The sequence below is a fragment of the Burkholderia sp. Tr-862 genome, from assembly GCF_011753085.1.
Lineage (GTDB): Bacteria > Pseudomonadota > Gammaproteobacteria > Burkholderiales > Burkholderiaceae > Burkholderia > Burkholderia ambifaria.
The window spans coordinates 1-51,314 of the sequence record NZ_VWWG01000037.1; the positions used below are offsets into that span (position 1 = coordinate 1).

General features: G+C 65.3%; 41 protein-coding genes and 3 pseudogenes. 20 read left to right on the forward strand and 24 right to left on the reverse strand.

Annotated features, from left to right (window positions below):
* Positions 1 to 476: MFS transporter (locus F3J14_RS13590; protein ID WP_166723424.1), on the reverse strand; the 476-nt coding region annotated here is incomplete at its 3' end.
* Positions 477 to 612: 136 nt separating this feature from the next.
* Positions 613 to 2,076, reverse strand: coding sequence for a mannitol dehydrogenase family protein (locus F3J14_RS13595; protein ID WP_166723425.1), 1,464 nt, complete (start codon positions 2,074 to 2,076; stop codon positions 613 to 615).
* A gap of 156 nt (positions 2,077 to 2,232) precedes the next feature.
* On the opposite strand from F3J14_RS13595, the gene F3J14_RS13600 reads away from it, so the two are divergent.
* The 3 genes from F3J14_RS13600 to F3J14_RS13610 are packed head-to-tail and all read left to right on the forward strand — an operon-like array spanning position 2,233 to position 5,262.
* Complete coding sequence (locus F3J14_RS13600) at positions 2,233 to 2,964, forward strand: GntR family transcriptional regulator (protein WP_166723426.1); 732 nt, start codon at positions 2,233 to 2,235, stop codon at positions 2,962 to 2,964.
* Between the two features lie 28 nt (positions 2,965 to 2,992).
* The gene (manD, locus tag F3J14_RS13605) at positions 2,993 to 4,201 is read left to right on the forward strand and encodes a D-mannonate dehydratase ManD (protein WP_166723427.1); all 1,209 of its coding nucleotides are present in this window, start codon (positions 2,993 to 2,995) and stop codon (positions 4,199 to 4,201) included.
* Positions 4,202 to 4,230: 29 nt separating this feature from the next.
* The gene (locus F3J14_RS13610; RefSeq protein WP_166723428.1) at positions 4,231 to 5,262 is read left to right on the forward strand and encodes a Zn-dependent oxidoreductase; all 1,032 of its coding nucleotides are present in this window, start codon (positions 4,231 to 4,233) and stop codon (positions 5,260 to 5,262) included.
* Between the two features lie 88 nt (positions 5,263 to 5,350).
* On the opposite strand, the gene F3J14_RS13615 is transcribed toward F3J14_RS13610, so the two are convergent.
* A complete protein-coding gene (locus F3J14_RS13615; protein ID WP_166723429.1) occupies positions 5,351 to 7,522 on the reverse strand; it encodes a TonB-dependent siderophore receptor in 2,172 nt (723 codons plus the stop codon).
* Between the two features lie 399 nt (positions 7,523 to 7,921).
* Here F3J14_RS13615 and F3J14_RS13620 point away from each other — a divergent pair, with 399 nt between their 5' ends.
* Positions 7,922 to 8,368: a hypothetical protein gene (locus F3J14_RS13620; protein WP_166723430.1), complete on the forward strand. Its 447-nt coding sequence runs from the start codon at positions 7,922 to 7,924 to the stop codon at positions 8,366 to 8,368.
* A gap of 60 nt (positions 8,369 to 8,428) precedes the next feature.
* Here the strand turns inward: F3J14_RS13620 and F3J14_RS13625 are convergent, their stop codons facing one another.
* From F3J14_RS13625 to F3J14_RS13645, 5 genes are all read right to left on the reverse strand, one after another.
* On the reverse strand, positions 8,429 to 9,523 hold the full coding sequence (locus F3J14_RS13625; protein ID WP_166723431.1) for a porin: 1,095 nt from the start codon (positions 9,521 to 9,523) through the stop codon (positions 8,429 to 8,431).
* Positions 9,524 to 9,626: 103 nt separating this feature from the next.
* Complete coding sequence (locus F3J14_RS13630) at positions 9,627 to 10,913, reverse strand: MFS transporter (RefSeq protein WP_247682212.1); 1,287 nt, start codon at positions 10,911 to 10,913, stop codon at positions 9,627 to 9,629.
* Positions 10,914 to 11,100: 187 nt separating this feature from the next.
* Positions 11,101 to 12,162 carry an aromatic ring-hydroxylating dioxygenase subunit alpha gene (locus F3J14_RS13635; protein ID WP_166723432.1) on the reverse strand — a complete coding sequence of 354 codons (1,062 nt, stop codon included), beginning with the start codon at positions 12,160 to 12,162 and terminating at the stop codon, positions 11,101 to 11,103.
* Between the two features lie 48 nt (positions 12,163 to 12,210).
* Positions 12,211 to 13,176: a PDR/VanB family oxidoreductase gene (locus F3J14_RS13640; RefSeq protein WP_166723433.1), complete on the reverse strand. Its 966-nt coding sequence runs from the start codon at positions 13,174 to 13,176 to the stop codon at positions 12,211 to 12,213.
* Positions 13,173 to 14,252 (reverse strand): aromatic ring-hydroxylating dioxygenase subunit alpha, encoded by a 1,080-nt coding sequence (locus F3J14_RS13645; RefSeq protein ID WP_166723453.1) that lies wholly within the window; start codon positions 14,250 to 14,252, stop codon positions 13,173 to 13,175. Before F3J14_RS13645 ends, F3J14_RS13640 begins: the two co-directional genes overlap by 4 nt.
* 198 nt (positions 14,253 to 14,450) lie before the next feature.
* On the opposite strand from F3J14_RS13645, the gene F3J14_RS13650 reads away from it, so the two are divergent.
* Positions 14,451 to 14,939, forward strand: coding sequence for a MarR family winged helix-turn-helix transcriptional regulator (locus F3J14_RS13650; protein ID WP_166723434.1), 489 nt, complete (start codon positions 14,451 to 14,453; stop codon positions 14,937 to 14,939).
* A 61-nt stretch (positions 14,940 to 15,000) separates the two neighbouring features.
* On the opposite strand, the gene F3J14_RS13655 is transcribed toward F3J14_RS13650, so the two are convergent.
* Positions 15,001 to 15,747, reverse strand: coding sequence for a TetR/AcrR family transcriptional regulator (locus F3J14_RS13655; protein WP_166723435.1), 747 nt, complete (start codon positions 15,745 to 15,747; stop codon positions 15,001 to 15,003).
* A gap of 171 nt (positions 15,748 to 15,918) precedes the next feature.
* Between F3J14_RS13655 and F3J14_RS13660 the strand changes: the two genes are divergently transcribed.
* From F3J14_RS13660 to F3J14_RS13690, 7 genes are all read left to right on the forward strand, one after another.
* On the forward strand, positions 15,919 to 17,100 hold the full coding sequence (locus F3J14_RS13660; protein ID WP_059532493.1) for an isovaleryl-CoA dehydrogenase: 1,182 nt from the start codon (positions 15,919 to 15,921) through the stop codon (positions 17,098 to 17,100).
* A 31-nt stretch (positions 17,101 to 17,131) separates the two neighbouring features.
* Positions 17,132 to 18,739: a carboxyl transferase domain-containing protein gene (locus tag F3J14_RS13665; protein ID WP_166723436.1), complete on the forward strand. Its 1,608-nt coding sequence runs from the start codon at positions 17,132 to 17,134 to the stop codon at positions 18,737 to 18,739.
* 19 nt (positions 18,740 to 18,758) lie between these two features.
* A complete protein-coding gene (locus tag F3J14_RS13670; RefSeq protein WP_166723437.1) occupies positions 18,759 to 19,544 on the forward strand; it encodes an enoyl-CoA hydratase/isomerase family protein in 786 nt (261 codons plus the stop codon).
* 36 nt (positions 19,545 to 19,580) lie between these two features.
* Positions 19,581 to 21,581 carry an acetyl/propionyl/methylcrotonyl-CoA carboxylase subunit alpha gene (locus tag F3J14_RS13675; RefSeq protein ID WP_166723438.1) on the forward strand — a complete coding sequence of 667 codons (2,001 nt, stop codon included), beginning with the start codon at positions 19,581 to 19,583 and terminating at the stop codon, positions 21,579 to 21,581.
* Between the two features lie 238 nt (positions 21,582 to 21,819).
* Positions 21,820 to 22,962 carry a DUF2827 domain-containing protein gene (locus F3J14_RS13680; RefSeq protein WP_166723439.1) on the forward strand — a complete coding sequence of 381 codons (1,143 nt, stop codon included), beginning with the start codon at positions 21,820 to 21,822 and terminating at the stop codon, positions 22,960 to 22,962.
* 703 nt (positions 22,963 to 23,665) lie between these two features.
* Complete coding sequence (locus tag F3J14_RS13685; protein WP_166723440.1) at positions 23,666 to 24,469, forward strand: EAL domain-containing protein; 804 nt, start codon at positions 23,666 to 23,668, stop codon at positions 24,467 to 24,469.
* A gap of 62 nt (positions 24,470 to 24,531) precedes the next feature.
* Complete coding sequence (locus F3J14_RS13690) at positions 24,532 to 24,975, forward strand: hypothetical protein (RefSeq protein ID WP_166723441.1); 444 nt, start codon at positions 24,532 to 24,534, stop codon at positions 24,973 to 24,975.
* A 201-nt stretch (positions 24,976 to 25,176) separates the two neighbouring features.
* Here F3J14_RS13690 and F3J14_RS13695 read toward each other — a convergent pair whose 3' ends face one another.
* The 6 genes from F3J14_RS13695 to F3J14_RS13720 all read right to left on the reverse strand — a co-directional run bounded on the left by F3J14_RS13695 (position 25,177) and on the right by F3J14_RS13720 (position 40,122).
* The gene (locus F3J14_RS13695; RefSeq protein ID WP_166723442.1) at positions 25,177 to 25,644 is read right to left on the reverse strand and encodes a DUF4019 domain-containing protein; all 468 of its coding nucleotides are present in this window, start codon (positions 25,642 to 25,644) and stop codon (positions 25,177 to 25,179) included.
* A gap of 25 nt (positions 25,645 to 25,669) precedes the next feature.
* Entirely contained in the window at positions 25,670 to 26,824 is a 1,155-nt protein-coding gene (locus F3J14_RS13700) for a DUF2827 domain-containing protein (RefSeq protein ID WP_006754840.1), read from the reverse strand.
* Between the two features lie 14 nt (positions 26,825 to 26,838).
* Positions 26,839 to 27,984, reverse strand: a complete 1,146-nt coding sequence (locus tag F3J14_RS13705) for a DUF2827 domain-containing protein (RefSeq protein ID WP_166723443.1) — start codon at positions 27,982 to 27,984, stop codon at positions 26,839 to 26,841.
* Positions 27,985 to 28,346: 362 nt separating this feature from the next.
* On the reverse strand, positions 28,347 to 29,015 hold the full coding sequence (locus F3J14_RS13710; RefSeq protein ID WP_166723444.1) for an OmpA family protein: 669 nt from the start codon (positions 29,013 to 29,015) through the stop codon (positions 28,347 to 28,349).
* A gap of 123 nt (positions 29,016 to 29,138) precedes the next feature.
* Positions 29,139 to 38,120 carry an ESPR-type extended signal peptide-containing protein gene (locus F3J14_RS13715; RefSeq protein WP_166723454.1) on the reverse strand — a complete coding sequence of 2,994 codons (8,982 nt, stop codon included), beginning with the start codon at positions 38,118 to 38,120 and terminating at the stop codon, positions 29,139 to 29,141.
* Between the two features lie 1,099 nt (positions 38,121 to 39,219).
* Positions 39,220 to 40,122, reverse strand: coding sequence for a ferritin-like domain-containing protein (locus F3J14_RS13720; RefSeq protein ID WP_166723445.1), 903 nt, complete (start codon positions 40,120 to 40,122; stop codon positions 39,220 to 39,222).
* Positions 40,123 to 40,276: 154 nt separating this feature from the next.
* Between F3J14_RS13720 and F3J14_RS35670 the strand changes: the two are divergent.
* Positions 40,277 to 40,720: pseudogene (locus tag F3J14_RS35670) on the forward strand (cation:dicarboxylase symporter family transporter); the annotation flags it as partial.
* Between the two features lie 214 nt (positions 40,721 to 40,934).
* Here the strand turns inward: F3J14_RS35670 and F3J14_RS13730 are convergent.
* The gene (locus F3J14_RS13730; RefSeq protein ID WP_166723446.1) at positions 40,935 to 41,522 is read right to left on the reverse strand and encodes a TetR/AcrR family transcriptional regulator; all 588 of its coding nucleotides are present in this window, start codon (positions 41,520 to 41,522) and stop codon (positions 40,935 to 40,937) included.
* 164 nt (positions 41,523 to 41,686) lie between these two features.
* On the opposite strand from F3J14_RS13730, the gene F3J14_RS13735 reads away from it, so the two are divergent.
* From F3J14_RS13735 to cynR, 4 genes are all read left to right on the forward strand, one after another.
* On the forward strand, positions 41,687 to 41,935 hold the full coding sequence (locus tag F3J14_RS13735) for a hypothetical protein (RefSeq protein WP_166723447.1): 249 nt from the start codon (positions 41,687 to 41,689) through the stop codon (positions 41,933 to 41,935).
* Positions 41,936 to 42,060: 125 nt separating this feature from the next.
* Positions 42,061 to 42,540 (forward strand): DUF1348 family protein, encoded by a 480-nt coding sequence (locus tag F3J14_RS13740; RefSeq protein WP_047851177.1) that lies wholly within the window; start codon positions 42,061 to 42,063, stop codon positions 42,538 to 42,540.
* Positions 42,541 to 43,035: 495 nt separating this feature from the next.
* On the forward strand, positions 43,036 to 43,683 hold the full coding sequence (locus tag F3J14_RS13745; RefSeq protein ID WP_166723448.1) for a hypothetical protein: 648 nt from the start codon (positions 43,036 to 43,038) through the stop codon (positions 43,681 to 43,683).
* Between the two features lie 423 nt (positions 43,684 to 44,106).
* On the forward strand, positions 44,107 to 44,994 hold the full coding sequence (gene cynR / locus F3J14_RS13750; protein ID WP_166723449.1) for a transcriptional regulator CynR: 888 nt from the start codon (positions 44,107 to 44,109) through the stop codon (positions 44,992 to 44,994).
* On the opposite strand, the gene F3J14_RS13755 is transcribed toward cynR, so the two are convergent.
* The 5 genes from F3J14_RS13755 to F3J14_RS13775 form a co-directional block, all read right to left on the reverse strand.
* Entirely contained in the window at positions 44,973 to 45,371 is a 399-nt protein-coding gene (locus F3J14_RS13755; protein WP_166723450.1) for an SDR family oxidoreductase, read from the reverse strand. The two genes, cynR and F3J14_RS13755, sit on opposite strands and share 22 nt — an antisense overlap.
* A 72-nt stretch (positions 45,372 to 45,443) precedes the next feature.
* The gene (locus tag F3J14_RS13760; protein ID WP_166723451.1) at positions 45,444 to 45,701 is read right to left on the reverse strand and encodes a DUF4148 domain-containing protein; all 258 of its coding nucleotides are present in this window, start codon (positions 45,699 to 45,701) and stop codon (positions 45,444 to 45,446) included.
* Between the two features lie 220 nt (positions 45,702 to 45,921).
* Positions 45,922 to 46,401: a DUF1348 family protein gene (locus F3J14_RS13765; protein ID WP_010808884.1), complete on the reverse strand. Its 480-nt coding sequence runs from the start codon at positions 46,399 to 46,401 to the stop codon at positions 45,922 to 45,924.
* A 145-nt stretch (positions 46,402 to 46,546) separates the two neighbouring features.
* Positions 46,547 to 47,017 (reverse strand): cyanase, encoded by a 471-nt coding sequence (cynS, locus tag F3J14_RS13770; RefSeq protein ID WP_124657387.1) that lies wholly within the window; start codon positions 47,015 to 47,017, stop codon positions 46,547 to 46,549.
* Between the two features lie 61 nt (positions 47,018 to 47,078).
* A complete protein-coding gene (locus tag F3J14_RS13775; protein ID WP_059463702.1) occupies positions 47,079 to 47,738 on the reverse strand; it encodes a carbonic anhydrase in 660 nt (219 codons plus the stop codon).
* A gap of 152 nt (positions 47,739 to 47,890) precedes the next feature.
* Between F3J14_RS13775 and F3J14_RS13780 the strand changes: the two are divergent.
* Positions 47,891 to 48,180: pseudogene (locus F3J14_RS13780) on the forward strand (LysR family transcriptional regulator); the annotation flags it as partial.
* A gap of 56 nt (positions 48,181 to 48,236) precedes the next feature.
* Positions 48,237 to 48,407: pseudogene (locus F3J14_RS13785) on the forward strand (DUF2188 domain-containing protein); the annotation flags it as partial.
* A 291-nt stretch (positions 48,408 to 48,698) separates the two neighbouring features.
* Here the strand turns inward: F3J14_RS13785 and F3J14_RS13790 are convergent.
* The 3 genes from F3J14_RS13790 to F3J14_RS13800 form a co-directional block, all read right to left on the reverse strand.
* Entirely contained in the window at positions 48,699 to 48,917 is a 219-nt protein-coding gene (locus tag F3J14_RS13790; protein ID WP_006749916.1) for a hypothetical protein, read from the reverse strand.
* A 223-nt stretch (positions 48,918 to 49,140) separates the two neighbouring features.
* On the reverse strand, positions 49,141 to 49,791 hold the full coding sequence (locus F3J14_RS13795) for an NAD(P)H-dependent oxidoreductase (protein WP_006761159.1): 651 nt from the start codon (positions 49,789 to 49,791) through the stop codon (positions 49,141 to 49,143).
* A 300-nt stretch (positions 49,792 to 50,091) separates the two neighbouring features.
* Positions 50,092 to 50,397 carry an NIPSNAP family protein gene (locus F3J14_RS13800; RefSeq protein WP_138849498.1) on the reverse strand — a complete coding sequence of 102 codons (306 nt, stop codon included), beginning with the start codon at positions 50,395 to 50,397 and terminating at the stop codon, positions 50,092 to 50,094.
* 257 nt (positions 50,398 to 50,654) lie between these two features.
* Between F3J14_RS13800 and F3J14_RS13805 the strand changes: the two genes are divergently transcribed.
* The coding region (locus tag F3J14_RS13805; RefSeq protein ID WP_166723452.1) for a GNAT family N-acetyltransferase at positions 50,655 to 51,314 on the forward strand (660 nt) is incomplete at its 3' end.

Consider the following 51,314-nt stretch of genomic DNA (forward strand, 5'->3'; position numbering starts at 1 on the left):
TGCGCGGCCAGCAGGCCGACGATCGGCCCGGCGATCGCGCCGCCGAGCGGCGAGCCGGCGCTGAGCAGGCCCATCGCGGTCGCGGCGCCGTCGCGCGGCAGCCAGTTGTTGACCATCTTGTTCGCGGCCGAGCACAGCGGCCCTTCGGCCATGCCGAACAGCAGCCGCACGATCAGCAGGCTCACGAAGCCGACGGTGAGCGCGGTCATCCCGCAGAACACCGACCACAGTCCGACCGACAGCACGTACACGAGCTTAGGCCCAAGCCGGTCGGACGCGAGCCCGCCGATGAAATTGAACAGCGCGTAGCCGATGAAGAACGTGCTGAACACGAGGCCCATCTGCGCGGCATCGATGCCGAGATCGGTCTGCACGATCGGCGCGACGATCGACAGCGCGACGCGGTCGAGATAGTTGATCCCGTACACCAGGAACAGCAGGAACACCGTGAACCACGCCTGCGACTTCTGCTTCATTGTCTGTCTCCTTCGTGCCGGTGGGCCGGCCGTCATGTCATGTCGATCGATCGTTCGCCGCGTCGGTATCGCCGTCGGCGGGCAAGGGGCATTGCGCGGTTCGCTGCGGTTGCGGCGCACCGTGACGAGCGTTCGTTCAGCGCGCGTGCAACGGCGCGAGCAGCGCGTCGGTGCCGTGCGTGCGCAGCGTCGACAGATGCGCGCCGACGCGCGCGATCAACGCATCGGGCCACACGGTCGAACCGGCGAGCGCGCTGCTGCCGAGTGCGGCGCGAACCGCGCCGGTTGCCTCGCCGGCCGCCGACAGCGTCGCGCCGAGCGCGGCCGCGCCCGGATCGCTGATCGCGAGCGGCCGGCCCGACTCGTCGCGCGCGGTGGCGACGTAGTGCAGCCAGAGCGCGAGCGCGCGTTCCAGGTAGGGACGCTCGACACCGGTCGCCGCGCTTTCGCCCAGCGCCGGCAGCCAGCGCAGCGGCACCTTCTGCGTGCCGTCCATCGCGATCTGTTCGGTGCGATGCGCGAGCGTCGGATTGCGGAAGCGCTGCACGAGCGTCGCGCAATAGCCATGCGCGTCGTAACCGGACGGCACGTCGACGGTCGCGAGCAGGTCGCGCGTCATTACGCCGTCGACGAGTGCCGCGATCGCCGGATCGGCCATCGCGTCGGATACGGTCGCGCGGCCGCGCAGCTGCCCCGCATACGCGATCGCCGAATGCGAGCCGTTCAGCAACCGCAGCTTCATCGTTTCGTAGGGCCGTACGTCGCCGACGAGGTGCGCGCCGGCGTCTTCCCAGCGCGGGCGCGGGCCCGCGAAGCGATCCTCGATCACCCATTGCGAGAACGGCTCGCAGACGATCGCGGCCGCGTCGCGCGCGCCGAGATGCGCATGCGCCCAGTCGAGCGATTCGGGCGTCGCGGCCGGCACGATCCGGTCGACCATGCTGTTCGGGAACGCGACGTCGTCGCGGATGCGCCGCGCGAGCGCGCCGTCGATGCGTTCCGCATAGTCGATCAGCAGCGCGCGCAGCGTGTCGCCGTTCGACGTCATGTTGTCGCAGCACACGACGGTCAGCGGCGCATGGACCGGCCGCCGGCGCAGGCCGGCCGCGATCACGCCGAGCGCCGTGCGCGGCGCGTCGGGCGTCGCGAGATCCTGGCGAATCGCGGGATCGTCGGCATCGAGACCGCCGCCGGGGCGGCGGCAATAGCCTTTCTCGGTCACGGTCAGGCTCACGATCGACACGGCCGGGTCGGCGATCAGCGCCAGCAGCGCGGGCAGCGATTCGGGCGCGAACAGTGCGCCGTGCACCGCGCCGACGATGCGCGTGCGTGCCCCGTGGCCGTCGCGTTCGGTCACCGTGTACAGGTGATCCTGCGCGGCGAGCAGGTCGACGGTATGGCGCCGGCGCAGCTCGACGCCGACGATCCCCCAGCGGAGATCGCCCTGTTCGAGCACCGTTTCCGTATGAAGCGCCTGGTGCGCGCGATGAAATGCGCCGAGGCCGAGATGGACGATGCCGGTGCGGACCGCCCGCCGGTCATAACGGGGGCGGCGGGTGCCGGGCGGCGCGGTGCGCAGGAAATCGGGGGCGGATGGCATGATGATCAGGGGTGGTGCGTACCATGGTAGATGGTCGAATGCATGCAGGTTATTTCGAGTTTCGTCGCGTGGTTATTGGTGTAAACGCCAGATCGCCTGAATTCGACCGGTTATGTACCATGGTAGTCATCGATATCGAGTCGGATCAATCGCACCATGAGCGAAACGGCAGTACTGGAAGAAGCGGACGTCGTCGTCACGGCGTTGCAGGGGTTCTCGCTGGACGAGAGCCGGTCATATACGGAGCAGGTGCATGCGCTGCTGCGCCACGCGATCGTGCGCGGCGCGCTGCCGCCGCGCACCGCGCTGTCGGAGGCGGTGATCTCGACGACGATCAAGGTCAGCCGCACGCCGGTGCGCGAAGCGTTCGCGCAGCTCGCCGACGAGCGGCTCGTGCAGATCATCCGCAAGGTCGGCACGCTGGTCGCGCCGATTCCGGTGTCGATCCTCGAGGAAGGGCGCTTCGCGCGCAGCACGCTCGAATGTGCGAACCACGTCGAGCTCGCGCAGAAGATCACGCCGGCGCAACTGGCGGAGCTGTCGCGGATCATCGACGCCCAGCGTGACGCGGTGGCCGCCGGCGATGTCGAAGCGTTCTTCGATCTCGACGAGGCAATGCACGGCCGGATGTTCGCGTTCGCGGGCCGGCCGCACGTGTGGGAAATGCTGCAGCCGATGAAGCGCCAGTTCGACCGGGTGCGCTGGCTGCTGCTCGAGCGCGTCGAGGATCACGCGCGCCGCGCGCTGCAGGAACACGAACAGATCCTCGCGCACATCGCGTCGCGCAACATGGCGCTGCTCGGCGCGTCGGTCGCGGCGCACGTCGACCGGATCGGCTCGCACCTGCCGGAAGTGCGCAGCCGCGCGCCCCATTACTTTGTCGACTGACATCTGAATCGCCCGCTGGAGGAGCGCTGTGAAAATCGAACGCTTGCAGACCATCGTCACGTGTCCGGGCCGGAACTTCGTGACGGTGAAGATCGTGACCGACGAGGGCGTCCACGGCCTCGGCGACGCGACGCTCAACGGGCGCGAGCTCGCGGTGCGCGCGTACCTGGAAGACCACGTGTTCCCGTGCCTCGTCGGCCGCGACCCGCGCAACATCGAGGACATCTGGCAATACCTGTATCGCGGCGCGTACTGGCGGCGCGGGCCCGTGACGATGACGGCGATCGCCGCGATCGACATGGCGCTGTGGGACATCCTGGGCAAGCTCGCGGGCATGCCCGTCTACCGGCTGCTCGGCGGCAAGAGCCGCGATGGCCTGATGGTGTACGGTCACGCGAACGGGCGCGATCACGAGGAAGCAGTCGACGCGGTGCGTGCGCACATCGAGGCCGGCTATCGCGCGATCCGCGTGCAGTCGGGCGTGCCGGGGCTCGACAAGGTGTACGGCGTCGGCAAGACGGCCGGCGCGTACGAGCCGGCCGAGAAGGGCCTGCCGCCCGAGGAGCCGTGGGACACCGCGCTCTACCTGCGCCACACGCCGGAACTGTTCCGCAAGGTGCGCGACGCGGTTGGCGATGCGCCGCACCTGCTGCACGATGCGCATCACCGGCTCACGCCGATCGAGGCCGCGCGGCTCGGCCGTGACCTCGAGCCGCACCGGCTGTTCTGGCTCGAGGACGCGACGCCCGCCGAGAACCAGGACGCATTCCGCCTGATCCGCCAGCACACGACGACGCCGCTCGCGGTCGGCGAGGTGTTCAACTCGATCTGGGATTGCAAGGACCTGATCCGCGACCAGCTGATCGACTACATCCGCGCGACGATCGTGCACGCGGGCGGCATCACGCACGTGCGGCGCATCGCCGATTACGCGGCGATGTACCAGGTGCGCACCGGCTTCCACGGCGCGACGGACCTGTCGCCCGTCTGCATGGCGGCGGCCGTGAACTTCGGGCTGTGGGCGCCGAACTTCGGCATCCAGGAACTGATGCCGCACAGCGCGCTGACCGACGAAGTGTTTCCGCACAACTATCGCTTCGAGGACGGCTATCTCGTGATGGACGACGTGCCGGGCCTCGGCGTCGACATCGACGAGACGCTGGCCGCGAAATATCCGTACGAGCGCGCGTACCTGCCGGTCGCGCGGCTGCGCGACGGCTCGATGTGGAACTGGTGAGCGGCGAAGATCCGAAGGAGAGAACCGAAATGTTGAGCGTCGTTGTCGATCGTCCGAACAGCATGGGCGTGCGTGAGGTGCCGCTGCCCGTGCCCGCCGCCGGCGAGGTGCGCGTAAAGGTGCGTTATGCGGGCATCTGCGGGTCGGACCTGCACATCTTTCACGGCAAGAATCCGTTCGTGTCGTACCCGCGCATCATTGGCCATGAATTCGTCGGCACGATCGAGTCGGTCGGCGCGGGCGTCGATGCCGCGCGGCTCGGCGAAACCGTCGCGGTCGATCCGGTGATCAGCTGCGGGCATTGCCACGCATGCATGATCGGCCGGCGCAACGTGTGCCGGCACCTGACCGTGCTCGGCGTGCACCGTGACGGCGGCTTCAGCCAGTACACGTGCGTGCCGGCCGGCAATGCGTACTGGATTCCGGACGCGATCGCCGACACCTGCGCGGCGATCGTCGAGCCGTTCGCGGTGGCCGCGAACGCGACGTCGCGCACCGGCGTGCTGCCGGGCGATGTCGCGCTGATCTACGGCGCCGGCACCGTCGGGCTGACGATCCTGCAGGTGCTCAAGCGCGTGTACGGCATTCGCGCGTTCATCACCGACCGGCTCGACACGCGGCTGCAACTCGCGCGCAAGTGCGGCGCGGCGGAGGACGAGATCATCAACACGAGCGTCGAGTCGCTGCCCGACGCGCTGGACAAGCGCGGCGTGGACGGCGGCCCGACGCTGATCTTCGATGCGGTCTGCCATCCGTCGATTCTCGAGGAGGCCGTGACGATCGCCGCGCCGGCGGCCCGCATCGGCGTGCTCGGGTTTTCGTCGGAGCCGTCGGCGATCGTGCAGGCCGAGCTGACGAAGAAGGAGCTCACGCTCGCCGCATCGCGGCTCAATTGCGCGATGTTCCCGCAGGTGATCGACTGGATTGCCCGCGGGCTGATCCAGCCGGAGCACATCGTCACACACAAGGTCGGCTTTCGCGACGTCGCGCAGGCGTTCGAGATGGCCGAGCGCCATCCCGCGGAAAGCTGCAAGATCCTGCTCGATTTCGCGGGCGGCTGATAGCGCGTTCAGTTCATACCGGTTCGTGTCGCCGGCCGGCGCGCGTCGCGCGCGTCGCGCGGCGCCGGCCGTCCGGTGCGACGGTGCGTCAGAACGACACCGTCGTCGTCAGCGTGACGAGCCGCGGCTCGCCGACCGCGACGATCAGGTTGCTGTTGCTCGACGGATAGTAGGTCTTGTCGAGCAGGTTCTTCACGTTGAGCTGGATGCGCGTCGGGAACTTGCCGATCGTCGTCTCGTAGGCCGCGAATGCATCGACGGTCACGTAGCCGGGCAGCGTGAAGCTGTTCGCGGTGTCGCCGGGCCGTGCGCCGACGAGCCGCGCGCCGCCGCCGAAGCGCCAGCGGCCGGGCAGGTTCCCGAGCGCCGTGTCATACACCGCGAACAGGCTGCCGGTGTGGCGCGCGACGTTGACGAGCGACGTGTTGCTGTCGCGATCGTTCGCGTTCGTGTACGCGTAGCTGCCGATCAGGCTCAGGTGCCGCGTGATCTGCCCCGCGACGTCGAGTTCGATCCCGCGCGAGCGCGCGGTGCCGATCGTCGACGTGATGTCGCCGACGGTCACCGCGACGTTGCGCTTGTCGATCTGGTAGGCCGCGAGCGTGCCGGTGATGCCCGGCTTCAGGCTGAACTTCAGGCCGGCTTCCAGCACGCGGCCGAATTCCGGCGCGAGCGGTGACGTGACATTCGACGCGACGTTCGCCTTGAACGAGCGGCTCACGTTCGCATACGCGGTCAGCGACGGCGTGAGCGCATACGCGAGCCCGAACTGCGGCAGCCACACGTTGCCGTGCGAGCGGTCGGCGAACGCGAACGGCCGCCCCATACCCGATTCCTGCTGCCAGTCCTCCCAGCGCAGCCCGCCGACCGCGGTGAGCCGGTCGGTGATCTTCACCGAGTCCTGCACGATCATCGAATACGTGTGGACCAACGACCGCGAATCGCTCTGCTTCGCGCTCGGCGTGCCGCCCGGCGCAAGCAGGCCGTAGACGGGATCGTAGAGATCGAAGCCCTTGGTCGCCTTGCCGCGGATCGTGTCGCCGCGGAAGCTGCGCTGCCGTTCGTATTCGCCACCGATGTAGAGCGCGTGATTCATCCCCGCGAGCGTGAGGTTGCCGAGCAGGCCGAGCGTCGCGATCTGGTCGGAGTCGTTGCGCCCGAGGTTCGCGTCGGACGTGCGCGTCATCGCGCCGGTCGCACTGTTGAAGGTGGTGGCGCGGGTGATGTACTGATCGTAGCGGTCGCGGCCCCAGCCGTACGTCGCGCGCACCCGCCACGCGTCGGAGAAGCGGTGCTCGACCCGCGCACGCAGCGTTTCCTGGATTCCGCCGCTTTGCGCCCAGGCTTCCTCGTAGCGGCGGTAGCGCAGCGAATCGTCGGGGCGGCCGTTCACGAGCACGGTGCCGCGATCGAACGGCATCGTGTAGTCGACGTACTGGTAGCTGACGTCGATCGACGTGTTCGCGTCGTGCCACGACAGCGCGGGCGCGATCAGCGCGTTGCGTTCGCGACCGAAGCTGCGCCAGTAGCGGCTCGTGTCGTAGTCGCCGGTGAGCCGGAACGCGAGCGTGCCGCCCGCGACCTGTCCCGGCTTGCCGAGCGGGCCCGTCAGGTCGAACTGCGCGCTGCTGCCGCCGTGGCTCGTGCGCGATGCGGAGATCGAGCCGCCGAACGTGTCCTCCGGCTTGCGCGTGACGAGGTTGATCACGCCGCCCGGATCCTGCATTCCGTACAGCAGCGAAGCCGGGCCCTTCAGCACTTCGACGCGGTCGATCGTCGCGAGATAGCTGTGCAGCACCGGCGTGCGGACACCGTCGACGAGCACGGAGCCGTCGTTGTTCGAACCGAAACCGCGCTTGATGAACGCGTCGCGCGTGCCGCCGAGCGTGTTGGTCTGCGTGACGCCGCTGATGTTGCCGAGCACGTCGTCGAGCGAGCGCGCCTGCTGGTCCTGCATCACGCTGCTGCTGACCACGGCGACCGATTGCGGGATCTCCTTGAGCGGGCGCTCATCGCCGCCCGCGATGCTGCTGGTGCGCGGCTGATAGCCGACGGTCGGATCCGCGACCGCCGACGCGTTGACGCTGATCGTCGGCAGTTCGCGTTCGGGCGGCGATACCGACGCGGGCGCGGATGCCGCCGCGGCAGGTTCGGCATCCGCGTGCGCGCCGCTGGCGACGCAAAGGGTGATCAGGGCAGGCAGGCTCGCGCGCCACGGGCGCAGGGTCCGCGCGCGGCGGGGCGTTCGACGGGATGGCATGAATCGATGAATGACGGAGTGCTAAGGACGAGGGCACAGGCCGCAGCGCTTCACTGCGCCGCTGCGGCAGGATGCGCATGATATATGTAATGAGAATCGTTTGCAATTGTAATGGGCCGATACGGACCGTGCCCCGCGATTGCCGGCCCCTCTGCCGTCTGCTACCGTAGCGGCCAAAATCAGACGCAGTGAAATTCATTGAGAGCCGGGGGCCGCACCATGTCATCTTCCCGTCACGTCGCGTGCAGCGCGAGCGTGCGCCGCGGTCGACCACGCGGGTGGTGAAGTGATCGCAGCCGTGTTCCGCCATTCGAACGAATAAAGCAACGGAAGCGAATTCATCCGGCATAACGCCGGGCTTCAATCACTTCAATCACCACGCTAGAGGGGAGACCACCCATGAACAAGATTTCCGCGCCGTTCGCGGCGGTGACGCTTGCGTCCTGCACGCTGTTGGCGGGCATTCAGCAGACCGCTTGCGCGGCTTCGGCCGCCGAGCCCGCGATCGACGCGCATTACGGCGCAGTGATCGAGGCCTACACGCGGGACATGGCCGCCGCGAAGACGAAGTACGACGGCAAGCGCCTCGTGTTCGTCGGCGCCGTGATCCGGATGGGCAGCGACCCGGGCGGCACGTACTTCGGCGCGTTGACGACCGACGGCGAACAGTTCGACACGCACTTCGACGTGGCCGACCAGGCAGCGCTGAAACCGAAATTCCCCGGCGGCGAGATCAAGCCGTTCACGGCGTCCGCGAATTTCCGCTTCAGCTGCGTGAACGAAGGCTATATCGATGCGCCCGTGTTGCCGGGGCTGAAGCTCGCGCATTGCCGGCTGGAAGGCTGACGTCCGGCACGCGCCTGTGCGGGCGGCGGCGAGCCGCCCGCAACGACGCTGCGCGGGGCGTCAGAATTTCTGCTGAATCCCGGCCATGACGCCGAGCTGGTTGCTGCCTGTCGCGACGGTTCCACCCGCGGCCACCGCATTGGCGGCGGTGGCGCTGTTGAACATGTAGCCCACCGACGTATAGACGGTCGTCCGCTTGGACAGGAAATAGTTCGCGCGGCCGACGAGCAGCGTGGCGTTCGTGCCGCCTTGGCTGTTTTCGCGACGCTGCAGGTAGCGCACGCCCTGCAGGTCGAGCGCGAGGTAGGGCGTCGCGTAGTACGTGCCGCCCGCGAACACGATGTCGGCCTGCAGGTGTTCGGCCGCCGCGAGGTTGCGGCGGATCCATCCGGCGCCGAGTTTCGCGGGGCCGATCTTCACGTAGCCGGCGACGATGTCGCGCGTGTCGGTGTACGCCGGATTGTTCAGCGGCGCGAGCGCGCCGCCGCCGCCGCGCATCACGTCGTGCGAGGCGGCCAGCCCGAAATTGCTCGCGTCATAGGCGAGCATCGCCGTGTACTGCCGGCAGGCGACGATGTCGCCGGGCACCTGGCCGGCGCAGCCCGTCGCCGACGGTCCAGCCGGCCCGGCCGCGTCGCGGCCGAAGCTGTAGGTGGCGCCGAGCGTCACGCCGTGGAACGTGCCCTTGTAGCCGATTGCATTGTCGCTGCGCGAGTTCGGCAGGTAGGAGTCGAAATCCGCCATCGAATGAATCGACGGGCCGATCACGTCGGCATTGGTCAGCACGATCATCGACATGTTCATCTGGCGGCCGAGGGTCAGCGCGCCGAACGGACTGTTCACGCCCACGTTCGCCTGCCGCCCGAACAGGCGTCCGCCATAGTTCAGTGCGCCGGTGCCGGGCTGGAAGCCGTTTTCGAGCACGAAGAAGGCCTGGTAGCCGCCGCCGAGATCCTCCGTGCCTCTGAGGCCCCAGCGCGACGGCACCTCGCCGGTCAGCGTCGGCATCCCGGTGAACGACCCGCCGTGCGCGGCGTTGTTGTAGTAGGACACACCGGTATCGATGATCCCGTACAGCGTGACGCTGCTTTGCGCGCAGGCCGGTCCGGCCAGCGCCATCGCCGTCGCGAGCGCGACGCCCAGTTTCGCTTTCATGGCTGTCTCCAAACAGTATGTAGATCTACTTATCGTTTTTTTGATTGCCCCGGACATGCCCGGGGTACCGACGGGTATCGGTCAAGCCTGCGGGTGTCGTGCGTTACGACAGCGCCGGGTCGCGCTGCCGGTGCGGTGCCGCGGCGCGCGCGCCCGCCACGGCGACGGCGATTGCCGCGCCGGCCAGCGGCACGAGGAACGCGAGATAGAGATGGGACACGGACCAGCCGTCGTCCAGCAGCGCGCCGACCGTCATCGGCGACAGGATCGCGCCGAGGCGGCCGATGCCGACCGCGAGACCGATGCCGGTCGTGCGGATCTCGGCCGGATACGGCGTCGGCGACAGCGCATACATGCCGGCCACGCACGCATTGATCACCGCACCGAGGAACACCGCGACCGTCATGCCGATGCCGAGCGAGCCGGTGTTCGCGCCGAACACGACCATCAGTACGCCGCCCAGCAGCAGCGTCGCGCCCAGCAGGTTGCGCAGGCCGAACCGCGTCGACAGCAGGCTGAAGAGCGAGGCGCCCGCGATGCCGCCGAGATTGAGCAGCACGCCGCCGGTCACGCCCTGCGATGCCGACATCCCGGCCTGGACCAGCAGTTTCGGCGTCCAGCTCACGACGAAGTAGAAGCTGCCCATCACGAGAAAGAACGCGATCCACAGCGCGATCGTGCGGCGCGTGAGCGGCGCGCGCAGCACGGCCGTCCAGCTCGACGCGGGGTTCGCCGTGTCGATGGAAGCGGTCGTGGCCGGCAGCGTGTCGATCGGTGCGCGCTTCATTCTGGCGAGGATGCGGTTGATTTGCGGCAGCGCGTTGTCCGGACGCCGCGCCAGCAGGAAGTCGAGCGATTCCGGCAGCAGCGCGAGCACCATCGGGATCGACATCAAGGTCAGGATGCCGCCGAACGCGAACACGCTGCGCCATCCCCACGTCGACAGCAGGTAACCGGCGATGACGCCGCCGGCGGTGGCGCCGATCGCGTAGCCGGTCGACTGCATGCCGATCGCTGCGCTGCGCCATTTGTTCGATGCGTACTCGCCGCTGATGACGGTCAGGCTCGCCAGCATGCCGCCGATGCCGAGCCCCGTATACGCACGTGCGGCCGCCAGTTGCAGCGTGCTATGGGTGGCCGCGCAGGCCAGCATCCCGGTCGAGATCACGGCGAGGCACAGCAGGATGATGCGGCGGCGGCCGACGCGGTCGGCCAGCGGCGCGATCAGTACCGAGCCGATGCCCATGCCAGCCAGCCCCGCGCTCAGCAGCAGGCCGATTTCCTTGCCGCTCAGTTTCCACTCGGCGGCCAGATGCGGCGCGGCAAACGCGATGGCCAGCACGTCGAAGCCATCGAGCATGTTCAGCACGACGCAGGCCGTGACCGCCATCGTCTAGAACACGCTCATCGGGGATTCGTCGATCGTATTGCGGATATTTGCGCTCACGTCAAAGATCCTTCATAAGAATAGTATGACTAATTGAATGGGATGAAATCGACGCACTGCCGTAGCGAATGGGACGAAAGTGATTGCATGGGCTGACGGGCAGCCCGGGATACGCCCGCCGGCGCGATGGCTACGCGGGTTCGGGTTGCAGCAGCAGCCGCTCGATCACGCGCCGCGCGCGATTGGGGCCCGCGTCGACATGAATGTCGATCTGGCGGCGGTCCGGGAACCGCAGCTGATTCCGGTATTGCGCTTCGATCACGGTCTTGTCCTCGTCGAATGTCGCCGCGGATTGCTCGATGACGGTTCGCGCGACGCGTTCGATGTCGTGCTGCGGATTGGTCGCGACGGTCCAGAAGTAGTGCGTGGTCGTTTCCGTCTCGGGCGTGATGCCGTGGAAGCCGCGCATGTGAAAGCCGCCGCGCGCCGGATCGTGCAGGTCGCCGGTGCCGGCGTCCATCGCGCCGGTCCAGATCCGGATGTGCGACACGTGGAATTCGATTTCCTGCCAGCGATCGACGCGGCCCGCGAACGGCCATGCCGCCGTGTAGGTCGGCGGCGGCTCCGAATCCGGCATGCGGCGGACCAGCGTCACCGTATCGCCCTCGGTGCTGACGCGGGTTTCCGCGCCCATGTGCAGCGACGCGTTGCCGCCGATGGTTTTCAGATGGACATAGCCGAGGTGGCTCAGGTCCATCAGGTTGTCGTGAATCAGCTGATACGGCGCATCGTAATGGTAGTGGCCGCCGCCGAACCGGTATTGCGGATCCGCGTGGAACGGATAGCGCGGCGGCGCGCAGGTCGGTTCAGCGTGCGCGTCGGCGCCGATCCAGATCCACACGATGGCGTCTTGTTCCCGCACCGGATACGACGCCACGCACGCCTTCGCCGGAATCCGGTCCTGGCCGGGAATCTCCACGCAGACGCCGCCGCGGTCGAACAGCAGGCCGTGATAGCCGCAGCGCAGGCCGCGCGCTTCGAGCGAGCCGCACGACAGCGGCAGCGACTTGTGGCAGCAGCGATCCTCCAGCGCACCGACTTCCCCGGACGGCAAGCGGAACAGCACGACCGGGCGGCCGAGCAACGTGCGCGCGACGGGTTTGTCCGTCAGTTCGGATGACAGCGCGGCGACCCACCATCGGTCGATCGGAAACTTAGTAGTATTGATTGGTGGTGCGGCATGATGCTCCATTGATCGGCTCCAGTATTGTGGTTTTCCGCCGCGCGCCGCGCGGTCCGTCTACAGATCGAGTACCAGCAGGTCGGTTCGCGATCGTGAACAGCACGGCATGAACTGGTCGCCGGCCGCTTGTTCCGCTTCCGTCAGATACGAATCGCGATGATCGGGCTCGCCTTCCAGCACGCCCGTCACGCAGGTGCCGCATACGCCTTGCTCGCACGACGTAAGAACCTCGACGCCGTTGGCCGCCAGCGCCGCGACGACCGTGCATTCGGCCGGCACGTCGATCACCTTGCCGCTGCTCGCGATCCGGACCTGGAACGCGCGATCCGCGCCGGACGACGCAACCGCGCCGCCGAAGAACTCGTAATGCAGCCGCTCGTCCGCCCAGTCGCGCTCGCGCGCGGCGTTCAGCACCGCATCCATGAAGCCGCGCGGGCCGCAGACGTACAGGTGCGTGCCGTCAGGCGCCGCGGCGAGCACCGAGGCCAGGTCGAAGCGTTGCTCGGGGTCGCCGTCGTCGACGTGGAAGCGGGCGCGGTCATGGAACCCGGCCGCGTTGATCCGCTCGACGAAGGCCATGCGGTCGGTCGAGCGCGCGCAGTAGTGCATGTCGAACGGGATGCCGGACGAGAACAGCCGTTCCGCCATGCAGAGAATCGGCGTGACGCCGATCCCGCCCGCGAGCAACAGGTGGTGCGGTGCATCGGGCGCGAGCGGGAATTGATTGCGCGGGAGGCCGATCCGCACGGTATCGCCTTGCCGGACTTCGTCGTGAATGGCGCGCGAGCCGCCACGGCCGTCGGCATCGCGCAGCACCGCGATCTGGTAGCGATCGCCGTGCTCCGGGTGATTGCACAGCGAGTACTGGCGCACGAGGCCGCCCGGCAAATGCACGTCGATATGGGCGCCGGCGTCGAAGCGCGGCAAGGGCGAACCGTCGTCGCTGACGAATTCGAAGCCGCAGATGTCGCGCGCTTCCTGCCACTTGCGGGCGACCCGGACCGTCAGCGTCGCGGCGCTCATGACGCCTCCTTGATCTGCGCGACCGGAATCACGGGGCGCTGCGGGCTCGACGCATGTTCGTCGGCGAGCAGCCGCTCGATCACCTTGCGCGACAGCACGCCGCCGGCGTCGATGTTCAGCTTGAGCAGCTTGCGGTCCGGCCACTGCTCGAGGTTGAGCTGCTGGCGCTCGAGCATCTCGAGATCCTCGGCGAAGATCTTGCCCTGGCCTTCGCGGATCTCGGCGGTCAGCGCGTGATCGTCGGGCCGGAAGTTGCGCGCCATCCCCCAGAAGTACCAGATCGAGTTGTCCGTCTCGGGCGTGATGAAATCGACCACGATCGACGAGGCCTTCAGTTCGGCCGGCGCGTCGTAGCCGCCGTGGCCCGCATGCGCGACGCCCACTTCGATCATCACGTGGCTCGGCGGCGTGAAGCGGCAGATCTGCCAGCGGTCGACCGGCACGTCGTCGGCCAGCCCGTTGCCGCGCAGCGCCATCTGCCAGAACGGCGGAGGCATCACGTTCTGCATGAAGCGGCTCGTGACGACTTCGTCGCCGTTGGCGGTCGTCTTCGGCGGCGCTTCGTCGATTTCCTTCTGGCCGATGCTCGTCGCATGCACGTACGTTTCGTGCGTGAGGTCCATCAGGTTGTCGATCATCAGCCGGTAGTCGCAGCGGATGTGATACAGGCCGCCGCCGTGTGCCCAGGCCGGATCCTCGGCCCACGACAGCGCGGGCAGCCTGGCGGGGTCGGCTTCGGACGCATCGCCCGGCCACACCCAGACGAAGCCGTACCGTTCGACGACGGGGAAGCTGCGAATCGGCGGGAAGCCGCCGACCCGCTGCCCCGGCATGCCGGCCGCCTTGCCGTTGCAGCCCATTTCCAGCCCGTGATAGCCGCACACGAGCACGCCGTCGCGCACGAAACCCAGCGACAGCGGCGCGCCGCGGTGCGGGCAGAAGTCCTCGAGCGCGGCGACCTGGCCGTCCGCCGCGCGGTAAAACACCATCGGCTCGTTGCAGATCTTGCGGCCCAGCGGCTTGCCGTCGATTTCATCGGGCGTGCAGGCCACATACCAAGCGTTCTTGAGAAACACGTTCATCGTCTCCTTCAGGGCGGTGCCGCCGGTACGCGGCACGTCGTCATTCCGTGTACTGAATGTGATTCAGTGTACGCATTGAGATTGGCTGGAGCAAGGCGGGCGGTATACTGGTTTTCCCGGGAAATGGCGCAAGGCAGCGCCATGCCGTCGGTGCACGCAACGGCGTGCGCCGCCTATGTCATCGACTCATCCATGGAAAAAACGAATCCCGCCGACGCGCCGGCATTCCCGCTCGATCTGTACGACGAACCCGGGCACCTGATCCGGCGCGCACACCAGATCGCGGTTGCGATGTTCTACGAAAAGCTGGGCCGGGACGTGACGCCGGTGCAGTACGCGGTCCTGCGGATGCTCTACGAATGCCCGGGGCTCGACCAGGTGACGCTCGCGCAGCGGGTGGCGCTCGACACGTCGACCACCGCGGATCTCGCGGTCCGGCTCGAAGCGAAAGGATTGATCGTCCGCGAAGTGCTGCCGCGGCGTCAGCGGCGCCTGCTGCTGACGCCGGCGGGCGTGGAACTGCTCACGCACCTGATTCCGTCGGTGAAGGAACTGCGTGCCGGCCTGTTCGACGGGATGGGAGAGGACGATTCGGAGGAACTGATGCGGCTGTTGCGCAAGTTCGTCCATCTGAACAACGAGCAGAGCCGCGCGCCGTTGCGGGTTGGCGAGGATTCGTAGCGGTCGGTTCCGCGACACAGCGCAGAAGAGGCGGCGGGGCGGCAGGCGAAACCCGCCGGCGTCACGCGCGTGACGCTTGCCCTTCCAGCCGCCGCACCGCTTCCGCGACCTCGTTCCTGAATCGTACCAACGCCGCCTGCTCCGGCGCGGGCGGCTGCACGGCCGCCCACAGCATGTCGATCAGTTGCGTGGCCGTCGTTTCCGTATCGAGCTTGCGGTGCCCGAGGATCGCATCCCACAGCACGTGCTCGATCGGCCCGAATACCATCGAGCGCAGCAGGCTCAGCGGCATGTCGCGCCGCACCTGCCCGGCTGCCTGGCCGCGCGCGAGCACGTCCATCAGCGGCGCCGTGTAGCGGCGCTGCAGCGCGGTGAGCTCGTCGCTCAGCGCATGCTGCTTCGCACGACCCTCCGACAGCACCAGCGCGCACAGCCCCGTGCCGTTCACCAGCATCAGCCGCAGGTGCGTGCGCACGATGAACGCGAACTGCTGCTGCACCGACGCCTCCACCGGCATCCCGTGTTCGAACGCGGCAATGATTTCGTCATACCAATCGGCGATCACGCGTGCGCACAGCTCGCGCTTGCCGCGGAAATAGCTGAACACCGTCGCCTCCGACACGCCGACGCGCTGCGCGATCTCGGCGGCCGTCGCATGCTCGTAACCCTTTTCGGCAAACACTTCACGACCGGCGCGCAGGATGTCCTGCACGCGCTGCTGGGATTTGCGCCCGGCGGGTGCGCGCGACGGCTCGGCGCGGTCGGGTCTGGCAGTGGCGGTCATGGTGTCGGCGGGAGCGGCTGTCATGCTGCGATGATATCTGAGTATCACTCAAAAAACTATTGACGCCAAGCCGGACGAGGCGCGAAACTGTGCAAAATTTCCGCTGTATTGGCTTAATGAATCGACGCATTGATCCGATTTGAGCGAAACTCAGAAATCGGCGCGTGCGACCCACTTTCTGGAGACGGAGGAGACATGATCAACCTGCCCGGCGTGCAATTCATGCTCGGTGAAGACATCGAGATGCTGCGCGACGCCGTCGCGACGTTTGCGGCGAAGGAAATCACGCCGCGCGCGGCGGAGGTCGACCGCACCGACCAGTTTCCGATGGATCTGTGGAAGAAGTTCGGCGATCTGGGCGTGCTCGGCATGACGGTGGCCGAGGAATACGGCGGCGCGAACATGGGCTACACCGCGCACATGGTCGCGATGGAGGAGATCTCGCGCGCATCGGCGTCGATCGGCCTGTCGTACGGCGCGCACTCGAACCTGTGCGTGAACCAGATCCACCGCAACGGCACCGACGCGCAAAAGCAGAAGTACCTGCCCAAGCTCGTGTCGGGCGAACACATCGGCGCGCTCGCGATGAGCGAGCCGAATGCGGGCTCCGACGTCGTCAGCATGAAGCTGCGCGCGGACAAGCGCGGCGACCGCTACGTGCTCAACGGCACGAAGATGTGGATCACCAACGGCCCCGACTGCGACACGCTCGTCGTCTACGCGAAGACGGACATCGACGCCGGCCCGCGCGGCATCACCGCCTTCATCGTCGAGAAGGGGATGAAGGGCTTCTCGGTCGCGCAGAAACTCGACAAGCTCGGCATGCGCGGGTCGCACACGGGCGAGCTCGTGTTCCAGGACGTCGAGGTGCCGGAGGAGAACATCCTCGGCCAGCTCAACGGCGGCGTGAAGGTGCTGATGAGCGGCCTCGACTACGAGCGCGCGGTGCTCTCGGGCGGCCCGACGGGCATCATGGCCGCGTGTCTCGACGCGGTGGTCCCGTATATCCACGACCGCAAGCAGTTCGGCCAGTCGATCGGCGAGTTCCAGCTGATCCAGGGCAAGGTCGCCGACATGTACACGACGTTCCAGGCATGCCGCGCCTACCTGTACGCGGTCGGCCGCCATCTCGACTCGGCGGGCAGCGACCATATTCGCCAGGTGCGCAAGGACTGCGCGGGCGTGATCCTCTATACGGCGGAGAAGGCCACGTGGATGGCCGGCGAGGCGATCCAGATCCTCGGCGGCAACGGCTACATCAATGAATACCCGGTCGGTCGTCTGTGGCGCGATGCGAAGCTGTACGAGATCGGCGCCGGCACGAGCGAGATCCGCCGGATGCTGATCGGCCGCGAGCTGTTCGCGGAAACGATGTAACGCCCCACGTCACGCGAACGGAGCCCCGTCGATGCCGATCATCGAATCGAAACTGAACCCGCGTTCGGAAGAATTCCGCACGAACGCCGCGGCGCTGGAGGCGGTCGTCGCCGACCTGCGCGCGAAGATCGAACAGCTCGCGCAAGGCGGTGGCCAGGCCGCGCGCGACAAGCACCTGTCACGCGGCAAGCTGTTGCCGCGCGACCGGATCGCGCAACTGCTCGATCCCGGCGCGCCGTTCCTCGAGTTCTCGCAGCTCGCGGCCAACGGCATGTACAACGACGACGCGCCCGGCGCGGGCGTGATCACCGGCATCGGCCGGATCGCGGGCCGCGAGTGCGTGATCGTGTGCAACGACGCGACGGTCAAGGGCGGCACCTACTACCCGATCACCGTGAAGAAGCACGTGCGCGCACAGGAAATCGCCGCGGAAAACCGGCTGCCGTGCGTGTACCTCGTCGACTCGGGCGGTGCGAACCTGCCGAACCAGGACGACGTGTTTCCCGATCGCGACCACTTCGGCCGCATCTTCTTCAACCAGGCGACGATGTCCGCCGCGGGGATCGCGCAGATCGCGGTCGTGATGGGCTCGTGCACGGCGGGCGGCGCGTACGTGCCGGCGATGAGCGACGAGTCGATCATCGTGAAGAACCAGGGCACGATTTTCCTCGGCGGTCCGCCGCTCGTGAAGGCCGCGACCGGCGAGGAAGTGAGCGCCGAGGATCTCGGCGGCGGCGACGTGCATACGCGCCTGTCGGGCGTGGCCGACCATCTCGCGCAGAACGACGCGCATGCGCTGTCGATCGCGCGCAACATCGTCGATCATCTCGCGCCGAAGATCGCGTTGCCGGTCGTGCTGCGCGAACCGAAGCCGCCGCGCTACGACGCGAAGAGCCTGTACGGCGTGATTCCGGTCGACACGCGCAAGCCGTTCGACGTGCGCGAGGTGATCGCGCGCATCGTCGACGATTCGGAGTTCGACGAATTCAAGGCGCGCTTCGGCACGACGCTCGTCACGGGCTTCGCGCACATCTGGGGCCATCCGGTCGGGATCATCGCGAACAACGGCATCCTGTTTTCCGAATCGGCCGTGAAGGGCGCGCATTTCATCGAGCTGTGCTGCCAGCGCAAGATCCCGCTCGTGTTCCTGCAGAACATCACGGGCTTCATGGTCGGCCGCAAGTACGAGAACGAAGGCATCGCGCGCCACGGCGCGAAGATGGTGACGGCCGTGTCGAACGCGAAGGTGCCGAAGTTCACGGTGATCATCGGCGGCTCGTTCGGTGCGGGCAACTACGGGATGTGCGGCCGCGCGTTCGGTCCGCGCTTCCTGTGGATGTGGCCGAACGCGCGGATTTCGGTGATGGGCGGCGAGCAGGCCGCGTCGGTGCTCGCGACCGTGCGTCGCGACGGCATCGAGGCGAAGGGCGGCTCATGGTCGGCCGAGGAGGAGGATGCGTTCAAGCAGCCGATCCGCGATCAGTACGAGCGCCAGGGGCATCCGTACTACGCGAGCGCGCGGTTGTGGGACGACGGCGTGATCGACCCCGCGCAGACGCGCGACGTGCTGGGGCTTGGCCTCGCCGCGTCGATGAACGCGCCGATCGACGACACGCGCTTCGGCGTGTTCCGCATGTAACGGCCGGGAGGGCTGACCGATGCGATACGAAACGATCAAGGTACACGAGGCCGACCGCGTGGCGACCGTCACGCTCGCGCGCCCCGCCGTGCGCAACGCGTTCGACGAGACGACGATCGCCGAGCTGACCACCGCGTTCGAGTGGCTCGACGCGCACGCAGGCGTGCGCGCGATCGTGCTCGCGGCGGAAGGCGCCGCGTTCTGCGCGGGCGCCGACCTGAACTGGATGAAGAAGATGGCCGGTTACTCGGACGACGAGAACCGTGCCGATGCGCGCAAGCTCGCGCGCATGCTCGAGGCGATCCATCGCTGCGGCAAGCCGGTGATCGCGCGCGTGCATGGCGACGCCTATGCGGGCGGCGTGGGCCTCGTCGCGGCGGCCGACATCGCGATCGCCGCCGACGGCGTGAAGTTCTGCCTGTCCGAGGCGCGGCTCGGGCTGATTCCCGCGACGATCGCGCCGTACGTCGTGCGCGCGATGGGCGAGCGCGCGGCGCGCCGCTACTTCACGACGGCCGAAGTGTTCGACAGCGCGCGCGCCGCGTCGCTCGGTTTCATTCACGACGCGGTGCCGGCCGAGGCGCTCGACGAAACGGTTGCGAAACTGGCCGCGGCGCTCGTCGCGAACGGACCCGACGCGGTGCAGGCGTGCAAGCGGCTCGTCGCCGACGTGGCCGGGCGGCCGCTCGACGCGACGCTGATCGAGCAGACCGCCGACTGGATCGCGCGCACCCGCGCCGGCGCGGAAGCACGCGAAGGGATCGCATCGTTCCTCGAGAAGCGCACGCCTTCGTGGCGTGAATGACGGCGTGCCAATAACTTTCCGGACGACACCGAAGCCATGTTCGACAAGATTCTGATCGCCAACCGCGGCGAAATCGCCTGCCGCGTCGCCGCGACGTGCAAACGTCTCGGCATCGCGAGCGTCGCCGTCTATTCCGACGCGGACGCGAACGCGAAGCACGTCGCCGCATGCGACGAAGCCGTGCATATCGGCGGCGCGGCGGCCGCGGACAGCTACCTGCGCGGCTTGCGCATCATCGAGGCCGCGCGCGCGACCGGCGCGCAGGCCATCCACCCCGGCTACGGCTTCCTGTCGGAGAACGAGGATTTCGCACACGCATGCGAAGCGGCCGGCATCGTGTTCATCGGGCCGCCGGTCGACGCGATCGCGGCGATGGGCTCGAAGGCGGCCGCGAAGGCGCTGATGCACGCGGCGGCGGTGCCGCTCGTGCCCGGCTATCACGGCGACGACCAGGACACGGCCAACCTGCATCGCGAAGCCGACGAGATCGGCTACCCGGTGCTGCTGAAGGCGAGCGCGGGCGGCGGCGGCAAGGGGATGCGCGTGGTCGAGCGCTCGGAGGACTTCCGGGCGGCGCTCGCGTCGTGCCAGCGCGAGGCCGCGAGCAGCTTCGGCAACGCCCGCGTGCTGATCGAGAAATACCTGACGCGCCCGCGTCACGTCGAAGTGCAGGTGTTCGGCGACACGCACGGCAACACCGTCTACCTGTTCGATCGCGACTGCTCGGTGCAGCGCCGTCACCAGAAGGTGCTCGAGGAAGCGCCGGCGCCGGGCCTGCCTGACGACCTGCGTCGCGCGATGGGCGAGGCGGCCGTCGCGGCCGCGCGCGCGGTGCATTACGTCGGGGCGGGCACCGTCGAATTCATCATGACGGCCGACGCGTTCTACTTCATGGAAATGAACACGCGCCTGCAGGTCGAGCATCCGGTCACGGAGATGGTCACCGGGCTCGATCTCGTCGAGTGGCAACTGCGCGTCGCATCGGGCGAGCCGCTGCCGCTGACGCAGGACCAACTGCGCGTGCAGGGCCACGCGATCGAGGCACGTCTCTACGCGGAGAATCCGGCGCGCGGCTTCCTGCCGTCCACCGGCACACTGAAGCACCTGCGGCTGCCGGAAGGCGTCGAGTTCGCGATCGGCGCACCGGTGCGCGTCGACAGCGGCGTGCGCGAAGGCGACGCGATCACGCCGTTCTACGATCCGATGATCGCGAAGCTGATCGTGCACGGCGCGGACCGCGCGGAAGCGCTCGGCAGGATGCTGCGCGCGCTGCGGGCTTGCGAAGTGGTCGGCCTGCACACGAACGCCGCGTTTCTGCAGCGGATCGTCGCGTGCGAGCCGTTCGCGACCGCCAATCTCGACACGGGCCTGATCGAGCGCAACCACGATGCGCTGTTCGCGCCGCAACCGTCGCCGCGTGCGACGCTGGCGCTGGCCTGCGCGGCGCTGCTCGCGCGCGAGCGCGGGGCGGCCGCGCAGCAGGGCGTGTCGCCGTGGCATGCGCTGCCGGACTGGCGGCTGAACGGCGGCTATCGCCGCACGCTCGAATGGCACGCACCCGATCGTGAAGCGGACGTGACCGTTACCTACGAGGACAATGGCGGCCGCGCGAGCCTCGCCACCGGCGACGCGGCCGCGCAGCCGTTCGCGTGGACGCGCGGCGCGACGCCGCTCGACTTCGACGTGACGCTCGACGGCGTGCGCAGCAGCGGCCGCGTGTATGCGGACGGCGACAGTTTCCACGTGTTCACGCAGGGTGTCGCCGAGACGTTCGAATGGCGCAACGTGCTCGCGCACGCGGGCGATGCCGAGCATGGCGGCGGCCGCCTGACCGCGCCGATGCCCGGCAAGGTGATCGCGGTGCTGGTCGAGCCGGGCCAGAAGGTCGAGGCCGGCACGCCGCTGATCGTGATGGAAGCGATGAAGATGGAGCACACGATCGGCGCGCCGGGCACGGGCGTCGTCGCGGAAGTGCTGTACGGCGTCGGCGATCAGGTCGCGGATGGCGCGCAGTTGCTGGTGATGGCGGAAGACTGACCGGAGTGTGTGCCGCACATGGCCGGCGGAGCGTCTCGGGACGCGACGCCGGCCTTGTCGCATCTGGCCGCCGGCGGCGCGCGTGGCGAATCCCGAGCCGCGCAGCCGACGTCGTCCGCACTGCGTATGACCATGCATGACAGTCTGGCGGCCCGCGCTTCGCTAGACTGACGGATTGCTCGCGCGGCCGCGTGCCGCGCGCTACACTGCGTCCATTCAATTTCCCGTCCCGCCGACGATGACGTCTCCTGTCCTGAACGGCCTGCGCATCGGTATCACGATCGGTCTGCGCGCCCCCGACGAAAGCCTGTGGATCAATGGCATCAAGCAGAACGCGCTGTTTCTCGCGAAGCTGCTGATGGCGTCGCCGCATGGCTATCGCGTGACGCTGGTCAACACGACCGACGTGTCGCTCACCGACGCGCTGCCGTGGGATCGCACCGTGTACGACACGCGCGCATTCGCCGACATGAAGGATGCGCTCGACGTGGTGATCGAGCTCGGCGGCCAGATCGACGCCGCGCAGACGGACTACCTGAAGGCGCGCGGCGCGAAGATCGTCAGCTATTGCTGCGGCGTCGAGTACATCAACGCGATGGAGTCGATGCTGTTCGGCCGCCGGCTGTGGGATTCGCTCTTCATCAACCGCGGCTACGACGAGGTGTGGGCGATTCCGCAGATCGCGCCGTCGTCGCTGCCGTTCCTGCAATCGCTGCGTCGCTGCCCTGGGCGCGTCGTGCCGTTCGTGTGGGATCCGATGTTCCTGAGCGCGCGTGCGGCGTCGCTGCCCGAGCACGGCGAATACCGGCCGCGCAGCGAGCCGGGCAAGCGGCTCACGGTGATGGAGCCGAACCACAACGTCGTGAAGTTCTGCGTGTACCCGATGCTGATCATCGACGAGGCGTATCGCAGCGACCCCGAGGCGATCTGCTTCACGCACGTGACGAACGCCGACCGTCTCGCGCACGACAGCCCCGAGTTCGTGATGCTGATGAACTACCTGGACATCGTGCGCGCGGGCAAGGCGAGCTTCGTCGGGCGCTTCGACACGCCGCTGTTCCTTGCCGACCTGACCGACATCGTCGTGTCGCATCAATGGTCGAACCCGCTCAACTACTTCTATTTCGACGTGTGCTGGCAGGGTTATCCGCTCGTGCACAACGCGAGCCTCGCGCCCGATCTCGGCTACTACTATCCGGACAACGACGTGCAGAAGGGCGCGCAGGCGCTGCTGCACGCGCTGCACACGCACGACGACGACTGGCAGGGGTACACGCGGCGCCAGCGCGAGATCCTCGGCCGCTATACGTCGGCAAACCCCGCGCTCGTCGCCGAATACGACGCGCTGCTCGCGAACCTTATTGGCGCGACGGCTGCTTGAGCTTGCGTGACGCCTGCCGCGGCCGGTGGCCTCGCGCTAATGTCTGATGAAAATCATGCCGTAAAAAAGAAACCGCCGAACCGGGGAAGATTCGACGGTTTTTGAAGGCACGAAATTGACGGCTCCGAGGGAAGTCCGTCAGAAATCATTTTATAGGTTAACAAATCGAAAAGATTGTTAAAGATCTTTCAATCGACAAATGCCGTATAGTTCGGACCGATATTGTCATTTTATTTGGGCGAATTATCGTTTGGCTATTTTCAATATCGTTTGAAACGGCGAAATTGAATTCTGCGAAGACCGAATGCCCGATGGGAATCCGCTGGTGACATGGCCCGCAGGGCCTCGCGGCGAATCCGGGCGACATGTCCGGATATCGTTTGGCTACCGGATATTAATCAGACGAAATAGCGGGTGTCTGATTTTGAAACGAGACCCTTGAAAAATCGATCACAATATCGCCGATGGTTTTGTGTAACCTGTCGCACTGTCTGCGACGTGCATGCGTGGTGTATTTCTCGTATTTGAATATCGTTGACAATATCGGATTTGACGGCGCGCTGAAATGAAAAGTACGCTCCCTGAAAAGATCGAAACAAGAGGATGGGCCGGGTAGGCGGTGGCGCGTGTCGTGGTCGGCTCGCGCCACATGTATCGAGAGCGCGGGCCGTCATCGGCGGCCCGACAATTGCCGGAGCGCCGGATGAATGCGGTCGAACCTCGCCTGGAGGCGAACAGCGTAGCGAATCGGGACGAAATCGATCTCGTGTTCGGCGCGCCTGACGATCACCCCGACCTTGCGTCGGTACGCAGTTTCGTCGAAAGCCGGCTCGGGTTCGCGCGCGAGCCGGTCTGCCGCGCCGACCTGTCGGGCGGCGTGCTGTATCACGAATGCCTCGCGCGGCTGCGCTGGGGATCGCGCGACGCGTTGCCGCCGCTCGCGTTCCTGCCGCGCCTCGAGTCGCTCGGGCTGATGCGCTGGTTCGACCGGCTCGTAGTGGGCCGGACGATCGACGCGCTGCGTGCCGATCCGCAGGCCGTGTATGGCTGCAACGTCGCGGCGGCGAGCGCGGTGGTGGACGACGCGTGGCTGGCCATCTTCAGGCGACTCGAGCGCGAGCCGTCCGTCGCGGCGCGGCTGGTCGTCGAGATCACCGAGACGGGGCCGCTGAACCCCGTCGCGGGCCGGTCGTTCGTGAATCGGTTCCGCCAGGCCGGCTGCCGCGTCGCGATCGACGACTTCGGCGTCGGCTTCAGCGCACTGAACAACCTGGTGGTCGGCAACCCCGATATCGTGAAGCTCGACAGGTCGGTCCTGTCGCTGATCAAGCGCAACGCGATCGGGCGCTACCAGTTTCGCCGGCTGATCGCGTTCGCGCACGAAAGCGCGCGGCACGTCGTCGTCGAAGGCGTGGAGAACGAGACCGACCGGCAGATCATCCTGGATTCCGGCGTCGCATGGGCGCAGGGCATTCGCTTCACCTGGCAGTCGCCGGCCGCCGCATGACGCAGCGGCGCGGGCGCCGGGCGCCGGCATCGGGCAACGATGGATCGCAAAGGGGCGTGGGCATGGCGGCAACGAAGATGGCCGGGCACGGAACGGGCACGCAGGCGGCCAATGCGCGCGAACTCGTCGCGATCGCCGAACTGGCCGACATGTTGTGGCAGCTCGGTGCCGAATCGACCGATACGCCGATCGACGTCGCGCCGTATCTCGACGGCCTGCAGGCCGTCGCGCACCACATTCACCGGATGAAGCCGCTCGACGCCGACGGCCGCGACCTCGCGGCACGGCACTACTACGCCGGCGTGTTTGCGGGCGCCTGCGGCGAAGATTCGGCGATCGCCTGCGGTGTATCCGGCAGCCTCGCGAGGCGCGCCGGCCAGGTCAGCGGCGCCGCACTCCGCTGTTTCACGAGGCTGGCGCGCATTGGACGCCGGCATGGCCGCGCGTTTGCCGCACGGCGCGCCGACGGCGTGCAAGCGTCGCGTCCGCTTGCGCGCCGCGCTTGACGCTCACCGACCGCGGGCATGCGATGCCCGGCAAGCGCACCGTCAGTTCTTACCGAAACCTCCGGATTCCCGGCGTGCATCGGCTTTCATGTGCGACGGGGCGATGAACGTGTCCATCATCCGCGACTGCGTGGCGTCGCGCTGCACGTTGATCGTAATCGCGAGGTTGATTTACATCGCCCGCTTCGGGCGCTGTGCGGCTTACGGCGTGAAATCCTGCCCCTGGCGCGGCACATAGCCGGTCAGGTGCCAGCGGCCGTCGTCGTCGAGTCGAAAGCTCAGCTTTTCGTACACGGTCGTGCCGGTCGTGAGCGTCGTCGCGTAGTCGACGTTCGCGTAAAGCCCGTCGGGCGTTGCCGGTGCGTTCGTGTAGCGGATGCGCGTGACCTGCGCCCAGCCGCGATGGCGGACCGTGCCGACCGACTGGCGCGCGCGCTGCATGTCCGCCGCGAACTGGTCCTGCTTGATGCGTGTCTTCACGAACGCGGCGGAATCGGCCCATACCGCGCCGTACTGGCCGGCGTCGAGCTGCTTGAAGACCGCGTCGGCATCGCGCAGCAGTGCGTCGGCCGATTCGCCGCCGGATTGCGCGTGCGCGCCGATCGCGATCGACGCGACGGCGCAGCCGATCAGCCATTTCGCGCGGGAGAGGGGCCGGTATGCGTTCATGTCGGAGTCCGAAGAGGGCGGCGCGTCATGCGTCGCGATAGAGTGACGCGATCGCGTCGGAATACGCGGCGACGTTGTCGGGGTTGTAGATGCTGACCGAGTCGAGCACGTGCTTCGATTGCTCGCGATACGCTTCCAGGTTCGCGTCGTGTTCGTCGAACGCCTGCAGCAGCGCGCGGCCGCCGGCCTGGCAATCGAAGTCCGGATAGAAATACCCGGCCTTGCCGAGGAACGGCGAGTTGTGGATCAGCGGATAGTCGCCGTACAGCAGTTCGTAGTACAGGTAGTTCTGCGCGTTTTCCCACGTGTGCGACACCACCGCGTCGCCGTAGGCCGCCATGAACTCGTAGACCGCGTAGCGGCTTTCGAACGTCGTGATCCCGTGGTTCACGATGTCGAGGCTCTTCGCGAAGTGCACGAACGTCGCATGTTCCTTCAGGTGCAGCGTGTTGCACACGCGCACGAACTCGAGGAATTCGGGCTTCGCGCGATACGCCTCCTCGGTCACCAGCATCGGGATGATGCTCGTCTTCACCATGCAGATGTTCGGCTCGAACATCGTCACGCGCCAGCGCGGTTTGCCAGGCTGATAACCGAACGACAGGCCGGCGCCGAGCGTCGCGCGCGCCTTGTCGAACAGCATCGGATGCCAGATGTGCGGAACGATCGTCACCGGCGCGCGCAGGCCCGTCTGGTAATAGTGCAGGCACGAGCGCTCGAATTCCGGAATCGTCCACACCGCGTCGTATGGCGCGCCCGAGAACAGGAAGCCCGACGGCTTGTCGAACATCGCGCGCTCGATGTCGATCACGTAGTCGTTGCCGACCCGCATCGTGATGACCTTGCCGCCGCGGTCGCGGAACGCGCGCAGGTAATCGGCGCTGAACTGCGCGCTCATTTCGATCAGCACGTCGCAGCGCTGCAGCGCTTCGTCCATCGACAGCAGCGGCACGTCCCATTCGCCGAGCATCAACTGCGGATCGGCGAGCTGTTCGCCGCCGTTCACCATCACGGCTTGAGCGACGTGCGGCGACTGACGCAGCAGCAGGATCAGCAGCAGGCAGTTCTGGAAGATGCCGTTTTCCCACAGCGACTGGCCGGCGCCGCGCACGAACAGCGACACGCCGACGACGAGACGCTTGCCCTCGCCGGGCGCTTGACGGGCATTGGAGTCCGACATGCGTATGCTCCGGTTCAGGCGACCAGGCGCGCGACGAACGCGTCCAGGTTCGCGGGGTTGTCGATCGAGACGGACTGCAGTAGCCGGTCGGCTTTCGCGCGATAGTCGTCGAGCCGCTCGTCGTGATGCAGCCATGCATCGCGCAGCGCGTGGCTGCCCGCGACGGAATCGAAGTCCGGGTAGTAATAGCCGGCGTCGCCGAGCAGCGTCGAGTTGTGGATCAGCGGATAGCCGCCGTACAGCACGTCGTAGTACAGGTAGTTCTGCGGATTTTCCCAATGGTGCGACACGACGGCATCCGCATGGCGCGCCATGAAGCCCGGCAGGTCGATGCGCGGCTCGAAGGTCGCCTTGTGCTGGCGCACGAGGTCGAGGCTGTTCGCGAAGTGCACGAAGGTCCGATGCGCCTTCATGTGCATCGCGTTGACGACGAACAGATGCTGGACCGCGTCCGGATGCGCGCGGTAGAACTCGTCGCACACGAGCATCGGGTAATGGCAGGTCTTCACGACCGAGATGTTCGGCTCGAGCGTGGCGAGATGCCACGGGCGGCGGCCGGGCCGATAGCCGAACGTGACGCCTTCGTTCGCCAGCGCGGCGATGCGGCGATCGAGGAAGTACGGCGACCACAAATGCGGAATCGTATGAACCGGCGCGCGCGTGAGCGTGCGCAACAGCGGCACGTCGATCTTCTGCGACTTCTCGAGCACCCACACTTCGTCGAACTGCGTGCCGTTGAAGATGTGCCCCGACGGCTTGTCGAAGATCGGCGTTTCAGCGAGACCGCTGTAGGTGTGGCCGACGTAGCACGCGACGAGCTTCGTGCCGAGCGCCTTCACGTGCCTGAGCCATTCGAGCGGCAGTTGCGCGCCCATCTCGATCACGACGTCGAGCTCGTGCGTGACGTCGGCGGGCTTCACGAGCGGCACGTCGAGGCCATCGAGTTCGAGGCCGAGCGGCAGTGCGTTCGCGTCGCCGCCGTTCAGGAAATAGACGGGGCCGACGCGGTCCGAGCGCTTGAGCATCATCGCGAGGTACGCGATGTTCTGGTGAATGCCGTTTTCCCAGATCGCCTGGCCGTCCCGCGCAAACAGCGAGATGCCGACGGCCGGCCGTTGCTTGCGGGTGCCGCGCGAGGCTGCTTGATTGATGTCCGTCACCGGTTGGTTTCCTCTGCGGCGTCGTGCGTTCGGCCGTGGCGTCGAGCGCCTGGCCGCGTAACGGCGCGCCGTGGATTGTCGTGGTTGCGTTCGCGCCGGCGCGCACTCGACAACGAGTCGAGCGACGCGGATCGCGGGGCGGCCGGCGGATTCCGGTGTGTCGTCGGGCGGGACTGGCACGGCGCGCGACGCGGGCGGAACGCCCCGGCAGCTGTCTGCGGCGATTGTGGCACGGAAGTCAGCGGTTTGTGGAGGGGGCTGACGAACTTTGACATAGCCGCCGGCGCCCTGGCGAGCGGTGTCGGCGGGGCGGTGGGCGGTGGCGGTCAGGGCCGTCGCTTGCGGGTGCGACGGCCGGCGGCTCAGCGTTGCAGCGAGATGTCGACGCGGCGGTTGCTCGCGCGGCCTTCGGCCGTCGCGTTGGACGCGACCGGGTCGGCGCTGCCGCGGCCCGAGACCGACACGGTTTGCGCCTTCAGCCCGTGCGCCTTCAGGTAGCCCGCGACGGTTTCCGCGCGGCGCTTCGACAGCGCGAGATTGGCGGCGTCGTTGCCGACCGAATCCGTATGGCCGGTGACCGTGACCTGTGTATACGTACGGTCTTCGCGCTCGCTCAACAACTTGTCGAGCGATGCGCGCGCGGCCGGCGTGAGCGTGGCCAGGCCCGTCGCGAACAGTGCGTCGCCCGCGAGGTTCACGTGTTCGACCGCGGCAGGCGCGGGTGTGGGCGCGGCGGCCGACGCCGCTTCGGCCGGTGCGGCGCCGCACTGGAACACCAGCGTCGCGGGATCCGAGCTGTCGCGCAGCGCGCGGGCCGAGTCGACGGTGCGCACCGGCTGGTCGCCGCAGATCTTGCGGGCGGCTTTCATGCAGGTCTGCGGGCCCGACAGCAGGCCGTGGCAGTCCACTTGGAAGGTGCGCACGCCATCGCGCGGCTGCAGTTCGGATGCGCTGAAGGTCGGGCCGGATGCGGTCGAGCACGCGGCGAGGGCCGTTGCGGAAAGTGCGAGCGCAAGAGCGAGTTTGTTCACGGTTACGTCCTCAAAGCTTGGGTTGACCGAGGCCCGCCGCGGGTTGCGCGGCGGGCTCGTCCTGCCGTCGGGGCCGCCGCGCGCCGTCCGGCTCGTGAGCCGGCGGCGTGGCGGCGCGACGCGTTACTTCCACTGGTACAGCATGCCGGCGCCGATCACCTTCTGACCGCCGCTGAAGCCGCCGTTGATCGACGCCTTCAGGTTCTCGGTGATCCGGGCCTGCATGTTGACCGCCATCGCTTTCTGGCCGAGGAAGGTCGACGTGCCCACACCCATGCCGAAGTTGGCGTCGCGATCGAGCTGCGGGATCGACGCCATCGCGCCGACGGCCGCGATACCCTGCTTCGCCATCTGGTCGGTCTGCTGCAGTTGCGAACCCAGCGAGTTGATCTGCGTCTGCTGGCCCGACAGTGCCGTCGACAGCGTCGTCTGCACCTGCGTCAGCTGGTTCACGTTCACCGCATCGGTGCCTTGCGTGCCCGGCGCGACGTTCGTGATCTGGCGCTGCTGCGTGTCGCTGCCGACCGACACCACGTTCGAACGACCGCCGTCATTCGAATTCGCGCCGATCGCCACCGAGTTCGTGCCGGCAGTGACGGTCGGCCGATCGTTGCCGGTGCCGTTCATGTCGACCGCGATGCCGTTGTTGTTCCCCGAGCGCGTCGTGTTGTTGTTGATCGTCGTCGACAGTTGCGACACCTGATCGCCGAGGTTCGTCACGCCCGTCGACAGCGAGGCCACCGTGCTGTTCGTCGTGCTCAGGCCGGTCGACAGCGAGCCGATGCCGGTCGAGGTCGACGTGGACAGCGATGTCAGGTTGCTGTTCGTCGAGCTGAGGCCCGTCGACAGCGAGTTGATCGCCGTCGAGGTCGACGTGGACAGCGACGTCACCGAGCTGTTCGTCGCGCTGAGACCCGTGGACAGCGAACCGATGCCGGTCGACAGCGACGAGATGTTCGACGCGGTCGACGTGGACAGGCTGTTGACTGCCTGGTTCGTCGCGTGGAGCTGGCTGCCGTTGATCGCGTCCGTGCTGGTGGCCGAGACCTGGCCTGCCGCGACGTTCGTGATCTGGCGTTCCTGCCCCGGCTGGCCGACGCTCACCACGCCCACCGGCGAGCTGCCCGCGAAGAGGTACGAGACGCCGCCGATCGTGGCGCTCGAGGTGCCGACTGCCGCGCTCGTGACCGAGTTCGCGCCGAGGGCGATCGAGTTCGCGACGTTCGCCGTGGCGTTCGTGCCGAAGGCGAGTGCATCCGCCGCGGTGGCCGATGCACCCGAGCCGTAGGCCTGGGCGCCGGTGGCGCTTGCGACTGCCTTGTTGCCGAGCGCGATCGTGTTGTCCGCGGTGGCCTGGTTCGAGCTGCCGAGGGCGAGCGCGCTGTTGCCGGTTGCGGTGTTCGCGTTGCCGAGCGCCACTGCGCCGCTGCCGGTCGCCGTGTCGTTCGCGCCCATCGCCACTGCGCCGGTGCCCGTTGCGACGCTCGGGTCGCCGATCGCGACCGCGCCGTCGCCGGACGCGGTGTTGCCGGAGCCGATCGACACGGCCTTGCCGCCGGTGGCCGACGCGTTCTGGCCGATCGCGACTGCACCTGCCGACTGCGCGTTCGAGCCATCGCCGACCGCGACGCTGCTGGCGCCTGCGGCGCTGGCGTTCACGCCGGCGGCGAGCGAGTTGACGCCCGTTGCGCCGTCGTTGGCGTAGTTGCCTTGCTGCGTGCCGTTGTCGTTGACGCTGTAGTAGTGCGTCTTCGCGGCGTCGATCGCGGTCGACGTCGATGTCGACAGCGACGTGATCGAGCTGGTGGCCGTCGACAGACCCGTCGACGTGGAGGTCGACAGCGACGTCACGGAGCTGTTGGTCGAGCTGAGGCCAGTGGACAGCGAACCGATCGAGCTGGTTGCGGACGACAGGCCGGTCGAGGTCGACGTGGACAGCGAGCTGATCGAGCTTGTCGCCGACGAGAGGCCCGTCGACGTCGAGGTCGACAGCGACGCGACCGAGCTGTTCGTGGAGCTCAGGCCCGTCGACAGTGAGTTGATCCCGGTGGAGGTCGACGTGGACAACGACGTGAGCGAGCTGTTGGTCGAGCTGAGGCCGGTGGACAGCGAGCCGATCGAGCTGGTTGCGGACGACAGGCCGGTCGAGGTCGAGGTCGACAGCGAGCTGATCGAGCTGGTGGCCGACGAGAGGCCGGTCGAGGTCGAGGTCGAGAGCGACGTTACCGTGCTGTCGGTCGAGCTCAGGCCAGTCGACAGCGAGTTGATGCCGGTCGAGGTCGAGGTGGACAGCGAGCCGATCGAGCTGGTGGCCGACGAGAGGCCGGTCGACGTGGAGGTCGAGAGCGAAGCTACCGAGCTGTCGGTCGAGCTCAGGCCCGTGGACAGCGAGTTGATGCCGGTCGAGGTCGAGGTGGACAGCGAGCCGATCGAGCTTGTGGCCGACGAGAGGCCCGTCGAGGTCGAGGTCGAGAGCGACGTTACCGAGCTGTCGGTCGAGCTGAGGCCAGTCGACAGCGAGTTGATGCCCGTCGAGGTCGAGGTGGACAGCGAGCCGATCGAGCTTGTGGCCGACGACAGACCCGTCGACGTGGAAGTCGACAGCGAAGCCACGGAGCTGTTGGTCGAGCTGAGGCCGGTGGACAGCGAACCGATCGAGCTGGTTGCGGACGACAGGCCGGTCGAGGTCGATGTGGAGAGCGAGCTGATCGAGCTGGTGGCCGACGAGAGGCCAGTCGACGTCGAAGTCGAGAGCGACGTCACCGTGCTGTCAGTCGTGCTCAGGCCTGTGGACAGCGAATTGATGCCCGTCGAGGTCGAGGTGGAGAGCGAGCTGATCGAACTGGTCGCCGACGACAGACCCGTCGACGTGGAGGTCGACAGCGAAGCCACCGAGCTGTCGGTTGAGCTCAGGCCCGTGGACAGGGAGTTGATGCCCGTCGAAGTCGACGTGGACAGCGAACCGATCGAACTGGTGGCCGACGAGAGGCCCGTCGACGTGGAAGTCGACAGCGAAGCCACCGAGCTATCGGTCGAGCTGAGGCCCGTGGACAGAGAGTTGATGCCTGTCGAAGTCGACGTTGACAGCGAACCGATCGAGCTGGTTGCCGAGGACAGGCCGGTCGACGTGGAGGTCGAGAGCGACGTTACCGTGCTGTCGGTCGAGCTGAGGCCCGTCGACAACGAGTTGATACCCGTCGAGGTCGAGGTGGACAGCGAGCTGATCGAGCTTGTAGCCGACGACAAGCCCGTCGACGTCGAAGTCGAGAGCGAAGTTACCGTGCTGTCGGTCGTGCTGAGGCCGGTCGACAGCGAGTTGATGCCGGTCGAGGTCGACGTGGACAGCGAACTGATCGAGCTATTCGCCGACGAGAGGCCAGTCGACGTCGAAGTCGAGAGCGAAGTTACCGTGCTGTCGGTCGTGCTGAGGCCGGTCGACAGCGAGTTGATGCCGGTCGAGGTCGAGGTGGAGAGCGACGTGATCGAGCTATTCGTCGACGACAAGCCCGTTGACGTCGAAGTCGAGAGCGAAGTTACCGTGCTGTCGGTCGTGCTGAGGCCGGTCGACAGCGAGTTGATGCCGGTCGAGGTCGAGGTGGAGAGCGACGTGATCGAGCTATTCGCCGACGACAAGCCAGTCGACGTCGAAGTCGAGAGCGACGTTACCGTGCTGTCGGTCGAGCTCAGGCCAGTCGACAACGAATTGATGCCGGTAGAAGTCGACGTGGACAACGAGCTGATACCGGTCGAAGCCGAGGTGGACAACGAGCTGATCGAGCTGGTTGCCGACGACAGGCCAGTCGACGTGGAAGTCGAGAGCGAAGCCACCGAGCTATCGGTCGAGCTGAGGCCAGTCGACAGCGAGTTGATGCCGGTCGAGGTCGACGTGGAAAGCGAACTGATCGAGCTGGTCGCCGACGACAGGCCCGTCGACGTGGAGGTCGAGAGCGAAGCCACCGAGCTATCGGTCGAGCTCAGGCCAGTCGACAACGAGTTAATGCCCGTCGAGGTCGACGTGGAGAGCGAGCCGATCGAGCTGGTCGCCGACGACAGACCCGTCGACGTGGAAGTCGAGAGCGAAGCCACCGAGCTATCGGTCGAGCTGAGGCCAGTCGACAGCGAGTTGATGCCGGTCGAGGTCGACGTGGAAAGCGAGCCGATCGAGCTGGTTGCCGACGACAGGCCCGTCGACGTGGAGGTCGAGAGCGAAGCCACCGAGCTATCGGTCGAGCTCAGGCCCGTGGACAGCGAGTTGATGCCGGTCGAAGTCGACGTGGAAAGCGAGCCGATCGAGCTGGTTGCCGACGACAGGCCGGTCGACGTGGAGGTCGACAGCGACGTTACCGAGCTGTCGGTCGAGCTGAGGCCCGTGGACAACGAGTTGATACCCGTCGAGGTCGACGTGGACAACGAGCTAATCGAGCTGGTTGCCGACGACAGACCCGTCGACGTCGAAGTCGACAGCGACGTCACCGAGCTGTCGGTCGAGCTGAGGCCCGTGGACAGCGAGTTGATCCCGGTCGAAGTCGACGTGGAAAGCGATGTGATCGAGCTATTCGCCGACGAGAGGCCGGTCGACGTGGAGGTCGACAGCGACGTTACCGAGCTGTCGGTCGAGCTGAGGCCCGTGGACAGCGAGTTGATCCCGGTCGAAGTCGACGTGGAAAGCGACGTGATCGAGCTATTCGCCGACGAGAGGCCGGTCGACGTCGAAGTCGACAGCGACGTTACCGAGCTGTCGGTCGAGCTGAGGCCCGTGGACAACGAGTTGATCCCGGTCGACGTCGAGGTCGACAGTGAGGCAACCGAACTGTTGGTCGAACTCAGGCCAGTCGACAGCGAGTTGATCCCGGTCGAAGTCGACGTGGAAAGCGATGTGATCGAGCTATTCGCTGACGAGAGGCCGGTCGACGTCGACGTCGAGAGCGAAGCCACCGAGCTATCGGTCGAGCTGAGGCCCGTGGACAGCGAGTTGATCCCGGTCGAAGTCGACGTGGAGAGCGACGTGATCGAGCTGTTAGCCGACGAGAGACCGGTCGACGTGGACGACGAGAGCGACGTAACCGAGCTGTTAGTCGAGCTGAGGCCTGTCGACAACGAAGTGATGCCGGTCGACAGCGACGAGATTGCGTTGCTGGACGACGATACCGTCGTCGACAGCGAATTCACGGCCGAATTGGTCGCGAAGAGTTGCGAGCCGTTGATCGCGTCGGTGCTGGTCGCCGTGATTTGACCTGCCGCGACATTGGTGATCTGACGCGTGGTGCCCGTGCTCGCGTTGCCGACGCTCACCACGCTGGTCGGATTGCCGCCCGCGAACGTGCTCGTCACGCCGCCGATGGTACCGGTCGGCGTTGCGTTCGGGGGGCTGGTGACGGAGCCGCTGCCGAGCGCGACGTCGCCGGTGTTGTTGGCGATGGCGTTCGGACCGATCGCGACCGAGTCGGTGCCGAGCGCCTGGCTGTCCGTGCCCGTCGAATTCGCGTGGAAGTACTTGATGCCCTGGTTGTTGATGCTGTCGATCGCCGAGCCGACGCTGTTGGCGGTCGACGTCGTACCGTTCGTGTTGTACGTGGTGTACGACGGAGCGGAAACCGCGCCGGTTGCCGGGTTGTAGCTCGCGCCGCCGCCGAGGGCTGCCGCGGTGCTGTTGCCGAGATTGTCGGTTTTGGTCGTGACCGTGCTGAGGCCGGTGGACAGCGAACCGATCGAGCTGTTAGCCGACGAGAGGCCGGTCGACGTGGATGTCGACAGCGATGCCACCGAGCTATTGGTCGAGCTGAGGCCGGTCGACAGGGAGCCGATCGAGCTGTTGGCCGACGAGAGGCCGGTAGACGTTGACGACGAGAGCGACGTAACCGAGCTGTTGGTGGAGCTGAGGCCGGTCGAGAGCGAACCGATCGAGCTGTTAGCGGACGACAGCCCGGTCGAGGTCGAGGTGGACAGCGAGCCGATCGAGCTGTTTGCCGACGAGAGACCGGTCGACGTGGACGAGGAAAGCGACGTAACAGAGCTGTTGGTCGAGCTGAGGCCAGTCGAGGTCGACGTGGACAACGACGAGATCGAGCTGTTAGCCGAGGACAGACCAGTCGACGTGGAAGTCGAGAGCGAGTTGATCCCGGTCGAGGTCGACGTGGAGAGTGACGAGATCGAGCTGTTGGCCGACGAGAGACCGGTCGACGTGGACGACGAGAGCGAAGTAACGGAGCTGTTCGTGGAGCTGAGACCCGTCGAAGTGGAGGTCGACAGCGAGTTGATCCCGGTCGAGGTCGACGTGGAGAGCGACGAGATCGAGCTGTTTGCCGACGAAAGACCCGTCGAGGTCGACGACGAAAGCGAAGTAACAGAGCTGTTGGTCGAGCTCAGACCAGTCGAAAGGGAGCCGATCGAGCTGTTTGCCGACGAAAGACCCGTCGAGGTCGACGACGAAAGCGAAGTAACGGAGCTGTTGGTCGAGCTCAGACCGGTCGAGAGGGAGCCGATCGAGCTGTTAGCCGACGAGAGGCCGGTGGACGTCGACGACGAAAGCGACGTAACCGAGCTGTTGGTGGAGCTGAGGCCGGTCGAGAGCGAACCGATCGAGCTGTTAGCGGACGACAGCCCGGTCGAGGTCGACGTGGACAGCGAGCCGATTGAGCTATTAGCCGACGAGAGGCCGGTGGACGTCGACGACGAAAGCGACGTAACTGAGCTGTTGGTCGAGCTCAGGCCGGTCGAAGTCGACGTGGAGAGCGACGAGATCGAGCTGTTTGCCGACGAGAGACCGGTCGACGTGGACGACGAGAGCGAAGTAACGGAGCTGTTCGTGGAGCTGAGACCCGTCGACGTGGAGGTCGACAGCGAGTTGATCCCGGTCGAGGTCGACGTGGAGAGCGACGAGATCGAGCTGTTTGCCGACGAAAGACCCGTCGAGGTCGACGACGAAAGCGAAGTAACAGAGCTGTTGGTCGAGCTCAGACCAGTCGAAAGGGAGCCGATCGAGCTGTTTGCCGACGAAAGACCCGTCGAGGTCGACGACGAAAGCGAAGTAACGGAGCTGTTGGTCGAGCTCAGACCGGTCGAGAGGGAGCCGATCGAGCTGTTAGCCGACGAGAGGCCGGTGGACGTCGACGACGAAAGCGACGTAACCGAGCTGTTGGTCGAGCTGAGGCCAGTCGACGTCGACGTGGACAGCGAGCCGATCGAGCTGTTAGCCGACGAGAGGCCAGTCGACGTGGACGACGAAAGCGACGTAACCGAGCTATTCGTTGAGCTCAGACCGGTCGAGAGCGAACCGATGGAGCTGTTAGCGGACGACAGCCCGGTCGAGGTCGAAGTGGACAGCGAGCCGATTGAGCTATTAGCCGACGAGAGGCCGGTGGACGTGGACGACGAGAGCGACGTAACCGAGCTGTTGGTCGAGCTGAGGCCAGTCGAGGTCGACGTGGAGAGCGACGTGATCGAGCTGTTAGCCGACGAGAGGCCGGTGGACGTCGACGACGAAAGCGACGTAACCGAGCTGTTGGTGGAGCTGAGGCCGGTCGAGAGCGAGCCGATCGAGCTATTAGCGGACGACAGCCCGGTCGACGTGGACGACGAAAGCGACGTAACCGAGCTATTGGTCGAGCTCAGCCCGGTCGAGGTCGACGTGGACAGCGAGCCGATCGAGCTATTAGCCGACGAGAGGCCGGTGGACGTGGACGACGAGAGCGACGTAACCGAACTGTTGGTCGAGCTCAGGCTGGTAGACAACGAGTTGATGCCGGTCGAAGTCGAGGTCGACAGCGATGTGATCGAGCTGTTGGCCGACGACAGACCCGTCGACGTCGACGTCGACAGGCTCGTGATGTTCGACGTCGTGGTGCTTGCCACGGCGAAGAGCTGGCTGCCGTTGATCGCGTCGGTGCTCGTCGCGCTGACGAGGCCCGCCGCGACGTTCTGGATCCGGCGTTCCGCATTCGGCTGACCGACGCTGACGACGCCGCCTGCCGAGCCCGCGCCAGCGTAGTTGCCGAACGTCTGGCCACCGATCGTTGTGTTGCTGACGGTCGTCGTGCCGCCCGTCGTCGTCGACGCGGCGCTGGTCGTCACCGAACTGCTGCCGAGTGCGACCGAATTCGCGACGTTCGCGGTCGTGGCGTTGCCGATGGCAACCGCGCCATTGGTGCCCGTTGCCGTCGCCGAGCTGCCGAGCGCGACGGAGCTGTTGGTCGCCGTGCTGCTGTTGCCCAGCGCGACGGCGCCCGTGCCGCTCGCCGAGTTGCCATTGCCGATCGCAACGGCGCCGTCGCCGCTTGCAACCTGGCCTCTGCCGATAGCGACCGCGCCGCCGGTAGCCGTGGCGCTGTTCGCGGTGGTGCCGGACGAACCGATTGCCACGTTCTGACCCGTCGCGCCGGAGATGACGCCGTCACCTTGTGCGATGCCATACGCCCCATTGACGGTCGCGCCGCGGCCGAGTGCGATACCCGACGTGGCGGTCGATGCGACGGACGACTGTCCGCCGATCGCGATGCCGTCCGAGGCGGCCGACTGCGCCCCCTTCGTTGCGTTGCTGCCGATTGCGATCGAGCCCGCGCCCGACGCGAGCGTCGAGTTTGCCTGCGAGAGCGGCGTCGTGCCGTTGCCGCCCGCGCCGCCGATCGCGACCGAGTTCAGCGCGCTCGCCGTCGAGCCGAAGCCGAGGGCGGTTGCACCGGTGCCGCTGGCGGTGGTTTCGAGGCCGGCCGCGACGCCCCACAGGGCCGCCGACGACTGCATGCCGGTGGCGACGGCGCCGTTGCCGGTCGCCTGTGCGAATGAGCCATATACCGTGACACCGGTCCAGCCGTTGCCGTTGGAGTTACACCCGGCCACGACCGAATACGTACCGGAGCCGTCGCCGGCCTGGTTTTGCGTACCGCCCGGGTTCACGCGGCCGACTGCGCCGTTGCTGCCCGTCAAGCAGGTCTGCTGTGTGTTGAGCGTATTGGCCTCGGCGAAGCCGGGCAGGCCGATCGCCAGCGCCGCGACTGCGGCGACCACGACGGCCGATTTGTTCGGCTTGCCCCGTGCCGAATCGTGCTCGGATGCCGCGACCCAGGCGCCAAGGGCTTCGTTCCAGATCGAGCGGTATGTGCGGTTCATTTCCTACCTACCTCCAAATAATCACGCCACACACCGGTCTCTTTCGTTAGATGAATATGCCGTGCGATCGCGCGAATCTTAAAATTGATGGCCGGAGTTTATTTGAGGTGATATTGGGAGATTGACAAACAGTGAAAAATGGAAGGTTTTAAAAGTTAAAAGATGGTTAATGCATCGCGTTTTGATGCATCCGATAGTAATGTATTTGAAAGAATCAGGAATGCTTTGTGTATGATTGTCGAGCGATCGTGGCCAGCTTAAATATCTTATAAAAATCAAAGAGATGGGCGAGTTTTGTGGGGTGGGTAACACTTCCTCCATCCCGAGATGTAACAGAAATGAAACGGCAAACGTTTGCGCAGCAGGCATTTATTACTGATTTGTAATGTTCTGATGGATGCTAATTCAAGCGAGCTGGAAAGGCCCATTAATTTATTAATTCTAGATTTTGTTGGGAGTTTGGATTGTATTTTGGCATCCTCTTGAAAATAGAAAAAACACAAAAAGCGGAGCCTCGGGATATGCTGATTTGCGCATCGCACCGGCCGCGCGCGCCCGTGGGACGGGCATCTCCGGTGGTTGGGCGTCATGAAGTTGTAAAAAAGTGCTACGGACACATCGCGCCCCGCAATTGGAACGTCGTTTCGAATTTGTCCTATTGATGGCCCGATTGGACGGGTGTCAGATCGCCCGTCCGGGCCAGGCTTGCAGCCGCTGCCGCTGGAGGAACGGATACGGCGAGCGGGAAATGTCGGATCGTCGCCACAACGACTGGATCCTGCTTCCCAGGGAGACATCCCGCAGGAGGGGAGGTGACGTGCAAATGCATCCGATGCGCGCCGCCAGGCTGACGGTGGCAAGTGGGCCGACGTAACGTCGCGCGTGACGCAACGGATTCGGGCCGCGGTGTGTTCGTTTTCGTCCGCAGGGGGAGAGCAGGCGCGCGGATGGCAACCGCGATCCGTCGATCGGGCGAGTCGGATTGCACCACAGCGTCCGGCCGACGCACGACGCAGCACACCGTTCCGGAGAAGGTGCCTGCGGGCTGCCGCGCGCGCCGGTCCGCGCCGCCTGCAACCCGCGGCCGGGTGCCGCAGCGTTACTTTCGCAGAAACCGCAGCGCGAGGCGCGCCATGCGCGGGACGAACATCGGGCGCAGCAGCCGCTTGTCGTACCCGGCCATCCGTCGGTCGTTCTCGGTCAGGCACAGCGCGATCAGCTCGCGCGGGTTCAGCGTTTCGCCGATGTCGGCGGTGCTCGTCGCCGGGAAGTTCGCGTCGCGCGCGACGCCGTCGGCGTCGATTCCGCGGGCGATGCCGATGCGGTCGCGGACCAGGTGCACCCACACGGCCGCGACGCGCGCGAAGAACCACGGCCGGCGCCACCACGGCAAATTGCGCCAGTACCACGCGTACCAGTTCGCGAAGAACAGGATGTGGCGGCCTTCTTCCTGGATCACGGGCTCGAAGGTGTCGACGAGTTCGGGCGGGAAATAGCCGGAGCGCTGCGCGGAGCGGAACAGGCCGAACGCGAAGAAGCTGTCGATGCATTCGCTGAAGCCCGTCATCATCCAGGACCACTCGGGATCCTTCGGCGCCGGGTAGGGCGGCTCCGGCGCGAGCCGGATGCCGTATGCCTCGACGAGCTTCGACAGCACGACCTTGTGGCGGGCTTCCTCGCCGCCGTCCATCTCGAGTGCGCGGCGCAGCAGCGGATCGTCGACCGTCGCGGCGTAGGTCGCCACGCGGATCGACGCGCGGCCTTCGGTTTGCACCGCTATGTCCCAGATCGGCAGCGACGTGAGCCGCTTGAGTTCGTCGGGCTTGAGTGGCGGCCAGTCGATGACGGCCGGTTTGTACGGGTTGTGCGTATCGAGCAGCATGCGGCAGAACATCTGCCGGTGCGCATCGGAACCGATCCTGACCGGACCCTGACGCTCGAAGGTCCAGTTGCGCATGGCGTGGTCTGCCGCTACATGCTCGTCCTGCAGCGTGTCGGACATGGCTGTTGTTATGCGATTACAAGACGAAAGATTCTTGCATAGCTTGCGTAATCGCGTATTTTCGTGCGAACCCGCACTGCGGGGTTGTCGTTTGTCGCTAAAGCCGAGCGGATCGACATCCAAGGCGAACGAGAGGGCTCCCGTGCGGTAGTGGTTGATGTACTGCACATTTGCCACGCTGTTCATTGCGCAGGCGTATGGCGTTCATCTGTCGTTCGTGCAGCAGTTGTCGATGCTTGCCATCCTGATGCTGACCAGCAAAGGCATGGCCGGGGTGCCGCGCGCCTCCTTGGTCGTCATCGCCGCAACACTGGGCCAGTTCAATATCCCCGAGGCCGGGCTGCTCCTTATCATCGGCGTTGATCATTTCCTGGACATGGGGCGCACGGCGACCAATGTGCTGGGTAATGCGGTCGCCTCGGCCGCGGTCGCGAAATGGGAAAACGTGCTCGTGCCGTCGTCCGCGGATGTTTCGGTCGACGATGCCGGCGGACATCACAAGGACGGGATTCGCTCGGACGAAGAAGGGCATATCCCTGTCGCCAGAAACTGTCGAAGTGGATTCGCGACCGCTATCCGGAAGCCAGGAAATGCGTGATTAGCTCGGCCGGCCGACCAACTGCTTCATTGGTGTCCGAGCAGGCTGCGACGTACGCACTGTGCACACGGGAAGCAAGTGGACAGGCGGTGGCGCGAAAGCTGGACGACGGCAGAGTGCCTCTGTGCAAGTGGAGGAACTGGGTTACTCGGCCCAGAGGCTCTGCATCCATGAAACGCGACACCGGTGTTGATGTCCACGCGGAAAGGACCCGTCAGGCAGCTTTGGACCTGCGCCTTGTTGACGCGCCTTCTTCGATTCTCGCCAGTACACGCTTGCCCGAATCCACCACTGTCGAATCATGTGTCACCTGATAGCGCACAATCATGCCTTCTACGCAGAGCATCGCATCTGCGGCGACGGTAGCAGGCGACTGGAGCCCGAGGCGGCCAGCAAGTTCAGAAATGTACTGCTCAAGTGCGTGCTTGTGGGATACGGCCTGCTGAAGGTGCCCCGGGTCTCCCGTCGATCCGGCTTCGGCGACCACATTGATAAAGGCGCAACCACGGAAGTCTTCCTGCGCAAACCATTCACCTAAGGCATCCGCGATGACGGACAGCTCGGCACGCTGAGCAAAACGAGCCTCCACCTCTTCGACAAACCAGTGCATCCAGAACTCATGACGACGGTCCAGGAACGCTGCAATAAGTTCGCTCTTGGAGGCGAAGTGCCGGTAAAGCGACATTTTTGCGACGCCTGACTCGGCGATGATCTTGTCGATGCCCGTGGCACGGAACCCGTCCTGATAGAACAGGCGCGCCGCGGTTTCCAATATCCGGTCGCGTGCGGAGGGTTGTGACATTTCGGCCCCTTTTTTGCCATATCATGCCTCCATTATGGCAGACAGACCTGTCTCTGCACAGGCGACAAGAGGCACAGAAATTTCTTGACAGACAGACCTGTCTACACCAATATTGAGACAGACCTGTCTCAATCACTCAAGGTCGGTACGTCAAGGAGACTGTCATGTGCCCCTCAGATTGCGAAGTCACTGCCCTTCATCAAGCTCTGCAGGCCGATAAGTCGAATCCGGCCACATGGCGCTGGTACAGCGACCTGATCGAAAACCAACGACTCGCGCTTCGCCTCAAAGAGGACCAGTGGGTCGTCGCGATTGACGGCAGCGACTTTGCATCCGCCGAGGGCCTGTACGCGGCCGTGCGTTGGGCGCACATCATGACGCACTCGGGCGGTTACATCACCTTCGCGGTGTAAGCGAGCGAAGCCCGCCCTGCGCACGGGCTAATCGCCGGACTAAGCGATCGAGAACACGCAGCACTGCTCTTATTCACCCTTCGGCCCGGTATCGGGTCTTCATCACCAGCCACTGAGGTAACGCCATGTCGACCAACACTGAACTCCGCCCGCCGCTTCCGCCGTTCACGCTGGAAACTGCCATCGAGAAAGTCCGTCTCGCGGAAGACGGCTGGAATTCGCGCGACGCCGCCAAGGTCGCGCTCGCCTATTCGCTCGACACGAAATGGCGCAATCGCGCAGAGTTCGCGAACAATCGAGCGGAAGCGCAGGCGTTCCTCGAGCGCAAATGGAAGAAGGAGCACGAATATCGTCTGATCAAGGAACTGTGGGCATTCGGCGGCAATCGCATTGCCGTGCGCTACGCCTACGAATGGCACGACGACTCGGGCAACTGGTTCCGCTCCTATGGCAACGAGAACTGGGAGTTCGGCGAGGATGGCCTCATGCAACGCCGCTATGCGTGCATCAACGATATGCCGATCAAGGAATCCGAGCGCAAGTATCACTGGCCCTTGGGCCGTCGGCCGGATGATCATCCCGGCTTGTCGGATCTCGGCCTCTAATAGCTAGGCTGATCGTATCGCTTCAATTGGAAGCACGCGGGGAAACAAAGGCAACGGTGAGGCAGTCTCTGCGACAACTGCCTCCCGAAGCTTGGTATGACGGAGCAACCCCACCCAGCTTGGGAATTCCAGGGTGTCTCGCTGTCCTTCTCACCTAGCCTGCCCTCTAGCGATTGCTGCCCACTCATGTGGGCAGTAAGCCTTGCAGCCCTTGCTTCTGGAATCCACTGCGTCTCCTCGGGTGGATAACATACGGACTGAATGGCATCCTGTTTGCATTCGGAACGGAGAACCTTGGTGGGAAGGAGCTTCCGCAAACACTAGGCTTCGGCAGCGGGATGGCTCGTGGTGCAGGCTGTGCGAGTGGCAAGGCACCGGATGCGGGATACAGGCGGATGCACGCCCATAGACCCCACTCGCTCTCTCACTCGAATCCAAGGGTGGACCAAAAAGGGTGCATCGGGGCTTTTCGCACGTCTCCACAACAGCCGCTCAATGTCGCGCGTAGCTTTTGCAGACATCGCAAAACAGCAGGATAACGAAATAACGTCGCACAGCGACATTATGGTTGGTGCGTCCAAACTCGTGCAATACGGGTCGCGCCTTGCTTGCGCGGCGCGTTCCACTTCCGAGTCGGTAGAGTTGGTGCCGATCGACTCAATTATGTCAAACGAAAATATTGAATCACCGCTCGACCACTTCCTTGGCTGGTACTCCTCACTGCCGACGGAACAGCAAGAAGTCATCGCCTTGAGTGCGCATTTCATTCCAGGTTTCAACATTGACGTCGCAGAAGCGATCGAAAAGAACAACGCAGCAGTTCTCTTTGCTAATCGTGTTGTGTCATATAGAGACCGTTCATCGAGCGAGCGCTGTGCCGCAACGGTCCTTCACTTGTGCCTCGAACATATCGCGTTTGCTAACCAAGGTACCGGCAATTGGCGTGAGCGACAGGCAGCCCTTCGCGAGTATGCCGACGACTTTGGATATCCGGCGCTTCACGATGCAGCAAACGCTGCACAATTTAAGCACGCGCAGTGGGTGCAAACTCGCAAGAAGTGGAATCAGCTGAAAGCTGGCCCGTTCTCCATTGATGCCATCTCAAACTTTCGGGTCTTCGGTCCAAGTGGAGCCGCCCCCTGAAACGCCGGACACGGTCACCAACCTACGATAACGGGCAGGCATACGACTGTGGTTTTGACCAACACCGTTGTAAGACTCAGGCAACACATCGCCCGGCGTTTCGCCGCCGGGCAAATGAACGATCGAAGATGCGCGCGACCGCACGACACAGAGCGGGAGGTCGATGGCAAGCAGAAAAGGCGGACACGATGGTCGCTCGAACGAAGATCATTAGGAAAGTCTACGAACCAAAATAATTTCCCTCAGCGCGAGCGTACTAACGGCCCGGTTCAGCGTATCCGCAACCCATCGACGACCTCCCTCATGATCGGCTTGGATGCGTGCCTTGATTCGATGGATGAAGGATGGGCGCGAATTTCAATAGCGTCCAAGACTGGTTTGCGATAGATTCGATAGGGATGGCCAATAGGTGAGGGAATTCCCGTGCTGCTACGTCATATCCGTTACTTCCTTGCAGTAGCAGAACAGAAGAACTTCACGCGCGCTGCCGAGGCGCTGCATGTATCGCAGCCCACCTTATCGCAGCAGATCCGGCAGCTCGAGGACACCTTGGGAACACTGCTGTTCGACCGTTCCGGCAGAACCGTTCACCTGACCGACGCTGGAGAAGCGTGGATGCGCTATGCCAAGCTCGCGCTACAGGACCTTGACGCAGGGGTGAGGGCGATACACGACGTGGCGGAACTGAGCCGGGGCAGCCTGCGTTTCGCAGTAACGCCGACCTATACGGCATCCTTGGTCGGGCCGATCGTCGATGGCTTCCACCAACTGCATCCTGGCATCAGGATCGATATTCGCGAACTCACACAGGATCAGATGGAGGCGCAGCTTGCAGACGACAAGCTCGATATCGGTGTCGCATTCCATCCGGCCTTTTCGGCCGACATAGAAAGCCAACCGCTTTTCGAGGAGACGCTGAGCCTGGTGGTAGGCCGCAACCACCCGCGTGCCGCACGCCGCAAGGCACTCACGGGGCCTGACTTTGGCAAGGAGCCGTTGGTCTTGCTGAACGACACGTTCGCGACGCGCCGGTTCATCGATGAGCATTTTGCGCGTCACGCGATTCGACCGCTTGTCGCAATCGAAGTGGATACGATCGGTGCAATCGTTGAGATCGTGCGTCGCGGGCAGCTGGCGACGGTTCTCCCTGATCACATCGCACGCGTGCAAGAGTGCCTACATCCCGTGCCGCTCGATCCCCCTCTGCCAACGCGTACGGCTGCCGTCTTAGAGCGCAAGGGTGCGTATCGCACTGCGGCAAGCAGGGCGTTCTTACAACTGCTGACTGATCAGTTTGGAAAGCCGACGTGACCACCACCGACATCGCCGGCGTTGCGTAGTTGAGTAACTTGCTTTGAAGCTGATGCAGCGCGAGGGGATTGGCCCGCAACAGCGCGTTTTGCCGAGATCATCGACAGGAAGCCCGCTTTTACTGACTCGTCGCCGCCTCGGCAACGATCCGACATTTGGGTGGCGACCGGCCTTGGCGCAGTTGCGTTAGCATGCGAGCCGACCGCGACACCTTCCACTGCTGGGCGCTTAGTCAAACCGTCAGCCGAGTGTTTGCTGGCCGTAGATTCGGCGGTATCGGCAATGCCGATATGGGCTGCGATCGAGGCAGCGTTCACGATCGAATTCTGTGTGATCCTTGCCGCATTGGATGCTGCAACTGACGATCCGCCGGACATAAACACATCGAGGCGACTCGCCCTTTGTGAGGCGGCGTACGACTCGCTTCGTCGCAGCCGCTTGGTCTGGCGTCACGAGCCGTGGAAAACCGTGTCGTTCAGGCGTTGCAGCGTACCGTCCTGCTCGGCCTGGATCAGCTCGTTGATCACGTCGCGGCGGGTCAGTGCGCGCTGGGCTTCCGGCGCCGCGTTCCGCTGGATCAACGGTGCAGCGGAGTGGTAACCCGGTGAAGCCGCTTCTGCGGAAGAGGCAGCAAACGCGGTCGTGGTGGAAGCAGCCAGCGTGAGTGCCGACAGGACGTACGAAATGTGACGGATGCTCTTGTTCATGATGTTTCCCTTTCCTTGTTTCGATATAAATTAAGTGGTACTAACTGTAATGATGTTGCGGTTTATAGTTTCTGCTAGCCGAATCACCGGACGAGATTCGCGCACCGCCCGACAAAACTAGCAGTACCAGTGAACTTCAATACACGCCCAACAATCCGTCGTTCTTCGCAACAGGATCGTCGGGCGCTAATCGCTCACCGCGGCTGTAGCGGTCCGGGCTTCAAAGCCCCAACTCGCTCAGCCCCGGATGATCGTCTGGCCGACGGCCCAGGGGCCAGTGATACTTGCGCTCGGATTCCTTGATCGGCATATCGTTGATGCACGCATAGCGGCGCTGCATGAGGCCATCCTCGCCGAACTCCCAGTTCTCGTTGCCGTAGGAGCGGAACCAGTTGCCCGAGTCGTCGTGCCATTCGTAGGCGTAGCGCACGGCAATGCGATTGCCGCCGAACGCCCACAGTTCCTTGATCAGACGATACTCGTGCTCCTTCTTCCATTTGCGCTCGAGGAACGCCTGCGCTTCCGCCCGATTGTTCGCGAACTCGGCGCGATTGCGCCATTTCGTGTCGAGCGAATAGGCGAGCGCGACCTTGGCGGCGTCGCGCGAATTCCAGCCGTCTTCTGCGAGACGGACTTTCTCGATGGCCGTCTCCAGCGTGAACGGGGGAAGCGGCGGGCGAATCGCTGCGGGTGAAGTCATTTCGGATCTCCTTGTGGGGGATAGCGCATTGTTGGTGCTCGACGTGGAGCGCGGCCCCGTCATCGTGCAACCCGAGAGCGCAAGGCCGCCCGAAGCAAGCGCAGCACCGGTGCTCAGTAAGAATTTTCGTCTTTGCATCATTGGTTCAGAACGGCTTGGTCGGCAGATACTTGCCGTTGAGCGTGATGACGGCACGCTCGCCGCCTTCCGGGTCCGGAACCTTCTGGATATCGAGTTTGAAGTTGATCGCGCTGATGATGCCGTCGCCGAATTTCTCGTGAACCAGTGCCTTCAACGTCGAGCCGTACACCTGCACCATTTCGTAGAAGCGGTAGACGGTCGGATCGGTCGGCACGCCACCCGGAATGCTGCCCCGCACGGGAATGGTTTGCAGCAGGCGCACGGCGTCGTCGTCGAGCCCGAGGCGTTCTGCGACGAGCTTCGCCGCATTCTCCGGCAGCGCATGCTGACCGAGCAGCGCGGCTGTCGTGTATGCGAGGCTCAGGCCCGTGCCTTCGTTGATGGCTTCGAACGTGAGGTTTTTGCGCACCTTCGCGTCGACGATCGTTTCCGTCAGAGCTTCGCGTGCGTTCGGTGTGACTTGCGATTGGGTCATGATGTTGCTCCTTGAGTAAATCAACCTAGTGAGATCGGCAGTCGGTATGACGAGCCGGGAATCAGAGCGCAGCCACGCACTCGGCGGGCGTCGCGGTGACATCGGGATGTGCGGCGAGCGGCACGAACTGGCGAGTCGCGGCGTCGAGCGCGTCGATCGAGCCGGATTCGATGTCGTAGACCCATCCGTGCAAATTGAGGCGGCCTTGCGCAAGTCCCAGTGCAACGGAGGGATGGGTCTTGAGGTTGTCGAGCTGTGCGATGACGTTCTCGCGCACCATCGAGTCGACGCGCTCGCGCTCGCCTGCATGTTCACGCGCCTGGTTGACGAGCTTCGCCGAGTCGGCGTAGCGCAGCCAGTTCGCGACGGCGGGCATATGGTCGAGGCACTTGCACGTTGCGACGGCCGTCATCGCGCCGCAGTCCGAGTGGCCGCATATCACCACATCCGTCACGCCGAGCGCGGCCACTGCATATTCGACGGTAGCCGACACACCGCCCGGCTCGGGACCGAACGAAGGCACGATGTTGCCGGCGTTGCGGATCACGAACAGATCGCCCGGTTCGCGCTGCGTGACCAGTTCGGGAACCATGCGGCTATCGGAACAGGAAATGAACAGGGTGCGCGGCGTCTGGCTGGTCGCCAGCTTGCGGAACAACTCCCTGCGTGCGGGCATGATGTCCCGTTGAAACTTCAGAAAACCGTCGATGATCTCTTGCATGGTCAGCTCCATTCAGTCTGGCGTTCGTCGCCGCGTCGGTCAGTGCGATGCGTTGAACAGAGAATGGACCTGTTGCGTCATAGTGTCCAAGACGGGTTTGTGATGCTAACCATAGGCAAGACCAATTGTTGTCGGGCACGAGGAAATTCGCCGTGCTGTTGTGTGATGTCCGTTACGTCCTGGCCGTCCCGGAACACCGCAATTTCACGTGCGCCGCCGAGACACTGCACGTTTCGCAACCCACGCTGTCGCAGCAGATACGTCAACTGGAAGACATGCTGCGCACTCAGCGGCTAGACCGTTCGGGGCGGAACGTGCAACTCATGGATGCCGGCGCGGCGTCGATGCTCTATGCGAAACCCGTGCTACGGGGTCTGGATGCGGGCGGACGATACATGACGTCGCCGAGCTGAACCGCGGCAATCCGCGCCTTGTCGTAACGTCGAGAGCCGGGACGAGCCCGCGAAGGATCGGTGCAAGCGCCTCGATGAAGGCGATTACGCAGTTCGTCGTCCGAATTCGCAACGGGCAAGTGCAACTGCCACGACGCAACGCGAAGCGATTGAACGTGCACGCGAACTCAACCCGAGCGGCCCCGTGCTGGTGGAGCGGGTGCGTATTACGAGTGCCGGGAAGCCGGACAAGTGGCGGAAGCCCTGGCGCATTTGATGATGGTTCCCGTCAATGCTAGTCCCGCCGACTAGAGTTGTGAGCGGAGGTGGCGTGGGAGGCCACTTTCGCTATAGTGCTCGGCCCATCTTGACGAAAATCGATAGACCGCCACATCTTGGGAAGCATCAAGCCTATTAGCGAGTGCTCGTATTTCTTGTCAATTCAGCGGCTTTTGCTCAACTTGTATGGAAAAATGAAGCGAGCAATCACGGCAAAGTTTTTTGCAAGCCATTGATTTTATTCATGTATGCCGCTCAACTTTATTGACAAACGATAGGGGCGCTGCGCTCAGGCCTGCGTGTCGACCCAGAGGCGTCCCCAGCGGGACGCATACGCGAGCGCGTGTTCCTCTTCGAAGAAGAAATCGATCGCGTCGAACGACACGGCGCGCGGCGACGGGCCGCCGCTTGCCTTCTCGATCGTCAGGTTCGCGGCGAACAGCCCGTTCGGCAACCGGGCGGCGGCGGGGGCGACTTCGTAGCCCTTGTAGCGGATCGTGCGGTTCATGGCGTACGCATGGAGGATTCGGGCTTTCAGCGTACGAAAACCCGCCGCCCGAGTGAACCAATCTTTCGGCCAATGCAAATCACGTGGCGGGCCTGATCGTTATCGGGGCGGGGAGCCGGCATGAAGCAGGGGCGTCGGCGCGGTGCGCGCCGGCGCTTCGGACACGCGCCGCCCGCGCGCGGCGAACGTCGTCGGCCGGGCGCGGGCGGCGGGAAGACTGCGGTCAGTGGTTGGCGATCTTCAGCACGGGGGCGAGCACGTCGACCGATGCGGCATGCGAGGCCGCGCGATGCGACGCGAACGCGAGCGCGAATTCCGCGGCTTGCGAGCCGACGGTCTCGAGCTGCGCGACGACCTTTGGATCCGAGCAGGTGTCGGCGCTGTCGAAACGCGTTTCGAGCGTGTTCACGGTGGCGCCGAACGGCGTCGGCCAGCCGCGCAGCGCGTGGACGATCGAACGCAGCGACGTCAGCACGGTGCCGGCCGCCTGCCAGCCGTAGGCGGTGACGATCAGGCCGACCGCGCGGCCGTCGAGATACGGACGCTCGTCGGCGCGCAGTTCCTCGAGCGTGTCGAGTGCGTTCTTGACGAGGCCGGATACGCCGCCGTGATAGCCGGGCGTCGCGATGACGATCGCATCGGCTTCGCGCACGGTGTCGATCAGCTCTCGCTGTGCGTCGGTCAGCGTCTTGTGTTCGGGGGCGTAGTGCGGCAGCGTATGCAGGAACGGGCCGTCGAACAGGCGCGTGCGTGCGCCGGCGGCTTGCGCGCCGCGCAGCGCGAACGACAGCGCGCGCTCGGTCGACGACGCGGCCCGGGTGGTGCCGCCGATGCCGACCACGAACGGGCGGCGGTGTTGATCGAATGCAGTCAAGGGGCGCTCCTTGGGATGGCTTGCCCGGCTAAGCACAGGCTTAAAACCAGATGGTAACGACCCCGCCGCCACTCTGAAAACGACTTTTCGTTCTATCGATATGCCGTGCACGCGGGTCGAGCGTGCGCGCGGCGACGCAGATGGATAGCAGAAATGCTTGGTTGGGACGGCGTGCGGCACTCGATAAGATGGGCCCGTCTCCTCCATGATGTCTCTACTGACATGGGTTGGCCCCGCCGCGCGGATGCTGGCGGGGCTTTTTTTCGTCCGCCGCCGGAAACGGGGCGCGATGCACGGCGGTTACTCGAACACCGGCCGGAAGAAGCTGCGCTCGTAGCTGACGATGCAGCGCGTTTCCTCCGCGTAGCGGAACGCGGCCTGGCAGGCCGGATCGTCCTTCGAGCGTTCGCGGTAGCGCTCGTACTCGGCGAGGCTCGGGAACGAGAACATCGCGAGCGCGATGTTGCTGGCGCCTTCGGATGGCAGGAAGTAGCCATGATGCGTGCCGCCGAATTGCTCGACGAGCGGAATCCACATCTTGCCGTAGGTTTCGAACTGCTCGAGCTTGTACGGATCGATGACGTAGCGAAGGAAGCAGGTGACCATGAGCGCGCTCGGTACGGTGGGGGAGCAGCGAGTCTGGATGGAGTCGTCGCACGTGTCAACGACGCACGCGACATTGCTTGCGCGAACAACGATCGGCGTTCTTTCATGTGTTCTCGACGACGCACGCGAAAGCCGCGGCACGCATCGTCGAAACCGTCTCGCCCGCGCGCGTTTCCCCAAACTTTTACGACATTTTTTCTTGCGACGGCGGCCGGCGCGCTCATAGACTTCGGGCATCCCAACCACGGAGTATGGCAATGTCGATACCCTGGAACGCGACCGCCGAACGGTCCCCTGCCGCGCCGCCTTCCGTGTGCGCCGATCGGGTGATCGTCCGGCGTTTCGATCCGGCAGTAGACAGCTATGCGCAACTCACGCCGATGCTGCATCGCGCATTCGCGCGGCTCGGCGCGATGGGGCTGAACTGCACGTGCGTCGACCAGGACGAAGATGTCACGCGCCGCCGCGCGCAAGCAGGCGAGTGCTACGTCGCCGTGTGCGGCGGACGTGTGATCGGCACGGCCACGCTGTATGCGACCGATCCGTCGTCGGCCTGTTCGCTGTATCGGTGCGAAGGCGTCGCGAGCGTGCGGCAGGTGGCCGTCGATCCCGACTGCCAGAGCCGCGGGATCGGCGCGTTGCTGCTGTCGTTCGCCGAGCAGTGGGCCGCGTTGCGCGGCTATACGCTGCTCGCGCTCGATACGCCGCATCCCGCTTCGCACCTGCTGGCGTTCTACGGCGCGCAGGGTTTCGAGGTCGTCGACACGATGCGCTTCGCCGGCAAGCGCTACGACAGCGCGATCCTCTGCAAGCGGCCCGTCGCGCGCTTCGCGCGCCGCGTGTCGCCGGCGTCGCGGCTGGCTGCGCGCGTGGCGGCCGTGCGGCGTCTCGCGTATGCGTTGCCGTCGCGCGTGGCC

Coding starts and splice junctions, on each gene's coding strand:
- F3J14_RS13595 (WP_166723425.1), bottom strand. CDS start 2,076: ATGCCATCCGCCCCCGATTTCCTGCGCACCGCGCCGCCCGGCACCCGC.
- F3J14_RS13600 (WP_166723426.1), top strand. CDS start 2,233: ATGAGCGAAACGGCAGTACTGGAAGAAGCGGACGTCGTCGTCACGGCG.
- F3J14_RS13610 (WP_166723428.1), top strand. CDS start 4,231: ATGTTGAGCGTCGTTGTCGATCGTCCGAACAGCATGGGCGTGCGTGAG.
- F3J14_RS13615 (WP_166723429.1), bottom strand. CDS start 7,522: ATGCCATCCCGTCGAACGCCCCGCCGCGCGCGGACCCTGCGCCCGTGG.
- F3J14_RS13620 (WP_166723430.1), top strand. CDS start 7,922: ATGAACAAGATTTCCGCGCCGTTCGCGGCGGTGACGCTTGCGTCCTGC.
- F3J14_RS13625 (WP_166723431.1), bottom strand. CDS start 9,523: ATGAAAGCGAAACTGGGCGTCGCGCTCGCGACGGCGATGGCGCTGGCC.
- F3J14_RS13630 (WP_247682212.1), bottom strand. CDS start 10,913: ATGGCGGTCACGGCCTGCGTCGTGCTGAACATGCTCGATGGCTTCGAC.
- F3J14_RS13635 (WP_166723432.1), bottom strand. CDS start 12,162: ATGGAGCATCATGCCGCACCACCAATCAATACTACTAAGTTTCCGATC.
- F3J14_RS13640 (WP_166723433.1), bottom strand. CDS start 13,176: ATGAGCGCCGCGACGCTGACGGTCCGGGTCGCCCGCAAGTGGCAGGAA.
- F3J14_RS13650 (WP_166723434.1), top strand. CDS start 14,451: ATGGAAAAAACGAATCCCGCCGACGCGCCGGCATTCCCGCTCGATCTG.
- F3J14_RS13655 (WP_166723435.1), bottom strand. CDS start 15,747: ATGACAGCCGCTCCCGCCGACACCATGACCGCCACTGCCAGACCCGAC.
- F3J14_RS13660 (WP_059532493.1), top strand. CDS start 15,919: ATGATCAACCTGCCCGGCGTGCAATTCATGCTCGGTGAAGACATCGAG.
- F3J14_RS13665 (WP_166723436.1), top strand. CDS start 17,132: ATGCCGATCATCGAATCGAAACTGAACCCGCGTTCGGAAGAATTCCGC.
- F3J14_RS13670 (WP_166723437.1), top strand. CDS start 18,759: ATGCGATACGAAACGATCAAGGTACACGAGGCCGACCGCGTGGCGACC.
- F3J14_RS13675 (WP_166723438.1), top strand. CDS start 19,581: ATGTTCGACAAGATTCTGATCGCCAACCGCGGCGAAATCGCCTGCCGC.
- F3J14_RS13680 (WP_166723439.1), top strand. CDS start 21,820: ATGACGTCTCCTGTCCTGAACGGCCTGCGCATCGGTATCACGATCGGT.
- F3J14_RS13685 (WP_166723440.1), top strand. CDS start 23,666: ATGAATGCGGTCGAACCTCGCCTGGAGGCGAACAGCGTAGCGAATCGG.
- F3J14_RS13690 (WP_166723441.1), top strand. CDS start 24,532: ATGGCGGCAACGAAGATGGCCGGGCACGGAACGGGCACGCAGGCGGCC.
- F3J14_RS13695 (WP_166723442.1), bottom strand. CDS start 25,644: ATGAACGCATACCGGCCCCTCTCCCGCGCGAAATGGCTGATCGGCTGC.
- F3J14_RS13700 (WP_006754840.1), bottom strand. CDS start 26,824: ATGTCGGACTCCAATGCCCGTCAAGCGCCCGGCGAGGGCAAGCGTCTC.
- F3J14_RS13715 (WP_166723454.1), bottom strand. CDS start 38,120: ATGAACCGCACATACCGCTCGATCTGGAACGAAGCCCTTGGCGCCTGG.
- F3J14_RS13720 (WP_166723445.1), bottom strand. CDS start 40,122: ATGTCCGACACGCTGCAGGACGAGCATGTAGCGGCAGACCACGCCATG.
- F3J14_RS13730 (WP_166723446.1), bottom strand. CDS start 41,522: ATGTCACAACCCTCCGCACGCGACCGGATATTGGAAACCGCGGCGCGC.
- F3J14_RS13735 (WP_166723447.1), top strand. CDS start 41,687: ATGTGCCCCTCAGATTGCGAAGTCACTGCCCTTCATCAAGCTCTGCAG.
- F3J14_RS13740 (WP_047851177.1), top strand. CDS start 42,061: ATGTCGACCAACACTGAACTCCGCCCGCCGCTTCCGCCGTTCACGCTG.
- F3J14_RS13745 (WP_166723448.1), top strand. CDS start 43,036: ATGTCGCGCGTAGCTTTTGCAGACATCGCAAAACAGCAGGATAACGAA.
- F3J14_RS13755 (WP_166723450.1), bottom strand. CDS start 45,371: ATGTCCGGCGGATCGTCAGTTGCAGCATCCAATGCGGCAAGGATCACA.
- F3J14_RS13760 (WP_166723451.1), bottom strand. CDS start 45,701: ATGAACAAGAGCATCCGTCACATTTCGTACGTCCTGTCGGCACTCACG.
- F3J14_RS13765 (WP_010808884.1), bottom strand. CDS start 46,401: ATGACTTCACCCGCAGCGATTCGCCCGCCGCTTCCCCCGTTCACGCTG.
- cynS (WP_124657387.1), bottom strand. CDS start 47,017: ATGACCCAATCGCAAGTCACACCGAACGCACGCGAAGCTCTGACGGAA.
- F3J14_RS13775 (WP_059463702.1), bottom strand. CDS start 47,738: ATGCAAGAGATCATCGACGGTTTTCTGAAGTTTCAACGGGACATCATG.
- F3J14_RS13790 (WP_006749916.1), bottom strand. CDS start 48,917: ATGAACCGCACGATCCGCTACAAGGGCTACGAAGTCGCCCCCGCCGCC.
- F3J14_RS13800 (WP_138849498.1), bottom strand. CDS start 50,397: ATGGTCACCTGCTTCCTTCGCTACGTCATCGATCCGTACAAGCTCGAG.